50 protein-coding genes (2 of these 50 cut by a window edge) are annotated in these 57671 nt (G+C 63.6%); 20 read left to right on the forward strand and 30 right to left on the reverse strand.

The features are described from left to right. Both OVA00_RS21650 and OVA00_RS21655 read left to right on the forward strand, forming a co-directional pair. Positions 1-78: the 3' portion of a multicopper oxidase domain-containing protein gene (locus OVA00_RS21650; RefSeq protein ID WP_268089604.1), read on the forward strand. Its footprint begins 1050 nt before the window's first position; 78 of the gene's 1128 nt are visible here — the last part of the coding sequence; its start codon lies off the left edge, out of view; its stop codon occupies positions 76-78. Beyond that, positions 75-1259, forward strand: coding sequence for a ZIP family metal transporter (locus OVA00_RS21655; protein ID WP_268089605.1), 1185 nt, complete (start codon positions 75-77; stop codon positions 1257-1259). The genes OVA00_RS21650 and OVA00_RS21655 overlap by 4 nt, the downstream gene beginning before the upstream one ends. A 17-nt stretch (positions 1260-1276) precedes the next feature. Here the strand turns inward: OVA00_RS21655 and cysE are convergent, their stop codons facing one another. The 3 genes from cysE to OVA00_RS21670 are packed head-to-tail and all read right to left on the reverse strand — an operon-like array spanning position 1277 to position 4207. Further along, positions 1277-2104, reverse strand: a complete 828-nt coding sequence (gene cysE, locus OVA00_RS21660; RefSeq protein ID WP_113505622.1) for a serine O-acetyltransferase — start codon at positions 2102-2104, stop codon at positions 1277-1279. Positions 2105-2114: 10 nt separating this feature from the next. Then, the gene (locus tag OVA00_RS21665; protein WP_113293572.1) at positions 2115-3104 is read right to left on the reverse strand and encodes a WD40 repeat domain-containing protein; all 990 of its coding nucleotides are present in this window, start codon (positions 3102-3104) and stop codon (positions 2115-2117) included. Next, complete coding sequence (locus tag OVA00_RS21670; RefSeq protein WP_060517547.1) at positions 3104-4207, reverse strand: CobW family GTP-binding protein; 1104 nt, start codon at positions 4205-4207, stop codon at positions 3104-3106. Before OVA00_RS21670 ends, OVA00_RS21665 begins: the two co-directional genes overlap by 1 nt. Before the next feature lie 187 nt (positions 4208-4394). Between OVA00_RS21670 and OVA00_RS21675 the strand changes: the two genes are divergently transcribed. Next, entirely contained in the window at positions 4395-5486 is a 1092-nt protein-coding gene (locus OVA00_RS21675; RefSeq protein WP_060581273.1) for a glycosyltransferase family 4 protein, read from the forward strand. A 15-nt stretch (positions 5487-5501) separates the two neighbouring features. Here the strand turns inward: OVA00_RS21675 and OVA00_RS21680 are convergent, their stop codons facing one another. From OVA00_RS21680 to OVA00_RS21690, 3 genes are all read right to left on the reverse strand, one after another. Continuing rightward, entirely contained in the window at positions 5502-6380 is an 879-nt protein-coding gene (locus tag OVA00_RS21680) for a glycosyltransferase family 2 protein (RefSeq protein WP_060517551.1), read from the reverse strand. A 77-nt stretch (positions 6381-6457) separates the two neighbouring features. Further along, positions 6458-7852 (reverse strand): hypothetical protein, encoded by a 1395-nt coding sequence (locus tag OVA00_RS21685; protein WP_268089606.1) that lies wholly within the window; start codon positions 7850-7852, stop codon positions 6458-6460. Positions 7853-7931: 79 nt separating this feature from the next. After that, positions 7932-8723: a creatininase family protein gene (locus tag OVA00_RS21690; RefSeq protein ID WP_268089607.1), complete on the reverse strand. Its 792-nt coding sequence runs from the start codon at positions 8721-8723 to the stop codon at positions 7932-7934. Between the two features lie 113 nt (positions 8724-8836). Between OVA00_RS21690 and OVA00_RS21695 the strand changes: the two genes are divergently transcribed. From OVA00_RS21695 to OVA00_RS21705, 3 genes are all read left to right on the forward strand, one after another. Next, entirely contained in the window at positions 8837-9334 is a 498-nt protein-coding gene (locus tag OVA00_RS21695) for a MarR family winged helix-turn-helix transcriptional regulator (protein WP_034786917.1), read from the forward strand. Between the two features lie 169 nt (positions 9335-9503). Beyond that, a complete protein-coding gene (locus tag OVA00_RS21700) occupies positions 9504-10526 on the forward strand; it encodes a LacI family DNA-binding transcriptional regulator (RefSeq protein ID WP_034786913.1) in 1023 nt (340 codons plus the stop codon). 27 nt (positions 10527-10553) lie between these two features. Further along, positions 10554-11558, forward strand: coding sequence for a 2-hydroxyacid dehydrogenase (locus tag OVA00_RS21705; protein ID WP_268089608.1), 1005 nt, complete (start codon positions 10554-10556; stop codon positions 11556-11558). Between the two features lies 1 nt (position 11559). Here the strand turns inward: OVA00_RS21705 and OVA00_RS21710 are convergent, their stop codons facing one another. Next, positions 11560-12318 carry a gamma-glutamyl-gamma-aminobutyrate hydrolase family protein gene (locus OVA00_RS21710; RefSeq protein ID WP_034787271.1) on the reverse strand — a complete coding sequence of 253 codons (759 nt, stop codon included), beginning with the start codon at positions 12316-12318 and terminating at the stop codon, positions 11560-11562. Between the two features lie 429 nt (positions 12319-12747). Between OVA00_RS21710 and OVA00_RS21715 the strand changes: the two genes are divergently transcribed. The 6 genes from OVA00_RS21715 to OVA00_RS21740 all read left to right on the forward strand — a co-directional run bounded on the left by OVA00_RS21715 (position 12748) and on the right by OVA00_RS21740 (position 19877). Then, entirely contained in the window at positions 12748-15057 is a 2310-nt protein-coding gene (locus OVA00_RS21715) for a putative bifunctional diguanylate cyclase/phosphodiesterase (protein ID WP_060604689.1), read from the forward strand. Between the two features lie 232 nt (positions 15058-15289). Then, a complete protein-coding gene (locus OVA00_RS21720; protein ID WP_060517561.1) occupies positions 15290-16063 on the forward strand; it encodes an N-acyl amino acid synthase FeeM domain-containing protein in 774 nt (257 codons plus the stop codon). Positions 16064-16298: 235 nt separating this feature from the next. Next, on the forward strand, positions 16299-16523 hold the full coding sequence (locus tag OVA00_RS21725) for an aa3-type cytochrome c oxidase subunit IV (RefSeq protein WP_034786900.1): 225 nt from the start codon (positions 16299-16301) through the stop codon (positions 16521-16523). A 387-nt stretch (positions 16524-16910) separates the two neighbouring features. Next, complete coding sequence (locus OVA00_RS21730) at positions 16911-18056, forward strand: Re/Si-specific NAD(P)(+) transhydrogenase subunit alpha (RefSeq protein ID WP_060517563.1); 1146 nt, start codon at positions 16911-16913, stop codon at positions 18054-18056. Continuing rightward, positions 18056-18466, forward strand: coding sequence for an NAD(P) transhydrogenase subunit alpha (locus OVA00_RS21735; RefSeq protein WP_034786897.1), 411 nt, complete (start codon positions 18056-18058; stop codon positions 18464-18466). Before OVA00_RS21730 ends, OVA00_RS21735 begins: the two co-directional genes overlap by 1 nt. A 10-nt stretch (positions 18467-18476) precedes the next feature. Next, a complete protein-coding gene (locus OVA00_RS21740) occupies positions 18477-19877 on the forward strand; it encodes an NAD(P)(+) transhydrogenase (Re/Si-specific) subunit beta (RefSeq protein WP_268089609.1) in 1401 nt (466 codons plus the stop codon). Positions 19878-19989: 112 nt separating this feature from the next. Here OVA00_RS21740 and OVA00_RS21745 read toward each other — a convergent pair whose 3' ends face one another. The 3 genes from OVA00_RS21745 to rpsU all read right to left on the reverse strand — a co-directional run bounded on the left by OVA00_RS21745 (position 19990) and on the right by rpsU (position 21965). Next, a complete protein-coding gene (locus OVA00_RS21745; protein WP_034786890.1) occupies positions 19990-20466 on the reverse strand; it encodes a DUF992 domain-containing protein in 477 nt (158 codons plus the stop codon). Between the two features lie 135 nt (positions 20467-20601). Beyond that, complete coding sequence (locus OVA00_RS21750) at positions 20602-21489, reverse strand: tetratricopeptide repeat protein (RefSeq protein ID WP_034786887.1); 888 nt, start codon at positions 21487-21489, stop codon at positions 20602-20604. A gap of 263 nt (positions 21490-21752) precedes the next feature. After that, the gene (gene rpsU / locus OVA00_RS21755; RefSeq protein ID WP_034786884.1) at positions 21753-21965 is read right to left on the reverse strand and encodes a 30S ribosomal protein S21; all 213 of its coding nucleotides are present in this window, start codon (positions 21963-21965) and stop codon (positions 21753-21755) included. Positions 21966-22289: 324 nt separating this feature from the next. Between rpsU and OVA00_RS21760 the strand changes: the two genes are divergently transcribed. Genes OVA00_RS21760 through OVA00_RS21775 form a run of 4 tightly spaced genes read left to right on the forward strand, consistent with a single transcriptional unit; the run spans position 22290 to position 27423 of the window. Next, positions 22290-23543: a sarcosine oxidase subunit beta family protein gene (locus OVA00_RS21760; RefSeq protein WP_089044947.1), complete on the forward strand. Its 1254-nt coding sequence runs from the start codon at positions 22290-22292 to the stop codon at positions 23541-23543. Positions 23544-23553: 10 nt separating this feature from the next. Beyond that, the gene (locus tag OVA00_RS21765; RefSeq protein ID WP_034786877.1) at positions 23554-23889 is read left to right on the forward strand and encodes a sarcosine oxidase subunit delta; all 336 of its coding nucleotides are present in this window, start codon (positions 23554-23556) and stop codon (positions 23887-23889) included. After that, complete coding sequence (locus OVA00_RS21770; protein WP_034786875.1) at positions 23886-26879, forward strand: sarcosine oxidase subunit alpha; 2994 nt, start codon at positions 23886-23888, stop codon at positions 26877-26879. Before OVA00_RS21765 ends, OVA00_RS21770 begins: the two co-directional genes overlap by 4 nt. Then, positions 26872-27423, forward strand: a complete 552-nt coding sequence (locus OVA00_RS21775) for a sarcosine oxidase subunit gamma (RefSeq protein ID WP_268089610.1) — start codon at positions 26872-26874, stop codon at positions 27421-27423. Before OVA00_RS21770 ends, OVA00_RS21775 begins: the two co-directional genes overlap by 8 nt. 67 nt (positions 27424-27490) lie before the next feature. Here OVA00_RS21775 and nudI read toward each other — a convergent pair whose 3' ends face one another. The 14 genes from nudI to OVA00_RS21845 form a co-directional block, all read right to left on the reverse strand. Further along, a complete protein-coding gene (gene nudI, locus OVA00_RS21780) occupies positions 27491-27928 on the reverse strand; it encodes a nucleoside triphosphatase NudI (protein ID WP_268089611.1) in 438 nt (145 codons plus the stop codon). Between the two features lie 49 nt (positions 27929-27977). After that, entirely contained in the window at positions 27978-28517 is a 540-nt protein-coding gene (locus OVA00_RS21785; RefSeq protein WP_034786865.1) for a GNAT family N-acetyltransferase, read from the reverse strand. Positions 28518-28540: 23 nt separating this feature from the next. Continuing rightward, positions 28541-29029, reverse strand: coding sequence for a MaoC family dehydratase (locus OVA00_RS21790; protein WP_034786863.1), 489 nt, complete (start codon positions 29027-29029; stop codon positions 28541-28543). Positions 29030-29103: 74 nt separating this feature from the next. Continuing rightward, positions 29104-31068 carry a glycogen debranching protein GlgX gene (gene glgX, locus OVA00_RS21795; RefSeq protein WP_268089612.1) on the reverse strand — a complete coding sequence of 655 codons (1965 nt, stop codon included), beginning with the start codon at positions 31066-31068 and terminating at the stop codon, positions 29104-29106. A gap of 288 nt (positions 31069-31356) precedes the next feature. Next, positions 31357-32985 carry an alpha-D-glucose phosphate-specific phosphoglucomutase gene (locus OVA00_RS21800; protein ID WP_060604719.1) on the reverse strand — a complete coding sequence of 543 codons (1629 nt, stop codon included), beginning with the start codon at positions 32983-32985 and terminating at the stop codon, positions 31357-31359. Positions 32986-32991: 6 nt separating this feature from the next. Beyond that, on the reverse strand, positions 32992-34434 hold the full coding sequence (gene glgA / locus OVA00_RS21805) for a glycogen synthase GlgA (RefSeq protein ID WP_034786855.1): 1443 nt from the start codon (positions 34432-34434) through the stop codon (positions 32992-32994). A gap of 7 nt (positions 34435-34441) precedes the next feature. Then, on the reverse strand, positions 34442-35704 hold the full coding sequence (glgC, locus tag OVA00_RS21810) for a glucose-1-phosphate adenylyltransferase (protein WP_034786853.1): 1263 nt from the start codon (positions 35702-35704) through the stop codon (positions 34442-34444). Between the two features lie 112 nt (positions 35705-35816). Further along, the gene (gene glgB, locus OVA00_RS21815; protein ID WP_034786849.1) at positions 35817-38027 is read right to left on the reverse strand and encodes a 1,4-alpha-glucan branching protein GlgB; all 2211 of its coding nucleotides are present in this window, start codon (positions 38025-38027) and stop codon (positions 35817-35819) included. After that, on the reverse strand, positions 38024-40486 hold the full coding sequence (locus OVA00_RS21820; RefSeq protein ID WP_034787265.1) for a glycogen/starch/alpha-glucan phosphorylase: 2463 nt from the start codon (positions 40484-40486) through the stop codon (positions 38024-38026). The genes glgB and OVA00_RS21820 overlap by 4 nt, the downstream gene beginning before the upstream one ends. Before the next feature lie 207 nt (positions 40487-40693). Continuing rightward, positions 40694-42016, reverse strand: coding sequence for a vWA domain-containing protein (locus OVA00_RS21825; RefSeq protein ID WP_034786847.1), 1323 nt, complete (start codon positions 42014-42016; stop codon positions 40694-40696). Positions 42017-42194: 178 nt separating this feature from the next. Then, positions 42195-43073, reverse strand: a complete 879-nt coding sequence (locus OVA00_RS21830) for a transglutaminase family protein (RefSeq protein WP_112976388.1) — start codon at positions 43071-43073, stop codon at positions 42195-42197. Positions 43074-43075: 2 nt separating this feature from the next. After that, positions 43076-45484, reverse strand: a complete 2409-nt coding sequence (locus OVA00_RS21835; RefSeq protein ID WP_060517588.1) for a circularly permuted type 2 ATP-grasp protein — start codon at positions 45482-45484, stop codon at positions 43076-43078. Then, positions 45485-48811, reverse strand: coding sequence for a transglutaminase family protein (locus tag OVA00_RS21840; protein WP_268089613.1), 3327 nt, complete (start codon positions 48809-48811; stop codon positions 45485-45487). Between the two features lie 162 nt (positions 48812-48973). Then, entirely contained in the window at positions 48974-50008 is a 1035-nt protein-coding gene (locus OVA00_RS21845) for an aldo/keto reductase (RefSeq protein WP_034786838.1), read from the reverse strand. A 129-nt stretch (positions 50009-50137) separates the two neighbouring features. On the opposite strand from OVA00_RS21845, the gene OVA00_RS21850 reads away from it, so the two are divergent. Further along, the gene (locus OVA00_RS21850; protein ID WP_034786836.1) at positions 50138-51049 is read left to right on the forward strand and encodes a LysR family transcriptional regulator; all 912 of its coding nucleotides are present in this window, start codon (positions 50138-50140) and stop codon (positions 51047-51049) included. Here the strand turns inward: OVA00_RS21850 and OVA00_RS21855 are convergent. From OVA00_RS21855 to OVA00_RS21870, 4 genes are all read right to left on the reverse strand, one after another. Beyond that, on the reverse strand, positions 51021-52838 hold the full coding sequence (locus tag OVA00_RS21855) for a GGDEF domain-containing protein (protein WP_268089614.1): 1818 nt from the start codon (positions 52836-52838) through the stop codon (positions 51021-51023). The genes OVA00_RS21850 and OVA00_RS21855 overlap by 29 nt on opposite strands. A 452-nt stretch (positions 52839-53290) precedes the next feature. After that, positions 53291-54058 (reverse strand): VOC family protein, encoded by a 768-nt coding sequence (locus tag OVA00_RS21860; protein WP_060581290.1) that lies wholly within the window; start codon positions 54056-54058, stop codon positions 53291-53293. A 129-nt stretch (positions 54059-54187) separates the two neighbouring features. Then, the gene (locus OVA00_RS21865) at positions 54188-54664 is read right to left on the reverse strand and encodes a DUF1579 domain-containing protein (RefSeq protein ID WP_034786833.1); all 477 of its coding nucleotides are present in this window, start codon (positions 54662-54664) and stop codon (positions 54188-54190) included. Between the two features lie 100 nt (positions 54665-54764). Then, positions 54765-55493: a DUF899 domain-containing protein gene (locus tag OVA00_RS21870; protein WP_034786831.1), complete on the reverse strand. Its 729-nt coding sequence runs from the start codon at positions 55491-55493 to the stop codon at positions 54765-54767. A gap of 61 nt (positions 55494-55554) precedes the next feature. Between OVA00_RS21870 and OVA00_RS21875 the strand changes: the two genes are divergently transcribed. Beyond that, positions 55555-56001 (forward strand): MarR family winged helix-turn-helix transcriptional regulator, encoded by a 447-nt coding sequence (locus OVA00_RS21875; protein ID WP_089044961.1) that lies wholly within the window; start codon positions 55555-55557, stop codon positions 55999-56001. Positions 56002-56012: 11 nt separating this feature from the next. Here the strand turns inward: OVA00_RS21875 and OVA00_RS21880 are convergent, their stop codons facing one another. After that, positions 56013-56486 carry a MarR family winged helix-turn-helix transcriptional regulator gene (locus tag OVA00_RS21880; RefSeq protein WP_034787245.1) on the reverse strand — a complete coding sequence of 158 codons (474 nt, stop codon included), beginning with the start codon at positions 56484-56486 and terminating at the stop codon, positions 56013-56015. 95 nt (positions 56487-56581) lie between these two features. Here OVA00_RS21880 and OVA00_RS21885 point away from each other — a divergent pair, with 95 nt between their 5' ends. Together OVA00_RS21885 and OVA00_RS21890 are read left to right on the forward strand one after the other, a co-directional pair. Next, positions 56582-56989 (forward strand): GFA family protein, encoded by a 408-nt coding sequence (locus OVA00_RS21885; protein WP_089044962.1) that lies wholly within the window; start codon positions 56582-56584, stop codon positions 56987-56989. A 141-nt stretch (positions 56990-57130) separates the two neighbouring features. Continuing rightward, complete coding sequence (locus OVA00_RS21890) at positions 57131-57535, forward strand: GFA family protein (protein WP_089044963.1); 405 nt, start codon at positions 57131-57133, stop codon at positions 57533-57535. 18 nt (positions 57536-57553) lie between these two features. On the opposite strand, the gene OVA00_RS21895 is transcribed toward OVA00_RS21890, so the two are convergent. Further along, on the reverse strand, positions 57554-57671 hold the 3' end of the coding sequence (locus OVA00_RS21895; protein WP_034786824.1) for a lipocalin-like domain-containing protein. 311 nt of this gene lie beyond the right edge of the window; the window shows 118 of its 429 coding nt (coding positions 312-429); its start codon lies beyond the right edge, outside the window; it ends in the stop codon at positions 57554-57556.

The following is a 57671-nucleotide window of genomic DNA, read 5'->3' on the forward strand; positions in this document are numbered from 1 at the left end:
ATGTTCCACCCGCACCAGACCGAGTTCACTGAGCTTGGTTGGGTCGGCATGTTCGACGTGGTGGAGGCGCTCGCATGAACGAGATGCCAAGAGCTGCCATTCGCGCGGCAAAGACCAACCTGGTGTGGCTGGCGTTGCCTCTTATCGTCTTTGGCATCGCCGTTGCCTGGCTCGTATCAACCGATCCGTTGTCGGGCTTTCGCAACGGTGCGCCGCCGGTCGAAAACCTCACCTTCGAAAGAACCGTTCTCGACGATAGTGGTCTCAGTCTGCTTGTTCGCGCCGGCGGATCGGAACCGATGACGGTGGCACAGGTCCAGGTGGACGACGCCTATTGGCAATTCGCCCAGGACCCGCCGGGGCCGATCGCACGCGGTGGGGCCGCATGGCTGAAACTGCCATTTCCCTGGATGCTCGGTGAGGCGCATGCAGTGAAGGTGGTGACCAACACCGGCGCCACCTTTGCGCATGACATTGCGGTTGCCGTGCCGACGCCCCAGGCGACGACGGGCCAATTGCGGCTGCAAGCCCTGGTCGGCATCATCGTCGGCATCGTGCCCGTGGCCGTCGGGCTGATGTTCTATCCGGTGCTGCGTGGTGTTGGGCGCGAGGGCATGGCCTTTCTACTGTCGCTGACGATCGGCCTGCTCGGCTTCCTGCTGGTCGATGCGAGTGGCGAGGCGCTCGAGCTTGCCGGCGAAGCCGCGGCGATCTTCCAGGGGCCAGTCATGGTGGTGCTGGCAGGCTTAGGCAGTTTCCTCCTGCTGATGGCAATCGGCCGGCGAAGCGGTGCGCCGACCGGGCTGGCGCTCTCCACCTACATCGCGCTCGGCATCGGCCTGCACAATCTTGGCGAGGGGCTGGCGATCGGGGCCGCCTTTGCGGCCGGCTCGGCCGGGCTCGGCACCTTCCTCGTGCTCGGCTTTGCGCTCCACAATGTCACAGAAGGCATCGGCATCGCCGCGCCGATCCTGAAGAAGAGGCCGCCGTTCTCGGTCTTCGTCGGTTTGACGCTGCTGGCGGGCAGCCCGGCCGTCATCGGCATGTGGCTCGGGAGCCTTGCCGCCTCGGCGCAATGGTCCGCCTTGGCGCTGGCGATCGGGGCGGGCGCGATCCTGCAGGTGATCGTCGAAGTCGGCGCCTATCTGATGCGTCAGAGCGAGCGCAGGAGCGACGTGTTCCTGACGCCGCCGGTTCTGGCCGGCCTCGCAGCCGGTGCGGCATTCATGTATGCCACCGCGGCGCTGGTGAGGATCTGACGGGCAACAGGATGGGATCAGACGATCGTCTGGTCCATCTCCGCTGCCGGAATTTCATCGACGCGATGGATGCGCACGACGGTTGCCGGCACGCCCGCGACGGTGGTGCGCGGCGGAACGGTCTTGAGGACGACACTGCCGGCGGCGACCTTGCTATAGGCGCCGACCTCGATATTGCCGAGGATCTTGGCGCCGGCGCCGAGCATTACGCCGCGGCCGATCTTCGGGTGGCGGTCTCCGGTTTCCTTGCCGGTACCGCCGAGCGTGACGTTCTGCAGGATCGAGACCTGATCTTCGATGACCGAGGTTTCTCCGATGACGATGCCGGAGCCATGGTCGAGCATGACAGCCTTGCCGATGCAGGCGGCCGGATGAATGTCAGGTCCGAAGACGAGCGAGGCGAGGTTCGAGAGCCAGCTCGCGACCTCACGGCGGCCGTCGACCCAGAGCTGGTGAGCAGCGCGGTAGGTCTGCAGTGCCTGAAAGCCCTTGAGGTTCACCAGCACATGCTTGAGGCCCGGGCAGGCCGGGTCACGCTCTTTCACCGCCTGAAGATCGGCTTCGGTCGCCAGCAGGATCTGAGGGTTTGCCTTGAAGACGTCGGCGAGCAGCTGCGCAAGCGAGCGTTCGTCGACGCGCGCGACGGCCAAGCCGGCTGCGAGCACGCCGGCCAGCAATTCGGCATCCGATCCGGCATCGATGATCGGCATCAGGGCGGGCGCCATGACCGGTTCACGTGCGGCAAGCGCGCGCGCTTCCGCCCGGATCAGGCTCCAGACCGCGCCATCGGCGAGCGGTGCCGCAAGCGAGCCTTCGTACCGTAGCGTCTCAATCAATGCGGTCATGCGCCACCGTTTATCCCGCGATATCGACGACGCCGCAGTCGCCCTCGGCCGAGCCGAAGGCCAGCTGCCGGCCATCCTTGTTCCACGCCATGGCGGTGATTGCGCCCTTGCCGGGACGGCGCAGCAGCACTTCCTTGCTGTCGGCAAAGCGTGCGCCGAGGATCATGCCGTCCTGATAGCCGATGGCGACGATATCTTCGGCCGGATGGCAGCAGACGGAGGTCACCATGATGTCGGAGCGGGTGCCGAGTTCGAGCGGCGCCTTGCCCATCGGGCCGTCCTTGCCCTGGAAGGGCCATACGATGGCAGCCGGCGCGCCCGAGGATGCGAGCCACTTGCCCTTGGCCGACCAGGAAAAGGACTTCACCTTGGCCGGATAGCCGGTCATGCGCATGTGGCGCGCTTCGGCGCCGGGCTTGGCGTCGAGCTTCCAGCCGTGCAGCGCGTTTTCCTGCATCGTGGTGACGAGGAAGCGGCCGTCGGGCGAGAAGGTGACGCCGGTGTGGGCGCCCTTCCATTCGAGGTCGATCGGCTGGCCCGATGTGCCGACCCAATGCAACGACACGCCGTTGTAGCGCGCTGCGGCGACGCGAAGGCCTTTCGGCGCGAAGGCGAGGCCTTCGACGGTGCGTTGCTCGGCGAATTCCTTCGTCGTGCCGTCGGCAAGCTTCACGTGCGTGGTCTTGCCATAGGCATAGCCAACGGCACCTTGCGGGCCGGCGGCAACCTGGGCGATCCACTTGCGCGGCGCTTCGGCGACCAGCGCCGTGGTACCGTCGGCGGCGGTGCGCATGACCTTGCCATCTTCGCCGCCCGTCAGCAGCGTATCGTTGGCTTCGTCGACCACGAGCGATAGCAGGCCTTCGTGGACCTCCGTCGTCTTGTGGCCGAGGTCGAGGCGGTGGATGGCGCCGGTGGCTTCGGCGAAGAAGGGGACGCCTTTGAGAAAGGCCACGCCGACGACGTGACCTTCGAGATCGAGGGGAGCGACAGTCGGCATCAGTTCGGCTGCGCCTCGCAGGCCTTGAAGGTGCGCTCGAGCTTTTCGCGGTCGAGGTCACGGCCGATGAAGACGAGGCGGCTTTCGCGCTTTTCGCCTTCCTTCCACGCACGCTGGTGATCGCCCTCGATGATCATGTGAACGCCCTGAACGACGTAACGCTCGGCGTCGCCAGCAAAGGCGATGATGCCCTTCAGGCGCAGGATGTTCGGGCCGTCCGTCTGGGTGATCTTCTGGATCCAGGGGAAGAAGCGATCCGGGTTCATCTCGCCGCCGCGCAGCGAGATCGACTGCACCGTCACGTCGTGGATCGGCGAGGGGGCATCGTGGTGGTGATGATGGTCGTGATCGTGGTCATGATCATGATGGTCGTGATCATGGTGGTGATGGTGATGATCGTGGCCGCAATCCGGACCGCAGGTGTGATCGTGTTCGTGATCGTCCTGGTCGAGGAAGTGCGGATCGTTTTCCAGCGCCTTTTCGAGATTGAAGGCGCCCTGGTCGAGGACCTTGGCGAGATCGATCTCGGAGCGCTGGGTGCGATAGATGCGGGCCGACGGATTGATGACGCGCACGGTCGCCTCGATGCGCTCCAGTTCCTCGGGCGTGACGAGGTCGGTCTTGTTGAGCAGAACGACATCGGCGAAGGCGATCTGGTCTTCGGCCTCGCGACTGTCCTTCAGCCGGAGCGGCAGGTGCTTGGCGTCGACCAGCGCGACGACGGCGTCAAGCTCGGTCTTGGCGCGCACGTCGTCGTCCATGAAGAAGGTCTGGGCGACCGGGACCGGGTCGGCAAGGCCCGTGGTCTCGACGATGATCGCATCGAAGCGGCCGGGGCGGCGCATCAGGCCTTCCACCACGCGGATCAGGTCGCCGCGCACGGTGCAGCAGACGCAGCCGTTGTTCATCTCGTAGATTTCCTCGTCGGATTCCACGATCAGGTCGTTGTCGATGCCGATCTCGCCGAACTCGTTGACGATGACCGCGTATTTGCGGCCATGGTTCTCGCTGAGGATGCGGTTCAAAAGCGTCGTCTTGCCGGCGCCGAGATAGCCGGTGAGCACGGTGACGGGGATCGGCTTCTGCGGGGATGTTTCGGTCATGGGAACCTCTGGGATTTCCGGATGCGGGAGCAGGCATCCTAGTCGCGTCTCATATAGGAGATGCGGCGGCGATGCGCAAATGGCGCGGGCGATTTTGCCGGTCGGGCGGCGTTGATCGCTGCGATCCCGATAACCCTCCTTTCATCAAGATCGGCGAGAGTGCGCGGCACATCGAAGGGGTGCGCACGTGAAGACGATTTCCATCAACGGCCGGTTCCTGACCCAGCCGCTTACGGGCGTGCAGCGCTTCGCCCGCGAGATGACCCGGGCGCTCGATCAGCGCATCGCTTCGGGTGCGGTGCCGCATGCGCTGAAGGGCGTGCGCTGGCGGCTCCTTGCTCCCGGCAAGGCTGTCGACGATCTCGGCCTCAAGGCGATTTCGGTGGAGCGCTTCGGCTCCGGCCCGGGCCATCTGTGGGAGCAGGGGCCACTCTTCTGGCGGTCACGCCGCGACACGCTCATCGGCTTCGGCGGTAGCGGGCCGGTGCTGCATGGCGACCAGGTGGTGGTGATCCACGACGTTACGCTCTTTCGCCATCCGGCCTCCTTTGGCCGCGGCTACCGACTGTTCCACGGAACGCTCGGCTATCTCCTCACACGGAGGGCGAAGATCGGCACGGTCTCGAACTTCTCGCGCAAGGAACTAGCCGACGTCTTCCGCGTGCCTTCGGCCGGTATCGACGTGATCTACAATGCAACCGATCACTTCGCCGGCCTTCAGCCGGACGACGGTGTCATCGCGCGGCTCGGGCTGACCGATACGCCCTTCTTCCTGCTTGTCGGCACCCTGAAACCCAACAAGAATGTCGAGTTCGCTGTCCGCGCCTTCGAGACCCTTGGCGCCCGGGACCACAAGCTTGTCGTCGTCGGCGGCACCGATCCCAACGTGTTTCGCGACATCGCGCCGACGTCGAAGGGCGACCTGATCTTTCCGGGGCGCCTGACCGACGCGGAGATCGCCGGGCTGCAACGCCGCGCTGTCGCCTTCGTCTTTCCGAGCCTCTACGAAGGCTTCGGCATCCCGCCGCTCGAAGCGATGACGCAAGGCTGCCCGGTGCTGGCCGCCGACATCCCGCCGGTGCGCGAGGCCTGCGGCGACGCGGTTCGCTATTTCGATCCGTTGAAGACGGAAACGCTGGTCGAGGCAATGCGGATGATTTCGGCCGACGCGACTTTGCGTCGTGAGTTGACGCATGCCGGTTACGACAATGCCAAGCGCTTTTCCTGGGATGGAAGCGCGGTGGTGCTGCTCAACATGCTGGCTGCCAGCCGGGCTTGATGGCTGCGGAGGGCGTTAGAGGTCGAGCACGCGCATCGGGTCCAACCGTCCGCGCAGCATATCCAAGACGGCGATGACGTTGCCCTTCAGCCGACCGCGGCGGTCGACGAGGCCTTGCGACCTGACGCTGCCGAGGATGTTGGCAGCGACGTTGCCCCCCATCAGACGCAGCGCCCATTTGAGGCCGACCGTGCCCTTGTTGCGCAGATAGAGCGGATTGGCGACCTGCGAGTAGCCGAAACGCAAACCCGAGGTGCGGCCGCGCTTGTTGCCGAGATGGACGCCGCGCAATCTCGGCGACTTGACGATGCGCCCGCGTGACGCAAGTCGCCGGCAGAAATCGACGTCCTCCTGCCAGCCGTAGAGCGGCAGGCGCTCGTCGAAGCGGGTGTGCTCGACGGCGATCGCCGCAACACGGAAGGCCATGTTGCAGCCGTAGGCATTGAAGGCGGGTGTGATTTGATCCTCGGGCGCGGGACCGGCGTCGCCATCGAGTATCGCCTTCGCATCGGCCACCGAAATGCCGGGTCCGTGAATGCCGTCTGCCAGAACCAGGCCGGTTGCAACGACGATATCCGCCTCGCGCGCAAACAATCGCTCGGACTCTGCGAGAAAGTCGTGGTGTGGCAGGAAGTCGTCGTCGAAGAAGACGATCAGGTCGGCGGTCGTCGCGTGGTCGAGGATCGCATTGCGCTGCGCGCTCGAGCCTTTGCTGCCCTTAACGACGCGGACGTCGACTGCGAGGGCACTGAGGCGGTTTTCGTCGATGTCCTCGGGCGCGCTCGGGCAGACCAGGATGGAGTCCGGCAAGCGGGTCTGCCGCGTCAGATGCAGCAGGGTCTCCGAAAGGACTTCGCGGCGGCCTGCGGTCGCTATGCCGACGACGATGTTCATGGCGGACTCTCCGAACGTTTCGGCGGCGATCTAACCGGAAATTCGTGCAGTTTTTCTTAGCGCAATTGTTTCCAGCCCTATGGGGCCGGAGCCCGCATCATCAGCCGCAATTGGTTGAGTGCGAGGAGGCACAGGACGCCGCCCCCGAGGATGCCGGCGCCGATCGCGAGATAGCTGGTTTCGCCGGCGAGCGCGAAGGCGAAACCAGCCGTGGCGAGCCCTGCGGCGGCAAGAAGCACCGGCGACCAGGGGAGGTCGAAGGGAAGCACCGCCATCAGGCGCAGACCGAAGGCGGTCGCAAGGACCGCGCCGATCGCACCACCGGTCGCAAGCGCCGTATCGCTCGGGCCTGCGACAACCAGCGCCGCGAGCGCCCCGAGGTTCAGCAGCAGGCAGTCGATGACGGCGAGCAGAAGGATCAGCGCAAGACGCTGCTTCAGGTGCAGCGGCGTCGGCAACATGATCTGCGTCAGCGTGCGGGCAAGCGAAATGAGGATGATCGCGGGCGCCGTGGCGAGGAACCCCTGCTGCAGGTCCGGGCTGATGACGACCCACGTGACCGGCAGGAGCACTGCAAAGATGCCGGCCGCCATCATCAGCGCGAAGCTGGCAAGCAGGGCATAGTATTGCCCGAGCGTCCGGGCGAGGTCCGCGCGGTTGTCGGTCCGGTCGTGGGCGGCGACGATTTCGGGGTACTGGATCGCCTGAAGCGCCGAAACGATGAGCACGAAGGGCCGCTGCAAAAGGTCGAGCGCCAACAGCGCGCCGGCGGCACCCGTCGCTCCGAGAACGGATGTCAGCAGCGTCTTGAGGGCGAGCGGCGCGAACATGGCGGCCGTTGCAGCGCCGGCCGAAACGCTGCCATAGACGAGGTGCTTGCGGAAGCGCGCAGTCTCCAGTGCAACGGTCGGTCGCGCTGCCGGGCTGCGGGAAAGAACCGAGGCGAGCAGGCCGTAGGCAGCGTAGCCGGCCAGAAGCCCCGTGACCGTCGAGAGGAAGGTGGGCGAGGCCAATGCCCCGGCGAGCGTGCCGACTGCCAGAATTGTGGCGCGTGATCCCTGCAACACGGAAAAGGCGCGAAAGTCCTGACGAAACCGCAGCATCGTCAGATGCAGGTCGCTGCCCCCTTGCGCGATCGACACCAGACCGCCGACAAGGGCGACGACCGCCGGCACGCCGAAGAACACGGCTATCGAGGCTGCGGCCAGGCAGAGTGCTGCGCAGACCGTCGCTTCAACGAGGATCGTGCGCCGCTCAGCCGCCTCGCTGTCAGCGTCCGGCCCCGGATAGAAGCGGGTGCAGGCGAAGCGCACCCATTCGAAAGCGGCGATCGCTGCGAATTGGCAGATCGAGACGAACAGCGAATAGCTGGCGTAGTCCGCAGGCGCCAGCCAATGGGCGACGATGATCAGCAGGCCGAAGGCGATGACGGCCTGATAAAAATAGGCGCCGAGCGCTATGATCTTCGCCATGGGTTCTCTGCTCTTCCAACGGACGTCCTTGATAGCGCAAAACCGCAAAGAAAGTGTTTGCCGGGCGTCGGTTCACGCGTCAGGCGAGTTCAGACGGGTCGAAATCCCTGACGTCTTCGAGCAGTTCGACAAGGCCTTTGACGGCATGGGCAAGCAGCGCCTCGCCGCGCGCAGCCGTTGCGGCTGACGCGTTGCCGGCAACGCCATCGGCGTTGAGGTCGCGCATCTTCCAGCCGAAGGCATGCGGGCCGTAGGCACGCAGATGCTTGAAGCGACCGGCAAAGTCGCGCTGACGCGAGGGGAAATCGGACGCTTTTGTCGTGTCCACCTTGTCAGGATGCAGCGCCAGCATCACCGAAGTCTCGATATCGCCGCCGTGAATGTCGAAGGCCTTGTCTTCTGGCGCGATCCAGCCGTCCGGCTGGCCGAAGCGGGTCCAGCTGGTTGCGACCGCCAGCATGTTCAAGCGCACGCGCGCTTCGGTCGCGACGATCGTCATCAACGGCGAATTGCCGCCGTGGGCGTTCAGCATCACGAGCTTGCGAATACCAAGGCCATGGAGATCCCCGGCGATGCCGAGCCAGCGCTCCACGGCCTCGTCATAGGCGAGCGTGCGGGTGCCGGCGACATCCATGTGCTCGATCGAGTAGCCGACCGGCTCGGCCGGCAGGAAGGTTACAGGCAGATCGGCGGGAAGGACGGCGATGGTGCGGGAGACGATCCCCTGGGCAATCAGCGTGTCGGTTTCGAAGGGCAGGTGAGGTCCGTGCTGCTCATGCGCGCCGAGCGGCAGCACCGCGATCCAGTCGCGGCGGGCGTCAGGCGGAAGATCGGCCGGATTGTCCTGCCATCGCGGCTCGGGCATCGACATTTCTCTTCGATCCTCCACGTCAATTGTCGTAAAATTGTTATTTGAGTCATACAGTTCGTAATCGCAAGCTGTATTGTTATAAGTGTTCGAGACGGGATTCGGCAGGAGGTCCAATGGGCAAGAAGAACAAGGCCGAAAAGAAGGGCAAGAACGGCAAGAAGAAGGACGAGCTCCTGATCGAGCCTCACGATCTTGCCGCCGTCCTTGTCCAGGCTGCGCGGTCGATGCGCACCGTGCTCTCCCGCAATCTGCTCGAAAGCGGCCTCTATGCCGGACAGGATGGCGTCATGCTGGCGCTGGCCGAGACCGATGGCCTGACGGCCGGCGGGCTCGCGGTCAAGCTCGGCGTCAAGGCGCCGACCATGACCCGCACCATCGGCCGCATGGAAGCGCAGGGCTTTCTCGAGCGGCGGCCGGACGACGATGATGCCCGGCTCACCAAGGTCTATCTCACTGAGCCCGGCCGCAACCGGCTGCAGACAATCGCCGAGGCCGGTCAGCACTCGGAAAAGCTCGCGACCCGTGGTCTGACCGACAAGCAGGTTCGCACGCTGATGAAGCTGCTGCGCGCCGTCGACAGCAATCTTCAGGCTGCGCGCGCGGCCGACTGAACCGGATTTGCCGCATATTGCCGCGGCGATTTAAACAGTTTAAATAGGGATTTAAATTTGTGGCACGCGTGCCGTCTCAAAGGCGCGCGAAGGGTGCCGAATGGTTTGACGCACCGCTCCTGGCTGGGGTTCGTGCGGATGGGGCGAAACAGGGCTTACAGGGGGCATCGTGGCGCAAAAGGTCAAGCTTTCGACGATCGCGGAAACACTCGGTCTTTCGACGGCGACGGTATCCCTGGCCCTGCGTGACAGCCCGCTGGTGGCGACCGTCACCCGCGACAAGATCAAGGAACAGGCGCGCGCGCTCGGCTATATCTACAACCGCCGCGCCGCCAGTCTCAGGACATCGCGATCGGGCATCATCGGCGTCGTCGTGCACGACATCATGAACCCGTTCTACGGGGAAATCCTGAAGGCGATCGAGGCCGAACTCGACCGCGACAAGCAGACCTTCATTCTTTCCAATCACTACGATTCCGTCGACAAGCAGCGCGATTTCATCGAGACGCTGCTGCAGCTCGGCGGTGACGGCGTCATCATGTCGCCGGCGATCGGCACGCCGCTGGAGGACATCCAGCTCGCCGAGGACAACGGCATGCCGGCGATCCTGATCGCCCGCTCGATCGAGGGCGTGGACGTGCCGATCTTCCGCGGCGACGACGCCTACGGCATCTCGCTTGCCGCCAACCACCTGATCGGCCTTGGCCACCGCTGCATCGCCATGGTCGGCGGCACGGACGAGACCTCCACCGGACGCGACCGCTACCAGGGCTACGTCAACGCGCTGCGCAAGGCCAACATCGAGGTCGATCCGGAACTGCGCATTCCCGGGCCCCGCACGAAGCAGGGCGGCTTCGAGGCCGCAGTGCACCTGCTTTCGCTGCCGCAGAAGCCGACCGCGGTCGTTTGTTGGAACGACCTCGTGGCGATCGGCATGATGAACGGCATCGCGCGCGCCGGCCTCGTGCCGGGCGTCGACATCTCCGTGACCGGCTACGACGACCTGGAAGAGGCGTCGATCGCGACGCCGGCGCTCACCACCGTCTGGAATGGGCAGGCCGATGTCGGCCGCAGTGCTGCCCGCGCACTACTCGACAAGCTCTCCGGCAGCCATGAGCCGGATGGAATTCACCTGATCAAGCCGGAGATGCGCATCCGGCAGTCGACCGGCCCCTTGCGGGTCATCGCCTGAGGTCCATCACCCGCAAGGAAAATTGCCATGTCTGCCCGCATTCGCGTTCTCGTGCCCGGAAAAATCAATCCGCGGGTGATCGATCGTCTGGCGGACCGGTTCGACGTGGTGCAGATCGAAGGTGCCGATGCGACGCTGGTGACGCCGCAGATGCAGGACGTCAAGGCGATCGCCGTTTCCGGGCGCGTGCCGGCTGCACTGATGGATGCCCTGCCGCAGCTTGAGATCATCGCCAATTTCGGCGTCGGCTACGACGGGGTGGAGGTCGGGCATGCCGCGGCCAAGGGAATTGCCGTCAGCAACACGCCCGACGTCCTGACGGAAGAAGTGGCCGATACCGCGGTCGGGCTGCTGCTCAACACGCTCCGTAAATTGCCGCAGGCGGAGCAATGGCTGCGCCAAGGTCGCTGGAGCCGCGAGGGCGCGTTCCCGCTATCGCCGCTGTCGCTGCGGGGTCGAAGCGTCGGTCTTTACGGTCTTGGACGCATCGGTCTTGCGACTGCCAAGCGGCTCGAAGCCTTCGGCGTATCGATCGCCTACCATACGCGCAGCCCGCGCGAAGGCCTTGCCTATGCCTACCATTCGACGCTGACGGGGCTCGCAGCTGCGGTCGACACGCTTGTTGTCATAGTACCCGGCACCGAGGCGACGCGGCGGACGGTCAATGCCGAGGTGCTTGCCGCGCTTGGCGGCAATGGGGTGCTGATCAATGTCGGACGCGGCTCGACGGTCGACGAACAGGCCTTGATCGCGGCGCTTCAGGCGGGCGTGATCGCCGGTGCCGGTCTCGATGTCTTCGAGAACGAGCCGCAGGTGCCGGAGGCGCTTGTGGCGCTGCCGAATGTTTCGCTCCTGCCGCACGTGGCCTCTGCCTCGGCGGTGACGCGCAACGCCATGGCCGACCTCGTCGCCGACAACGTCGTGGCGTGGTTCTCGACCGGCAAAGCGCTGACGCCCGTGCCGGAAACACCGTTCACGCGACGCGGACTAAGGCCCGACGTCGACGCGCCAGGCGCAAGGTCAAACAGATAGCTCAGGCGGCCAGACGACCGGCGGCGTAGGTTCTGACCGCATCGCCGAACGCCTTGAACAGGCTCGCGGACGGCGTGTCCGTGCGCACCCAATATTCCGGATGCCATTGCACGCCGACGGCAAAGGCCTTGGAGCCGATCACCGAGACGGCCTCGATCGTGCCGTCGTCGGCAACCGCTTCGACCGCAAGACGGGGCGCGGCAGCGCCGATCGCCTGGCGATGGAGCGAGTTGACGCGGATGCGGCCGGCGCCGAGCACCGGTGCGAGGCAGCTTCCTTCCTTGACGATCACGTCCTGGCGGATGCCGTAGGCGACGTCGAGTTCCTTCACGTCGGGCTTGCGGTGATCCCAGATGCCCGGTTGGTCCTGAATTTCGGAGGCGAGCGTGCCGCCGAGCGCGACGTTCAGTTCCTGAATGCCGCGGCAGATGGCGAGAAGCGGCACGCCGCGCTCCAGCGCGCGGGTGATGAGCGGCAGGCTGGTCGCGTCGCGGCCGGGATCGAAGGGGCCGTCGCTCTCCTTGGCCTCGGCTCCATAGAGCGAGGGATGGACGTTCGAGCGGGCGCCACTTGCCAGCACGCCGTCGACCCGGTCGAGGATCTCGTCGATGTCGTTGCCGGTCTCGAGTGCCGGGATGAGGAAGGGCATGACGCCGGCGCCTTCGACGGCGGCGCGGACATATTGATGGGCAACGACATGCCAGACATTGCCGTCGAATTCGCGGAAATCGCACGGGATGGCAACGACAGGTTTCGACATCATCAGGCTCCGTTGGATGCTTGAGAAAAGCCTTGCCTTCAGTTGCAGATGAAAGTCAACTGAGAAGGTGGTGAGCGCGATCGTCGCGCCGATCCCGGGCAGCGAGACAGGAGGAGCGATCCGAAACGGCAGGAAATCGCAGGTATTTCTTCAAGAACGAGTAACCATCACAGGCGCAAGTTTGGGATCATCTACGGGCGTCGCAGAATTGTCGAAGTTGCGATCAAGCCGTTTTATTGTGCGAATGCCTATGTTTGGTTGTAGAAACCGAGTATTGTCCCGTGCGGTTCGCACTACTGAGTTGAACTCTTGGGCGATGCCGGCGAAGACACGTGGTTTTGCTGGGATTCGGTACATTTTTCGGGGCGTTAGACGAAATCTTTCGTTAAGTGATCACCCCTAACAATCCGGTAAACCGGAGCTTGGTTCATGATGCGACTTGGACAGAGCGCTCTTCCGACTGACGTGTATCTGTCATCCGTGAGCTCGCTCTACGAACATCGCAAAACGCTGGTGATCGGCATGCTGTCGCATGTCGTGACGTTCCTGCTCGTCTATCTGAAAACCAGTGATCCGCTCTATCTCGCCTGCTCCGGTGTGATCTTCGTCCTCTGGGCGCTGCGCAATCTCGACATGGCGCGGTTCGACCGGCAGGATTTCTCCAATGCTGATCGGGCGATGGTCCGCAAGTGGGAGAACCGCTACATCGTCGGCGGCGTCAGCGTCACGCTCACCTGCGGTATTGCCTGTGGCTACGCCATCGCCATCAGCCAGGACTCCTTTTCCGAGCTCGCCACCATTTCGGTGACGCTTGCGTCGATGATTTCGCTCGTCGGTCGCAATTACGGCTCCGAGCGGGCCGTGCTCCTCTTGTCTTCCTCGGCCTGCCTGCCGATCGTCATCGGCCTGCTCACGCTGCAGGACGTGTTCATGCTGGCGCTTGCCGTGCTGATCCTGCCCTTCATCCTGTCCACCTGGATGATGGCCAACAATGTGCGCGCCTTCCTCTATGAAAACGTGATGGCAGCGCGCGAGATCGCCACGATCGCCGGCCAGTTCGACACGGCGCTCAACAACATGACGCATGGGCTGTTCATGCTTGATGCCGATGGCCGGGTGGTCGTCGCCAACGAGCGGGCCTGCGAACTGCTGGCCCTCGGCGACCGCACCGAACTCAAGGGCTGGCTGCTCGATGATGTGATCCGGCGCGGCGCCCGGCGCATGCGGCTCGATCCGGACAAGACCAAGGCCATTTCGCGCCAGCTCGACCTTCTGCTCAAGGGCAAGCGGCCGCAGGTGCTGATCCCCGTCAGCGAAGAGCTGCATCTGGAATTTTCGGCGAGCCGCCGCGATAACGGCGACACGGTGCTGATTTTTGAAGACGTGACCGCGCGCGTCCAGGCGGAAAAGCAGATCCTGCATATGGTGCGGTTCGACAAGCTGACGCAGCTGCCGAGCCGCGACTATTTCGGGGAGCTGGTGCAGGCGACGGTGAGCGCGGACGACACGGCCGAACGGTTGGTCGGGTTGATGGTTCTCGACGTAACGGAATTCAAGCACGTCAATGACATGCGCGGCCATATCGTCGGCGACAGACTGCTTCATGCGATTGCCGGCCGGCTAAGGGTGCTTGCCGGTGACGATGCGATCGTCGCGCGGCTGATGGGCGACGAGTTCGTCGTGTTCATTCCCGGTGGCAGTGACGCTATTGCACTCGAAGAGCGGATGCGCGGACTTCATGCCGATCTGCGCGATACTTACGAAGCCGGCGGCTTCACCTTCAGCATGACGATGAGCGCTGGCATCGTCATCGCTTCGAGCCTCGACCTCAAGCTCGAGGACTTGCAGATCAAGGCGGATCTTGCGCTTTCGGAAACAAAGCTGCGCAACCGCGGTGGCTGCACGGCCTTCGAGGCCGAGATGGATGCGCGCTACGTCGATCGCCAGAAGCTGAAGGCGGACCTGCGCGAGGCGATCAACGCCCGCAGCCTGACGCTCTCCTACCAGCCGATGTTCGCCCCGAACGGCGGGCGCGTGGAGTGCTGCGAGGCGTTGGCGCGGTGGACCCATCCCGAACGCGGGCCGGTGCCGCCGAACGTATTCATCCAGCTTGCCGAAGAGCTCGGGCTGGTCACGGAAATCACCCGCTTTGTTCTCGACCAGGCGTGCCGGGACTGCATGAACTGGCCGGGCGACGTATCGGTGTCGGTCAACCTGTCGGTGCTCGACCTTCGCAGCAGCGAAATCGTGGTCATGGTCACGGACGCACTTCGCGTAACCGGTCTCGATGCCGCGCGGCTGCATCTGGAAGTGACGGAAAGCTGCCTGATGGACGAGCCGCTGAAGGTGCAGGCGATCCTGCGCGAACTGCGCGGACTGGGCATCACCATCGCCATCGACGATTTCGGCACCGGCTACTCGAGCCTCAGCTATCTCGATGCGCTGCCGGTCGACATCATCAAGATCGACCGTTCCTTCGTGCGCAACATCCGCGAGGATTCTCGGCGCTTCAAGCTGCTGCGTGGGACCGCCAACCTTGCCCGCGCGCTCGGCCTGCGCATCGTCGTCGAAGGTGTCGAGACGGCGGACCAGCTACAACTTATCAACGAGCACAATTGTGCCGATTTGATACAGGGCTTCGTCTTTGCCGCACCCATGCCGGCTTCGGCCATTGCTACGCTTTGCAAGAATGGTGTGCCAAAACGAGGCACAAAAACCACCAGCAAGCGCATCGCCTAACCCCTGAAATCTTCTTGAAACTGTCCTGTTTTGCTGCTGGTTTTCCGGTAGCAAGTCATTGATTAGGTGCGCCAAATTGATCCCGCTTTGGTGCGCTTGATTTCAAATCGAGCAAATAAGTTCACGAATTTTTATGGTTAATGAAAAGTTAACGGTGAACTGTTTCGATTTGCGGTTGCCGCCCCATCACCCGTCAATAGGTTAACGATTTGTTAACCATGAGGTGTTGAGTATGGGTGAGACGGTTCACCAGGCTGAGCCTGGGCGCTTTTCTGAAAAACTGATGCAATTGCTCGATCGCGTCGAATACCGGCGGGTCGAAACCGGCGAGGACATGGAGGACATCGCGCGGCTGCGCTACAAGTCCTACAAGTCCGTCAATCTGATGGAGTTGACCGGCTCGACGCTGATCGACGATCTCGATTTCGACAGTCACGCCTATGTCTTCGGTCTCTATCTAGACGAAGTGCTTGTCAGCACCGTGCGCGTTCATCATGTGACGCCGGATCATCGCGCCAGCACGTCGGGCATGATCTTCGCTCCTGAGATCGACGCGTTCCTCGATGCCGGCATGGTGCTGGTCGATCCCGGCCGGTTGGCGGTCGATCCTGACGTGATCGGCGACGAGATGCGGGCGCTTCCCTATCTGACGCTGCGACCGGTCGCGATGGCCTGCGAGTATTTCGCTGCCGACCGCTGCCTGACGGCCTGCCGTCCGCGCCACGCGGCTTTCTACAAGCGCATCTTTGCGTCGGAGACGGTTGTCGCCAAGCGCGAGAACCTCGGTGTCTACAATGCCGACGGCGCGCTTCTGGTGGCACAGGTGCGGGGGCAGCGGCCGTCGATCCTCGACCGCTACCCGGTCTTCGATTCCGAACCGTTCGAACGCCGCATGATGTTTGCCGACCGCAGCGAGGTGCCGTTTGCGCCGCTGACGATCCTGCCGACCGCGCGCATGGCGCAGACCGGCTACGGCCGCTCCTACCGGATGTCCGTCTTCCGGTAAGCGGCCTTGATTGCGCATGCGAATTCGGGGCGCGTCGAGGCGCGCCGCACCTTGCTGTGTGGCGTGACATTTCGCCCCATCAGGTACGGCTAAAGAACGGGTTTTCGTTGCGCCAGCCGTGCGCATTGTGTAAGGGCAGCTATAAGGGTTTCGCGGCTTTTCGCGAGACCATGCTTCGATAGGGGCGGCGATGACCCCAAGGTGGCGCCGCGGCATTCAGGGAGAATTTTGAACGATGGCTGAGCATCATTCTGGACCGGTCGATGTGGGCGCTCCGATGGACTATCCGGAACACGAGAAGACCTACCTCATGTTCCTGAGTGCCTCGAAGTACGGCACGCTTTTCTGCGTCGCCCTGCTGATCGCGATGGCTGCCGGCTTCTTCACGACGATGGGCCTGATCTCCTCGATCGTGCTTTTCATTCTGATCAACGTCGCCGGTTTCTTCTTCCTTCGCTAATCGGCGCGACCAAACCGACTGTTGAGGGAGCGCAGACCGTGCTTCCTCGGCGACCGGGCGTTTGCCCGGAAGAAGCTGCATGTCGCCGGCTGGAGGTGCCGACGCATATGGCTTGAGGCCCGGATGCCCGTCGTAGGGCAGGGGTGGATAATCCTCACCCGAGTGAGGGAGGAGTGGACAGCAGGCCCGCAGAGCCCGATTGCGGCTCGATGCCGGTGGATCGCCAAAGGTCCCGCATCCAGGCGATGGCTTGCTCCAGACGATTGCGCCGGGCACAGGTGTGCCGCGCACATGAGGGCGTGTCGGCCCGGTAGGCCACCCGCTTTGCAGTCGGAGAGAATGCCCGCATTCCGGCCCTGGCTCGATTGCGGCCAGGAGGGGGGACTTGTGAGCGAGATCGTCTTCGTCGCCAAGGAAACGGATCCGAACGAGGGTCGCGTTGCCGCATCACCGGATACTGTGAAGAAACTGAAAGGTCTCGGCTTCGACGTCGTCGTCGAGGCGGGCGCCGGGTTTCTGTCGCGCATTCCGGATGCCGAGTTCGAAAAGTCCGGAGCCCGGATCGGCACGACGGCAGACGCCAGGACGGCGGATGTCGTGCTCAAGGTCCGTCGGCCGACGAGTGCCGAGATTGCCGGCTACAGGTCCGGCGCCATCGTCATCGCCATCATGGATCCCTACGGCAACGAGGCGGCGATTGCCGAGATGGCGAATGCCGGATTGACCGCTTTTGCGATGGAGCTGATGCCGCGCATCACGCGCGCGCAGTCGATGGACGTGCTGTCCAGCCAGGCCAACCTCGCCGGCTATCAGGCGGTCATCGACGCGGCCTACGAATATGACCGGGCGCTGCCGATGATGATGACGGCGGCCGGCACGGTTCCTGCCGCCAAGGTCTTCGTCATGGGCGCCGGCGTTGCCGGTCTGCAGGCGATCGCGACGGCCCGCCGTCTCGGGGCCGTGGTCTCGGCAACCGACGTGCGTCCCGCCGCCAAGGAGCAGGTCGCCTCGCTCGGGGCCAAGTTCATCGCCGTCGAGGACGACGAGTTCAAGGCGGCTGAGACCGCCGGCGGCTACGCCAAGGAAATGTCCAAGGACTATCAGGCCAAGCAGGCAGCACTTGTCGCCGAGCATATCGCCAAGCAGGACATCGTTATTACCACGGCGCTTATCCCCGGCCGTCCGGCGCCGCGGCTCGTTACCCGCGAGATGCTGAAGAGCATGAAGCCCGGTTCGATCGCGGTCGACCTTGCGGTCGAGCGCGGCGGCAACGTCGAGGGGGCAGAGGCCGGCAAGGTCGCCGAGGTCGAAGGCGTCAAGGTTATCGGCCATCTGAATGTGCCTGGCCGTATCGCCGCTTCCGCCTCCGGGCTTTATGCCAAGAACCTCGTCACCTTCCTGGAGACGATGGTCTCCAAGGAGACCAAGGCGCTCGCGCTCAACATGGAAGACGAGCTCGTCAAGGCGACTGCGCTCACCCATGGCGGTCAGGTCGTGCATCCGAACTTCGGCGCCAGCAAGGGGGACAAGTGATGGCGAATGAACTTCTCGACAAGGCGCTCGCCGATCTCGACCGGGCGGTGGAAGCGGTCCGCACCGCGGCCGAATATGTGCCGGATGCGGCCGGTGCCGTCGCCCATGGCGCCACCGGCGGCGCGATCGACCCCTTCGTCTTTCGCCTGGCGATCTTCGTGCTGGCGATCTTCGTCGGCTATTACGTCGTCTGGTCGGTGACGCCGGCGCTGCACACGCCGCTGATGGCGGTCACCAACGCCATTTCCTCGGTTATCGTCGTCGGCGCGCTGCTGGCCGTCGGCATTTCCGCCTCGGGCCTTGCGACCGGCTTCGGCTTCATCGCGCTGGTGCTCGCCTCCGTCAACATCTTCGGCGGCTTCCTCGTCACCCAGCGCATGCTCGCCATGTACAAGAAAAAAGACAAGTGAGGCCGGCCTGATGAACGCCAACTTCGCAGCCTTCCTCTACCTCGTCTCGGGCGTCCTGTTCATCATGGCGCTGCGCGGCCTTTCGCATCCGACCACCAGCCGCAAGGGCAACACCTACGGCATGGTCGGCATGGGCATCGCCATCGTCACGACGTTGCTGCTCGCCAAGCCGAGTTTCGGCGGCCTGATGCTGATCGTGCTCGGCCTTGCCATCGGTGGCGGTATCGGTGCGTTCATCGCCCGCCGCATCGCCATGACGTCGATGCCGCAACTTGTTGCTGCCTTTCACTCGCTGGTCGGTCTTGCGGCCGTCATGGTGGCGGCGGCCGCCATGTATGCGCCGGAAAGCTTCGGCATCGGCACGGTCGGTGACATCCACGCGCAGGCGCTGGTCGAAATGTCGCTCGGCGTCGCCATCGGCGCGATCACCTTTACCGGCTCGGTCATCGCCTTCCTAAAGCTCGACGGTCGCATGTCCGGCAAGCCGATCATGCTTTCGGGTCGGCATGCGATCAATGCCGGCCTGGCCGCCGCGCTCGTCGTGCTGGTGATCATGCTGGTCCTGACCCAAAGCACGACGGTGTTCTGGCTGATCGTCGTACTGTCGCTGGCGCTCGGCGTGTTGATCATCATTCCGATCGGCGGCGCCGACATGCCGGTGGTTGTCTCGATGCTCAACTCCTATTCGGGCTGGGCGGCGGCCGGTATCGGCTTCACACTCGGCAACCTGGCGCTGATCATCACCGGGGCGCTCGTCGGTTCGTCCGGTGCGATCCTCTCCTACATCATGTGCAAGGGCATGAACCGCTCGTTCATCTCGGTCATCCTCGGCGGCTTCGGCGGTGAGCCAGCAGCGGCCGGCAGTGACGACGGCGTCCAGCGCACTGTCAAGCAGGGCTCGGCCGATGACGCGGCCTTCCTGATGGCGAACGCCTCCAAGGTGATCATCGTGCCCGGCTACGGCATGGCGGTCGCCCAGGCGCAGCATGCGCTGCGCGAAATGGCCGACCAGTTGAAGGCGGCCGGCGTCGAGGTCAAATATGCGATCCATCCGGTCGCGGGCCGCATGCCCGGCCATATGAACGTTCTGCTGGCGGAAGCAAACGTTCCCTATGACGAAGTGTTCGAGCTCGAGGATATCAATTCAGAGTTCGCGCAGGCCGATGTCGCCTATGTCATCGGCGCCAATGACGTCACCAACCCGGCGGCGCGCGACGACAAGTCCTCGCCGATCTACGGCATGCCGATCCTTGACGTCGACAAGGCCAAGACCTGCCTGTTCGTCAAGCGTTCGCTCGGCTCCGGCTATGCCGGCATCGACAACACGCTGTTCTACAAGGACGGCACGATGATGCTGCTTGGTGATGCCAAGAAGGTGACGGAAGACATCGTCAAGGCGCTGCACGCCTGAGGGCTGCTCGCATCGACCGATAAAGAAACGCCCGCCTTTCGGCGGGCGTTTTGCGTTGAAGGAGATGCGCGCGCCGTATGCGGCGATGTGTCGAGCTTTAGTCCAGGTCGACTTAGCCAGCCGGTGCCAGTGTCAGCTCGTCAATGCCGACGGCGAGGTTCAGGCCTTCCTGCACCTGGACATTGACCGGCTGTAGCATAAACGCCTTGTTGGTGCCGCCGCCGATCACCTTGGCGCCACCGCCGACGGCGAGACTCGCATCGGCGCCGACGCCGTAATACTCACCGGCAAGCGCGAATTCGCTGATCGGTGTGCCTGTCTTGGCAAGCACGTCCCAGATCATCGTGCTCTTTCCCGTCTTGCCGATGTCGATGCCGATCTTGCGGATCGTGCCGGCATAGACGGCCTTCGGTGCGCCATTGGTGGGCGTGAAGGTGCACATCAGGTTCTTGGTTGAGGTCAGGATCATGCCAGTGCCGCCTTCCGAACCACAAACGAGGCGGCCAAGGGCGACATAGTTTTGCGCGGCGGCCGGGCCCGTGGCAAGCGCGGCGAGCGCCAGCGCAGTGACGAGGGTTCGTTTGATCATGGCTAGTCTCCGTTCTTGATGCTTCAAGCAAACGGATGGCGGGCAGGAAGGTTCCGCTGTGCAGAGGGCAATGCCTGCAAACGAAAACGCCCGCGATGCGGTCGCGGGCGTTTCGAAATGCGTGATCGGGTTGGCTCAGGATGCCTTGACGCGGGCAAGGCCTGCGCGGGCCGGCTCGTATTTCGGGTCGAGCTGCAGCGCGTGCGAATAGGATTTCGACGCTTTGGCCTTGTCGCCCTTGCGCTCGTAGATCAGCGCCTGGTTGGCCCAGGATTCGGCGACCTTGCCGTTCAGGTTGATCGCGGTGTTGAAGTCGGAGAAGGCGTTGTCGTCGTCGCCTTGTGCGACATAGGAGATGCCGCGGCCGTTATAGGGTTCCGGCGAGCTCGGCGACAGCGAGATCGCGGTCGAGAAGTCTTCGATCGCCTGACCGTGCTGGTTGCGTGCCTGGTAGATCAGGCCGCGATTGTGATAGGCGCGCGGATCGGTGGTATCGAGCTGGATGGCCTTGTTGAAATCGTTGAAGGCGGAATCGAGCTGGCCGGCCTGGCGGTAGAGATTGCCGCGGCCGATATAGGCGACGTCGTAGTTGGCGTTGAGCTGCAGGGCCGTGTTGTAGTCGGCAAGCGCTGCCTGGGTATTGCCCATGTTGCGATGAACGAGCGCCCGGTTGGCATAGGCCTGGTAGAAGCGCGGGTTCAGCTTGATCGCCTGGTCGAAATCGGCAATCGCGCGGCGGTATTCGCCGGCGCGGCCGTAAGCCGAGCCGCGGACATTGTAGCCTTCCGGATCGCTCGGGTTGGAGGCGATGACGCTCGAAAGCGAGGCGATGTTTTCCTGCGAGCCCTGTTCGCGCTCGACCTTGTTGGTGACGGAGTCCGGACCGTCGGTCGTGCAGCCGGCGATGAGGAGGGCCGAGCCGAGAAGCAGCATGGCGGCAAGCCTCGGCTTGCGCTGGTGGCGGCGAGACGCCTCATGGACATTAAAACCGGAGACGTCCGCAGTCATGGCAGCAAGTGTCAAAGGTTGATCCCTCAAATCGACAAGGTCTCGAAAGCCATCGGCTTTCCGTTTCTGGAGCCGCTGAACTCCCCGCGGGCTCCTCAAGCCGGGCCAAAGTCGGCCTTGGCAGACCACCGGTCCAAACACTCCGGTCGGTCGTCCGTCGGTGGCAGCGTCGAGCACGCTAGCCTGTCGGCGGAAAAGATGTCCATACCAAAAAAAGGCGGTGGCGATATTTCGCCCCCGCCACGACTTACATCGAATAGCGTCGAAAAAACGACAAATCAGCGAGCCAGGAGGCCTTCGCGCTGTGCACGCTTGCGTGCCAGCTTGCGGACGCGGCGAACGGCTTCAGCCTTTTCGCGAGCGCGCTTCTGGGACGGCTTCTCGTAGTAGTCACGCATCTTCATTTCGCGGAAAATGCCTTCGCGCTGCATCTTCTTCTTGAGAGCGCGGAGCGCCTGATCGACATTGTTATCGCGGACTAGTACCTGCACGTGAATCCCGTTCCTTGGTTCGTGTTGTTTGCTGCTCCGTCAGGTGCGGAGGCAAAAGAATGACATTCGCTAAGCTGGAAGCTTTACGATTAGATGAGCGGATACCAGATCATCAGGCGAAAGTCCAGCGACGACATGAGGCGGCGCTGAAAAAAACCTGAGATACGAGTGTCGCGCGACTTATCCCCCGCCGCTTAACCGATCCATAGTCATGTCGCAACTGCGCGCAAGTCCACGCAAATGCGTCGCAAAAGAAACGTTGCGCAGGTCTCGGATTTGCGATTTCTAACTCCAACGAGAATGATCACCGGGAGTAACGGGCCGATGCGCAAATATTCAGTTTTCGCCGTGGCGCGCGAGGCGCTGCGCGGCCACAAGGGATGGGGCCCGCACTGGGCATCGCCGGAGCCGCGCAAGGAGTATGACGCCATCATCATCGGCGGCGGCGGCCATGGCTTGGGAGCAGCCTATTACCTTGCCAAGGAGCACGGCATCACCAATGTCGCGGTGCTCGAAAAGGGATGGATCGGCGGCGGCAATACCGGCCGCAACACGACGATCATCCGGTCCAACTATCTCTATGAAGAGAGCATGGACATCTACGAGCATTCGCTGAAGCTCTGGGAAAACCTCTCGCAGGATCTGAACTACAACGTCATGTATTCGCCCCGCGGCGTGATGATGCTGTCGCACAACATCCATGACCAGCAGTCGTTCAAGCGCCACATCAATGCCAACCGTCTCTACGGCATCGACAACGAGTGGCTGACGCCGGAGCAGGCCAAGGCCTATTGCCCGCCGCTCGATATCGCCAAGACTGCGCGCTACCCGATCAACGGGGCGGCCCTGCAGCGCCGTGGCGGCACGGCCCGCCACGATGCGGTTGCCTGGGGCTATGCGCGTGCGGCCTCCGACCGCGGCGTGCACATCATCCAGAACTGCGAAGTGACCGGCATCCGCCGCGACGAGGCCGGCCGGGTCGTCGGGGTCGACACCAATCGCGGCTATATCGGCGCCAAGAAGGTCGGCATTTCCGCCGCCGGCCACACCTCGGTGCTGATGCAGATGGCCGATGTGCGCGTGCCGCTCCAGAGCCAGCCGCTTCAGGCGCTGGTCTCCGAACCGCTGAAGCCGATCTTCCCTTGCGTCGTCATGTCGAACTCGGTGCATGCCTATATCTCGCAGTCCGACAAGGGCGAGTTCGTCATCGGCGCCGGCACCGACCAGTACAATTCCTATTCGCAGACCGGCGGCCTGCAGATCATTACCCATACGCTCGATGCGATCTGTGAGCTCTTCCCGATGTTCCGCCGCGTCAAGATGATGCGGCAGTGGGGCGGCATCGTCGACGTCACCCAGGACCGCTCGCCGATCCAGGGTGTCACGCCGGTTCCGGGCCTCTACCTGAACGCCGGCTGGGGTACGGGCGGCTTCAAGGCGACGCCGGGCTCGGCCCATCTCTTCGCCCATCTGATCGCCAAGGGCGAGCCGCATCGTCTCGCCGCAGGGCTGACGCTGGAGCGCTTCCGCACCGGCCGGCTCATCGACGAAGCGGCTGCCGCCGCCGTTGCGCACTGAGGATTTCGAGATGCTTCTGATCTACTGCCCCTATTGCGAGGAAGAGCGTTCCGAGCTCGAGTTCCGCGGTGCCGGCGACGCCCATATCGCCCGTCCGGAAAACATCGCCGACATCACCGACGAACAGTTCGAGGAATATTTCTTCCTGCGTCAGAACCCCAAGGGTCTGATCTTCGAACGCTGGCGCCACATCCATGGCTGCGGCCGATTCTTCAACGCCGCCCGCGACACGGTCAGCGACCGTTTCTACACCACCTACAAGGCTGGCGAACCGAAGCCTGACATCGCCACCATTCTCCAGAGCGAGCAGGACAAGAACGGCCAGGATAAGGGAGCCGCGAAATGATGGGCGCCAATCGCATTCCAGGCGTCGGCCGCCTGACCCCCGCCCGCACCGCGCGCTTCACCTTCGACGGCCGCACGCTGACGGCGCTCGAGGGCGACACGGTCGCTTCGGCGCTGCTTGCCAACGGCATTCATCTGGTCGGCCGTTCGTTCAAGTACCACCGCCCGCGCGGCATTCTTTCGGCCGGAGCCGAGGAGCCGAACGCGCTGCTCGACGTCTCGCGGGATGCCGCCCGCCGCCAGCCGAACGTGCGCGCCACGGTGCAGGAAGTCTTCGACGGCATGAAGGTGGAATCGCAGAACCGCTGGCCGTCGCTTGCCTTCGACGTCGGCGGCTTCAACGATCTCCTGTCGCCTTTCTTTGCCGCCGGGTTCTACTACAAGACCTTCATGTGGCCGAAGGCTGCCTGGCACGCGATCTACGAACCCTTCATCCGCCGTGCTGCCGGCCTCGGCGTTACGCCGACGGAAGCCGATCCGGATCACTATGCCAGCCGCTACGCGCATTGCGATGTGCTTGTCATCGGTGCGGGTGTTGCCGGTCTATCCGCAGCACTTGCCGCTGCCAAGGCCGGCGCCAAGGTGATCATCTGCGACGAGCAGCCGGAAGTCGGTGGTGCGCTTCGCTACGAGAGCGGCACGACCATCGACGGCAAGGATGGCTGGGACTGGGCGCAGGAGACCGCCAAGACGCTTGCCTCCATGGACAACGTCACGGTGCTCACCCGCACCACCGGCTTCGGCTACTACAACCACAATTTCGTCGGCCTCGTCGAGCGCGTGACCGATCATCTGGCGGCCCTCGACAAGTCGCTGCCGCGTGAACGGCTGTGGCAGGTGCGCGCCAAGAAGGTGATCCTCGCCAACGGCCAGATCGAGCGGCACATGGTGTTCGCCAACAACGACCGCCCGGGCATCATGCTCGCTTCGGCCGGCCGCACCTATCTCAATCACTTCGGCGTCGCAGTCGGCTCCAAGGTTGGCGTCTACACGGCGCATGACTCGGCCTATGAGGCGGCCTTCGACCTGAAGCGGGCCAGTGTTTCGGTTCCTGTTATCGTCGACTGCCGCGAAAATCCGGGCGAGGCGGTGCTGGCGGAAGCGCGCAAGCTCGGCATCGAGGTGCTGACCGGGCATTCGGTGATCAAGGCCGGTGGCAAGCTCCGCGTCAACTCGATCAGTGTCGCCCGCAATGGCGGCGGCTCGGCCCGCAAGTTCGCCGTCGACGCGCTTTTGGTCTCGGCCGGCTGGACACCGTCGGTGCACCTGTTCTCGCAGTCGCGCGGCAAGGTGAAGTTCGATGCGGCGACGCAGCGCTTCCTGCCAGGCACGTACCTGCAGGATTGCCTGTCGATCGGCGCCTGCAACGGCACCGACGACCTGCAGGCAACCATCGACGAGGCGCTTGCGGCCGGCGAACTGACCGCGCGTGCGGCCGGTACAGAGGGCGGTGCGCAGGTGACGCTTTCGGGCGAAAACCGCTACGGCTGGACCGGCGGCATGATCGGCGCTGCCGAAGGCGCCGGGCCGGACACCACGGTTAAGGCCTTCATCGACTTCCAGCACGACGTCTGCGCCAAGGACATTCGTCTGGCGGTGCGCGAAGGCATGCACTCGATCGAGCACATCAAGCGCTTCACCACCAACGGCATGGCGTCCGACCAGGGCAAGCTTTCCAACATGCATGGTCTGGCGATCGCCGCCGAAGCGCTTGGCAAGGACATTCCGCAGGTGGGTCTGACGACCTTCCGCCAGCCCTACACGCCGGTGACCTTCGGAGCGATCGTCAACCACTCGCGTGGTGCCCTGTTCGACCCCGCGCGCAAGACGCCGATCCATGCCTGGGAGGAGGCGCATGGCGCCGAGTTCGAGGATGTCGGCAACTGGAAGCGTGCCTGGTTCTACCCGCGCTCCGGCGAAGACATGCATGAGGCGGTCGCGCGCGAGTGCAAGACGGTGCGCGACGTGGCTGGTGTCTTCGACGCCTCGACGCTCGGCAAGATCGAGGTTGTTGGCCCGGATGCGGCGCAGTTCCTCAATCTCATGTACACCAACGCCTGGGACAACCTGAAGCCCGGCCGCTGCCGCTACGGCATCATGCTGCGCGACGACGGCTTCGTCTATGACGACGGCGTGGTCGGTCGCCTGGCGGAGGATCGCTTCCACGTGACGACGACGACCGGCGGTGCGCCGCGCGTCATGAACCACATGGAAGATTATCTGCAGACCGAGTTCCCGCACCTGAAGGTGTGGCTGACCTCGACGACGGAACAGTGGGCCGTCATCGCCGTGCAAGGACCGAAGGCGCGCGAGATCATCGCGCCGCTCGTCGAGGGCATCGACCTCTCCAACGAGGCCTTCCCGCACATGAGCGTCGCCGAGGGCAGGATCTGCGGCGTGCCGACACGGCTCTTCCGCATGTCGTTTACCGGCGAGCTGGGCTTCGAAGTCAACGTGCCGGCAGACTATGGCCAGGCGGTATGGGAAGCGATCTGGGCACGGGCCGAGCCGATGGGCGCCTGCGCCTATGGCACGGAAACCATGCACGTGCTGCGCGCCGAGAAGGGCTATATCATCGTCGGCCAGGACACCGACGGGACCCTGACGCCGGACGATGCCGGTCTTTCCTGGGCCGTCTCGAAGAAGAAGCCCGACTTCGTCGGTATCCGCGGCCTGAAACGCCCGGATCTCGTCAAGGATGGCCGCAAGCAGCTTGTCGGTCTTCTCACCAAGGATCCGAAGGTGGTGCTGGAGGAAGGCGCGCAGATCGTCGCCGACCCGAACCAGCCAAAGCCGATGACCATGCTCGGTCACGTGACGTCGTCCTACTGGTCGGCAAACTGCGGTCGCTCGATTGCGCTGGCCATGGTGGCCGGTGGCCGCGAGCGCCTCGGCCAGACGCTCTACGTGCCGATGACCGATCGCACCATTGCCGTCGAAGTGAGCGACATGGTGTTCTTTGACAAGGAAGGGGGCCGCCTCCATGGCTGACCAGGTTACTGCAAGCCGCAAGGCGGCACTCACCGCGCGCGGGGGCTCGGCCGAGGCGATCCTGACGCCTGCACCGGCAGCAACGCGCATTTCGCTGCGCGCCGGCGCCGACGCACTGCCGGCCCTTTCGGCCGCACTTGGCGTGACGCTGCCGACCCGGCCGAAGACCTCGGCCTCTTCCGGCCAGCGCCATGCGCTGTGGATCGGCCCGGACGAGTGGCTGGTCATCGACGAAAGCGAGGCCGACCTGTTGACGGCCGCGGCGTCGAGCGGCACGCTGCATTCGGCGGTCGACATTTCTCATCGCAACGTCGCCGTCATTGTCAGCGGTCCGGGCGCCGACGTGGCTATCAACAGCGGCTGCCCGCAGGATCTGTCGCTGGCGATCTTCCCGGTAGGTGGCTGCTCGCGCACGATCCTCGGCAAGGCGGAGATCATCCTCTTCCGCACTGCCGAGGATCAGTTCCGGGTCGAGTGCTGGCGGTCGTTCTCGCCCTTCGTCTTCGGACTGCTTTCCGAGGGCGCTGCTGACGCCGGCCACTAAATGAAAAAGCCGGGAGGTGCGAGCAAGCACCTCCCGGCATTCGAAGACTGTTTGAAACAGCTCGCTCTCATTGCCGAGCGAGCAAGATGCCTTTTTCGAGGAGCGTGCGCTTCGTCGCGTCGTTCAGGTCGTAATCCTGAAGGTGCTCGGGTTCGACCCAGGAATGTTCGAGGAACTCGTCGTTGAGGCTGACCTCGCGATTTTCGGCCTCACAGTCAAAGATCAGATAGATCATATGAAGCTGCTCGGTTGAGCCGTCGGCATAGGACTTTGTCCGGATGTCGTCCCGGAAGGTCCAGGGCTTGATCGTTCCGATCTCCAGACGGTCTCCGAGCTCTTCCCGGATTTCACGGCGCAGGCCCTCATCGAGACGTTCGCCCGGCTCGAGGCCGCCACCCAAAAGCGCCCATTGCCCGGGAAACACGCCGCGATCGGGCGGCATCTTGCAGAGCAGGTAGGCGCCCCTGTTCTGAATGAGCGGGCAGACGATGATACGCTGGCGCAATGACTTCTCCATTTACTGATTTTGCGACCACGACAGCCGCCTGGCTTTTTTACGCGAAGCGCAAGTACCAGAAGAGCGCAATCTCGTGCGTTCCCGGCGTCAATGCCGAATAGAGGTGTCGGTCGTGGCCGGCGAGCTCGAAGCCGTAGCGCTCGTAAAAGCGGCAGGCGGCGACATTGTTCGATTGGGTCTCAAGCCTGATCCCCGGCAGGCCCCGTTCCCGCGCCCAGGACACTGCCCTGTCCATGAGAGCTCGCGCGACGCCGGCGCGGCGCGCGTCCTTGTCGACGGCGATATCGTCCACCTCGGCATAGCCGTTCCACGCCTTCGAGAGTGCAATGTAACCGGCGAGCCGGCCGTCGAGACGCGCTGTGAAGAGGGCGGCATCCGGCCCAGCCGCGGTCTCCACAAGCTCGTCCGGGTCGGATCCATAGGTCTTGATGTAGCTCTCGACCGGAGCGACGTCGCCGAGATCGGGGCCGATGAAGGGCGGCCGTGCCTCGGACGTGACCTCGAAGGAAAAGTCGCAGCCGGCAAAGTCGCTGACGAAACGCCCGTCGGCCGGCTCGACGATGACTGCTACTGTCATGGGATCTGCCTGCTCAAACCGCCTCAGGCATCGGCGGGGCGATCCTTGGGATCGAACTGGATGATCGTCTGCCAGGTTGCCGTCAGCGCCGGCTTGCGCTCGCCTTCGATCTCGACGCTGACGTCGTAGGTGATCATCAGCATGCTGGCGCCGCGGAAGCGGGCATCGGCCATGGTGAAGTGGCCGCGCACCTTGGCGCCGCTCTTCACCGGCGCGATGAAGCGCACTTTCTCGAAGCCGTAATTGATGCCCATGGTCTGTTCGCGGATTTTCGGCAGGCAATTGTAGTTCATCGCGGAGAGCAACGAGAGCGACAGGAAGCCATGCGCGATCGTGCCGCCGAAGGGCGTTTCGGCAGCGGCCCGCACCGGGTCGACGTGAATATACTGATAGTCGCTGGTTGCCTCGGCGAATTTGTCGATTGTTTCCTGCGTGACCGTGATCCAGTCGGAAACGCCGACCTCCTTGCCGACCAGCACCTTGATCTCAGAAAGTGAAATGTCGTGCAGCATGTAAACGCCTCGAAACAAGCCCCCCAAGCGATCTATAGGCTCGCCCGTTGCAACCTGCAAGTGGTGGAAAAGCTTTAGAAAACCTCGACGAAGAAGGCAACGGAGCGCGGCGCCACGTGATCGGCGGGGGATGACGCTGCGAGCGCATCCTGCCATTTTCCATCGACGCTGTCGGGCAGGCGGAGGGGATGCGGCGCATGGCTGCGATTGATGACGACGGCAAGCCGCGTTGCCCGCTTCTGCGTGCGGTCGGGGGTGGTCAGCACCATTGTCAGATTGTCCGTTGCCGGATGCTCCCAGTCGGTCACGGTCATCGGGTGACCGTCGAGACGGCACCACTCGACGTCGCCGTTTCCTGTCAGGAACGTGGTCTCGTCGAAAACGCCGAAGCGGGAGCGCATGGCTGACAGGGCCTCAGTATGGGCGACGATCTCGTCGTCCATCGCCGTCCAGTCGAGCCAGGTGATGGCGTTGTCCTGGCAGTAGGCGTTGTTGTTGCCCCGCTGGCTGCGCCCGGCTTCGTCGCCGGCGGTCAGCATGATCGTGCCGCGGGTGGCAAAGAGCGTTCCGATGAGCGCCATCACGTCATGGCGGCGAGCCGCCTTGATTTCCGGATCCGCCGTCGGCCCTTCGGCGCCATTGTTCCAGGAATGGTTCTCGTTGTGGCCGTCGCGATTTTCCTCGCCGTTCGCCTCGTTGTGCTTGCCGGCATAGGAGACGAGATCGGCCAGCGTGAAGCCGTCATGGGCGGCGATGAAGTTGACCGTGCGCGTGCCGCTCTCACCCCAACGGGCGAAACTGCCTGAGGAGCCGGCAAGCGCTGTCGCCAGCGCGCCGATCGAATGGCGATCGCCGCGCCAGTAGATGCGGAGGTCGTCGCGGGCGCGGTCGTTCCACTCGAGGAAGGGCGCGGGGAAATTGCCGAGCTGGTAGCCACCGGGACCGATATCCCAGGGCTCGGCGATCAGCACCCGGTCGGCAAGCAGCGGATCGGCCGCAATCGCCTGAAAGAGTGGGGCATCGCGGTGGAAGCCGCCCATGTCGCGGCCGAGGATCGAGGCGAGATCGAAGCGGAAGCCGTCGACGCCGGCAGCGCTGACGAAGTGGCGCAGGCTGTCGAGGATCAGTGCCTCGACAACCGGATTGTCGCAGGCGATCGTGTTGCCGCAGCCGGTATCGTTGATCAGTTCGCCCGGGCGGTCGGTGGCGTGACGATAATAAGTCAGGTTGTCGAGGCCGCGCATCGACAGCGTTGTGCCGAAGCGATCGCTTTCACCGGAGTGGTTGAAAACGAGATCGAGGATGACGCCGATGCCGGCCTTGCGCAGCGCCTCGACGGTCTTTCGCAGCTCCTTGATGCCGCCCGGCACCAGGCGCGGATCGAGTGCCATAGGGGCGATCGGATTATAACCCCAGCCGTTCTTCAGACCGAGCGGTGGCAGATGGCGTTCGTCGATCCAGGCGACGATCGGCATCAGCTCGATGGCCGAGACGCCGAGGCGCTTCAGATGTTCGATGATGGCGGGCTCGGCGAGGGCGGCCACCGTGCCGCGCTTGGCTTTGGGTACGTCGGGATGGAGGATGGTGAAAGGCTTGACGGCGATTTCGTAGACAAGGCCGCCGGAGCGAAAGAGCGGCGCCTTCACCTTGGCAGCCTTCACCTCGGTGACGATCGCTTTCGGTACGAGGTCGGCGGTGTCATCGCCAAAGATCGTCAGGCGCGGATCATGGCCAAACGGGCGGTCGAGTTCGATGGCATAGGGATCGACGAGAAGCTTGGATGGATCGAACCAGAGACCGTGATCGGGCGAATAGACGCCATCGGCCCGGAAGCCGTAGCGCGTTCCTTTCGGCGCGTCGGGAACCTTCAAGCTGTGAATGTCGCCGTTCCGCGTCATCGGCAGCTGGCGCAGCTGTTTGGCGCCTGATTTGTCGAAAAGGCAGAGATCGATACGGGCGGCATTGTGCGACCAGACCGAAAACACGGTGCCTTCGGAGGTGATGGTGGCACCGAGGGGTGGGTTTCCTTTGGTCGGCATGAAGGCGGCCCTCTTCGTGGTGTCGTCGGTGTGTGTGACCCACCCCCCTCTGCCCGGCCGGGCATCTGCCCCACAAGGGGGAGGTTGACTTGTGGCATCCTCCCATTCCACCGATAAACCGATGCGTTGGTTTACGGGCGAGGGGATCCCTGCGACGTCAACGCCATCTTAGGGCAAGGCCGTGCCGCAGATCGATCTCCCCCTTGTGGGGGAGATGCCCGGCAGGGCAGAGGGGGGTAAGCGGCAAACGAAAAAGGGCCGCATCAGCGGCCCCGATAGTGCGGTATTTCAGGTAATGACGCTCGGCTCGGTGCGGCCGGTGCGGGTCTTGATGCTGGCGATCTCTTCGGCGACGGCGATGAGATCGGCGAGCGCCGTCTGCGTCTCGATATCGTGACGCGAGGCGTCCGGCTCGAAGCGCTCGATATAGACGCGCAGCGTTGCTCCCGATGTGCCGGTGCCCGACAGGCGGAAGACGACGCGGGAGCCGCCTTCGAACAGGATGCGGATGCCCTGGTTCTTGCTGACGGAATGGTCGACCGGATCGTTGTAGGCGAAGTCGTCCGCGGTCGCGACCTTGAGCGCGCCGAAGGACTTGCCGGGCAGCGTGGCAAGCTGGTCGCGCAGGTTGGCGATCAGGCCATTGGCCGCATCAGAATCGACCTCTTCGTAGTCGTGGCGCGAATAGTAGTTGCGGCCGTAGGTCGCCCAATGGTTCTTGACGATGTCGAGCGCGCTTTCCTTGCGCACGGCCAGAATGTTGAGCCACAGCAGGACTGCCCAGAGCCCGTCCTTCTCGCGCACGTGGTTGGAGCCGGTTCCGGCACTTTCCTCGCCGCAGATCGTCGCCATGCCCTCGTCGAGCAGGTTGCCGAAGAACTTCCAGCCGGTCGGCGTCTCGTAGATGCCGATGCCGAGCTTTTCGGCGACACGGTCGGCAGCACCACTGGTCGGCATCGAACGGGCGATACCTGCAAGACCCTTGGCATAGCCGGGTGCCAGATGCGCGTTGGCGGCGAGCATGGCCAGACTGTCGGACGGTGTGATGAAGATGCCGCGGCCGATGACGAGGTTGCGGTCGCCGTCGCCGTCGGAAGCGGCGCCGAAATCCGGTGCGTCGGGCGCCATCATCGTCTCATAGAGTGCGCGGGCATGAACCAGGTTCGGGTCCGGGTGGTGGCCGCCGAAATCGGGCAGCGGGATGAAGTTCATCACCGAGCCCTTAGGCGCGCCGAGTCGCTTTTCGATGATCTCCTTGGCATAGGGACCGGTAACGGCGCTCATCGCATCGAAGACGACGCGGAAGCCACCTTCAATCATTTTGCGGATCGCGCTGAAGTCGAACAGGCTTTCCATCAACTCGGCATAATCGGCGACGGGATCGATGACGGTGATCGTCATGCCGTCGATGTCCTGCGTGCCTTCGGCATCAAGGTTGATGTCGGCGACATCGGAGATCTTGTAGCTGTCGATCACCTTGCTGCGCGCGAAGATCGCGTCAGTGATCTTCTCCGGTGCCGGGCCGCCATTGCCGATGTTGTACTTGATGCCGAAGTCTTCGGTCGGGCCGCCAGGATTGTGGCTGGCCGACAACACGATGCCGCCAAAGGCTTTGTACTTGCGGATGACGTTGGAGGCAGCCGGCGTCGACAGGATGCCGCCGCGGCCGACGAGCACGCGGCCGAAGCCGTTGGCCGCCGCCATCTTGATGGCGATCTGGATGACTTCGCGGTTGTAGAAGCGACCGTCGCCGCCGATGACAAGCGTTTCGCCCAGAAAGCCTTCGAGCGAATCGAAGATCGACTGGATGAAGTTCTCGGCATAGTTCTTCTGCTGGAAGACCGGGACCTTCTTGCGCAGCCCTGACGTGCCAGGCTTCTGGTCGCCGTAGGGAGTTGTGGTAACCGTTCTTATCATGCTGACTTAACCTTTCCCGAGAAGTCCGGAATAAAGAGAGACGTAACGCTCGGCACTTGTGGCCCAGGAAACGTCCGATTTCATGCCCTGGGTCTGAATTTTCGACCAGACTTTGGGCTCGCTGTATGCACGCAGCACCCGCCGGATCGCAAGCCGCAACCCATCGGCATTGACGGGCGTGAATTGGAAGCCGGTCGCGACCTTGGCCGCAAGCCCGGCCTCGTTGGCGTCGATGATGGTATCGGCAAGCCCGCCGGTGCGGGCGACGACCGGCACGCAGCCGTAGCGCAGGCCATAGAGCTGGGTAAGCCCGCAGGGCTCGAAGCGCGACGGAATGAGGATGGCGTCGGAGCCCGCCTGCATCAGATGCGACAGCGGCTCGTTGTAGCCGGTGACCATGCCGATATGGCCGCGATGGCGGGAGGCAGCGGCGAGCAGCGCGCCTTCGAGCGCCGCGTCGCCGGAGCCGAGCACCACGAGCTTGCCGCCCATGGCGACGAGCTCGTCGGCGATCTCGGCGACCAGATCCATGCCCTTCTGCCAGGTGAGCCGGCTGACAACGCAGAAGATCGGGCCGTTGCCTTTTTCAAGGCCGAAGCGTTCCTCGAGCGCACGCCGGTTGGCCGCGCGCTGCTTCAGGCTCGTTGCGCTGAAATGCTGGGCGATGTGCGGGTCGGTCTGCGGATCCCAGATGTCGGCGTCGATGCCGTTGACGATGCCAGAGAGGTCGGCGACGCGGCTCTTCAACAGGCCTTCGAGGCCCATGCCGAATTCGGGCGTCAGGATTTCCTGCGCATAGGAGGGGCTGACGGTGGTAATGGCGTCGGCGGTCTGCAGGCCGCCCTTCAGGAAGCCGACGTCGCCGTAATATTCGACGAACTGCATCGAGAAGGCTTCGGCGGGAAGGGCAAGCTCGGGGAAGACTAAGGCGCCGAACTGGCCCTGGAAGGCGATGTTGTGGATCGTCATCACCGTCGGCGTTGCGGCCGCCGGGCCGAAATGCATGTAGACCGGCGTCAGCGCCGTCTGCCAGTCATGGGCGTGAACGATATCGGGTTTCCAGCCCGAGACGACATCGCCGCCGGCAATTTCGGCCGCCGCAAGCGAGAGTGCGGCAAAGCGGCGGAAATTGTCGACGTAGTCGCGGCCGGTGGCATCGACATAGGGGCCGCCGTCTCGGGCGTAGAGTTCAGGCAGGTCGAGGACCAGCAGATCGAGCCCGTCGATTTCGGCGGCGAGAACTGTCGCCGGATTGCCGAACAGGTTTTCGAAACTGCCGACCTTCTTTTTCTTCTTCAGCTTCTGCAGCACGGCCGGATAGCCGGGCACCAGCGTGCGGGTCTTGACGCCGTGCGGCAAAAGCGCTGCCGGAAGCGCGCCGACGACATCGGCGAGCCCCCCGGTCTTGATCAGCGGATAGACTTCGGACGCAACGGACAGGACGTTCATGAAGTGCCTACATTCCCAGTTTGTCGATCATCGTTTGCGTGATCAGGCAGACGCCGTTTTCCGAACGCCGGAAACGCTTGGCATCGAGCACCGGATCGTCACCGACGACGAGGCCCTCGGGGATCACGACACGGCTGTCGATGACCACGTTGCGCAGCGTCGCGTGGCGACCGATCTTCACATCGGGAAGAACTACGGCATTCTCCAGACGGGAATATGAATTTACGCGGACACCTGTGAACAACAGGCTGCGGTTGAGCGCGGCGCCTGAGATAATGCAGTCGCCGGAGATCAGCGACGAGGTTGCCGAGCCGCGGCGGTTTTCATCGTCATGCACGAATTTCGCCGGCGGCTTGATCTCGGCAAAGGTCCAGATCGGCCAGGTGCTGTCGTAGATGTCGAGCTCCGGCGTCACGTGGGTCAGGTCGATATTGGCCTGCCAATAGGCATCGATCGTGCCGACGTCGCGCCAGTAGGCCTCGCGCTCGAAGTCCGACCGCACGCAGGACTCTGCGAAACGGTGGGCGACGGCTTTGCCGTTATCGACGATGTAGGGGATGATGTCCTTGCCGAAGTCGCGGCTCGATTTCGGATCGGCGGCGTCGCGGCGCAGAAGATCCATCAGGAACTTCGTGTGGAAGACATAGATGCCCATGGAGGCAAGCGCCATCTCCGGATTGCCGGGAATGCCCGGCGGATCGGCCGGCTTCTCGACGAAGGCGATGATGCGGTCCTTTTCGTCGACATGCATCACGCCGAAACCGGTTGCTTCCATGCGCGGCACCTCAAGGCAGCCGATGGTGACGTCGGCGCCGGAATCGACGTGCTGCTGCAGCATCAATTCGTAGTCCATCTTGTAAATATGGTCGCCAGCAAGGATCACCATGTATTCGACGCCATGGTCCTCGATGATGTCGATGTTCTGGTAAACGGCGTCGGCCGTGCCTTCGTACCATTGCGTTTCGGAAACGCGCTGGCTGGCCGGGAGAATATCGAAGCTTTCGTTTCGCTCCGGGCGGAAGAAGTTCCAGCCACGCTGCAGGTGGCGGATCAGCGAATGCGCCTTGTACTGGGTGGCGACGCCGATGCGGCGGATACCGGAGTTGAGCGCGTTCGACAGCGCGAAGTCGATGATACGGGCCTTGCCGCCGAAATAGACCGCCGGCTTCGCCCGTCGGTCGGTCAGTTCCTTCAGGCGACTGCCGCGACCGCCGGCGAGAACATAGGCCATGGCATCACGTGCCAGAGGTTGCGTACGCTTTTCCACCATTTGTCCTCCCCATTCATTGACCTTAAGGGGTCGTCACGGCGGCCTTCTGCGACGCCTTGCGGCCCTCGATATTTGCAGTCTTCCGCCGCCTTCGGCTGGCGGATCGGATAAATTACTCCTGTTCCAGCATCAGTGTCGCGAGCGGCGGCAGGGTGATGTTGGCCATGATCGCTCCCGTGCTGTTCTTCTCGGCAAAAACCGCGCCGCCATTGCCCTTGCCGCTTCCTCCATAGATTTCCGCGTCGCTGTTGAGGATCTCCTTCCAGCGACCCTTGACCGGCAGCGGGATGGCGTAGCTTTCCCGGTAGACGGGGGTGAAATTGGTGATGACGGCGACGAGTTTTTCGCCGGGCGCCTTGCGCAGCCAGGCAAAGACCGAGTTGTCGCGGTCGTCGGCCAGCAGCCATTCGAAACCTTCGCCTTCGCAATCGCGCGCATGCAGCGCCGGCTTGGCGCGGTAGGTGCCGTTCAAGTCACGCACCAGCCGTCGCATGCCCTCGTGCAGATGGTATTCGAGCAGGTTCCAGTCGAGCGCCCGATCCTCGGACCATTCGCGCCATTGCGCGAACTCCTGACCCATGAACAAGAGCTTCTTGCCGGGATAGCCCCACATGAAGGCATAGTAGGCCCGGAGATTGGCGAACTTCTGCCAGTCGTCGCCGGCCATCTTGGCGATCAGCGAGCCCTTGCCGTGCACGACCTCGTCATGGGACAGCGGCAGCACGAAGTTCTCGTTGAAGGCATAAAGCAGGCCGAATGTCAGGTCGTTGTGGTGGAACTTGCGGTGCACCGGCTCGCGCGACAGATATTGCAGCGTGTCGTGCATGAAGCCCATGTTCCACTTGAAGCCGAACCCGAGACCCCCCGCATGGACCGGATGGGAGACCTTCGGCCAGGAGGTCGATTCCTCGGCGATCGTCAGGATACCCTTGTGAGAGCCGTATATTTCCGTGTTCAGCGTCTGCAGGAAACGGACGGCCTCGAGGTTCTCGTTGCCGCCATATTCGTTCGGCACCCACTCGCCGTGCTTGCGCGAGTAGTCGAGGTAGAGCATCGAGGCGACCGCATCGACGCGCAGGCCGTCGACATGGAATTTTTCCGCCCAGTAGAGCGCATTGTTGACGAGGAACGACAGCACTTCCTGGCGGCCGAAATTGTAGATCGCCGTGTTCCAGTCGGGGTGGAAGCCTTGGCGCGGATCCTCGTGTTCGTAGAGTGCGGTGCCGTCGAACCAGCGCAGGCCGTGCTCGTCGGTCGGGAAATGTGCCGGCACCCAGTCGAGGATGACGCCGATGCCGACCTTGTGGCAGCCGTTGACGAAGCGGGCAAAACCTTCGGGCTCGCCGAAACGGGCGGTCGGCGCATAAAGACCGGTTGTCTGGTAGCCCCAGGAGGGGTCGAAAGGAAACTCCGAGATCGGCAGAAACTCGATATGGGTAAAGCCCATGTCGACGCAGTAGGGGATCAGCCGGTCGGCAAGCTCGTCCCAGGAGAGCATCTCGCCATTGTCGCGGCGCTGCCAGGAACCGGCGTGCACTTCGTAGATCGAGATCGGTTGCCGTCTTGCGTCGGCCGAGGCCCAATGCTTGCGGTGTGCCTCGTCGTCCCAGGTCTGCGCGATTTCCGGCGTGGTCATCGAGGCCGTGTTCGGGCGTAGTTCGGAGCGCCGGGCAAAGGGATCGGCCTTGAGCGGCAGACGCGTGCCGTTGCGGTCGAGGATCTCGTACTTGTAGACAAGGCCCGCATCGACGCCGGGAATGAAGATTTCCCAGATGCCGGTGTCGGTGCGCAACCGCATGACGTGGCGACGGCCGTCCCAATCGTTGAACTGGCCGACGACCGAAACACGCTTCGCATTGGGTGCCCAGACGGCGAAATGGTAGCCGCTGGCACCGTCATGCTCGATCGGGTGCGCCCCCATCTTGTCGAAGAGCCTGAGATGCGAGCCTTCGCGAATGTAATAATCGTCCATCGGCCCGAGAACCGGACCGAAGCTGTAGGGATCAACGACCACCCATTCGCCGCCCTGATTGCGGGCGCGGTAGCGGACGGGCTGTGGCTTCTTCAGCGCCACCGGGCCTTCGAAGAAGCCGGCATCGTCGCGCCGTTCGATCGCCCCCAGGTCCTTGCCCGAGAGCGTTTCGACCGTCACCGTCTCGGCATCGGGGATGAAGCAGCGGGCAAGGACGGTCTTGCCGACGGGGTGCACGCCAAGAACCGCAAAGGGGTCGTCATGCGTGCCCTTGAGGATGGCCGCGATATCCGGGGCTGACAGCAGACCTGAAGCTGCGGGTTCCGGGTCCTTGCCGGCCGAGGGCGTCATCCAGCTCTCCAGATTTCCCCGGCATATTGCCGGATGGTGCGATCGGACGAGAACCAGCCCATCCGTGCGGTGTTGCGGATTGCCTGCGCGTGCCAGTCGGACGGCGTCGTCCAGAGCTGGTCGAGCTCGCGCTGCGCCTTGGCGTAGGCTTCGAAATCGGCAGCGACCATGAACCAGTCGTGATTGTAGAGCCCTTCGACGAGGCTTGCGAAGCGATTGCGGTCATCGGGCGAGAACACGCCGGACGCAATCGCCTGCAGCGCCTGCGACAGCTCGCGCGAGCCTTCGATGATGGCGCGCGGATTGTGACCTTCGGCGCGTGCCCTGGTCACCTCTTCGGCGGTCATGCCGAAGATCTTGATGTTTTCCTCGCCGATCCAGTCGCGCATCTCGACATTGGCGCCGTCGAGCGTACCGATCGTCAAGGCGCCGTTCAGCGCGAACTTCATGTTGCCGGTGCCCGATGCTTCCATGCCGGCCGTCGAGATCTGCTCGGAAAGGTCGGCAGCCGGAACCATGATCTCGGCGAGCGAGACGTTGTAGTTCGGCACGAAGACGATCTTCAGGAGGCCGCGCACCGCCGGATCGTTGTTGACGACACGGGCGACGTCGTTGGCCAGTTTGATGATCAGCTTGGCATTGTGATAGCTCGGCGCCGCCTTGCCGGCAAAGAGCTTGACGCGGGGCACCCAGTCGAGCTCCGGATGGGAGCGGATCTGGTCGTAGAGCGCCACCGCCTCGATGATGTTGAGGAGCTGGCGCTTGTACTCGTGGATGCGCTTGATCTGGATGTCGAACATCGCCGACGGATCGAGCCGGATGCCGAGGCGGCTCTGCACGAGCTGCGCGAGGCGCACCTTGTTGGCGCGTTTGACCGCGGCGAAATGCTCCTGGAAGTCCGCCTTGTCGGCGAAGACGTCGAGCGCCTGCAGCGCCTCGGTATTGTCCATGAACTCGTCGCCGATCGCGTCGCGGATCAGTCCGAAGAGACCGGGATTGCACTGCATCAGCCAGCGGCGCGGCGTAATGCCGTTGGTCTTGTTGTTGATGCGGTCCGGGTAGAGCTTGTGCAGGTCGGCAAATACCGTTTCCTTCATCAGCTCGGTGTGCAGTGCCGAAACGCCGTTGATCGAGTGCGAGCCGACAAAGGCGAGATTGCCCATGCGCACGCGTCGTTCGCCGCTTTCGTCGATCAGCGAGATGTTGCGGATTTCGTCGTCCGTGGCGCCCTTCTGGCGGCGGGCCTCGATCAGGATCTTGGCGTTGATCGCATAGACGATCTGCATGTGGCGCGGCAGCAGGCGCTCGATCAGCGGTACCGGCCAGCTTTCGAGCGCTTCGGGCAGAAGCGTGTGGTTGGTGTAGGAGATCGTGCGGCGGGTGATGTCCCAGGCCTGCTCGAAATCGAGGCCGTGCAGGTCGGTCAAGAGCCGCACCAGTTCGGCAATGGAAATGGCTGGATGGGTGTCATTGAGCTGGATGGCGACGGCGTCCGGCAGCGAGTTGAAGTCCGGGTATTGCTGCAGGTGACGGCGCAGGATGTCCTGCAGCGAGGCCGAGGAAAAGAAGTATTCCTGGCGTAGGCGCAGCTCCTGGCCCGCTGGCGTCGCGTCGGCCGGATAGAGAACACGCGTCAGGCTTTCCGCCTTGTTGCTTTCGCGAAGGGCGCCGATGTGGTCGCCGGCGTTGAAGGCGGCCAGCAGGATCGGGTCAATCGGCTGCGCGGTCCACAGGCGCAGCGTGTTGACGCGTTTTGCCCGCCAGCCGACGGCGGGCGTGTCGAAGGCGGTGGCGATGACGCGCTCGGCCGGTTTCCACACGAAACGCTGGATTTCCTCGTCGACATTGGCGGTTTCGACCACGCCGCCGAAGCCGATTTCGTAAGAGCTTTCGCGGCGTTCGAATTCCCAGGGGTTGCCGTGGGCAAGCCAGGTTTCGGGTAGTTCCACCTGCCAGCCATCGGCCATCTGCTGGCGGAAGAGGCCATGCATGTAGCGGATGCCGTAGCCATAGGCGGGTACGTCGACGGTCGCCATCGATTCCATGAAACAGGCAGCCAGCCGTCCGAGACCGCCATTGCCGAGGGCCGCATCCGGCTCGAGCTGGGCGACGACATCGATATCGACGCCGAGGGAGGCGAGTGCGTCGCGCATCTCGTCCATCAGGCCGATATTGGTCATCGCATCGCGCATCAGCCGGCCGATGAGGAATTCGAGCGAGAGATAATAAACGCGCTTGGCGCCGGTTGCGTAGGTCTTGCGGGTGGAGTCCATCCACTTGTCGGTGATGCGGTCACGCGCAACCAGGATCGCCGCCGTCAGCCAGTCATGGGGCTTGGCGACCTTCGGGTCCTTGCCGATGCGGTACTTCAGACGTTCGAGGATTTCGACGGCGAGCTGGCTAGGTTCAGACGACCTTGGGGCGGGCTGCGGCACGTCGTTGGTGGAGAGCCTGTTCATCATGAAACTGTCTTTACCCTTTTGCGTTGGGAGATCGCAGGCCGGACCCGACCGGGGATAAAGCCAATTTATGCATCGATCCGAAGCGCTTGCAACAGATGTTTTTAAATGGATTAGACTTGTCTCAGACGGTGGAGAACGTATCCCGCCGAAACGCAAAATGCCGCCCAGCGGGGCCGGGCGGCATCGTCAGCGATGTGGTCTGTCTTACCTTGTCAGGCGTGCCATCTTGCCCGAGGTGGTGGCGCCGATTTCACCGAAAACCTTGACCAGAGCTGCGGCATCTTCCGGCGACTTGTAGTCGGCTGTGCTGCTGGCGCATCGGCTGAGCACCGATTTTCCCTGGATCGGCGCCATGAAGGCGATGGTGAAGACGCGAATGCCGGCGTCCTTGGCATCCTGGCACGCCTTGAGCGTTGCCGTGTCGGATTTGGAATCCTGGGCTTTGTACTTGTCGAGTTCCGGTTCCGGCTTTGGCGCCGCCGGGATGGTCAACGCCTTTCCTTCGAAATGTGTGTTCGCCCCATCGGTCATGAAGACGATGTACTTTTTCGGCGTCAGGCCGTTGGAAGCCGTGTGCGCGTCGTTTTCGCCCTTGAGCTTCAGATCCGTGACGGCCTTGGCGAAAGCGCCGCTCGAATCCGTGCCGCCGTTCGCCTCCAGGTTCTTGACGTAGGTACTGGCCTTCGTCGTGCCCCAAGCCAGTTTCTCTTCCGGGAAGATGGAGCTGCTATAGGAAACAGCGCCGACACGGACATACTTGTTGTCGGGGTCCATCTCGGTGAGTGGCTTCAGCAGCGTCTCAACCGCGGATTTCAAGGTCGTGATCTTGTCGATCATGCAAGGGCTGGTCTCAGAGATGCTCTTGCCCCAGTTCTCCGCCGTCCAGTTCTTGCACTTGGTGCGCTTCTCGTCCTTCACATTCGTCACGAAGGCCATCGAGCCCGAGCGGTCGAGCACGAGATACATCGACATGGCGTTCTTGGTTTCCGTCGCGCTCTCGGCAACGGCTACCGTTTCCAGATTGACGGACTTCTGTCCGAGCAACCGCGTCATGGGGTTGAGCTGAATTGTCTGCTTGTTGACGATCGTGACCTTAAAGGCCTTGTCGCTCTTGCCGACAGTCGTCATGACGATGTCGACCGTCGGCTGAACCTGGGTCTCCGTCGGGTCGGTCACGCCGCCCGCGGAAGCGCTGCTGGTGCCCGGGTCGCTGCCGCCAGCTCCACCGGGCAGATCGGTCGAGCTTGCGCCCGACTGCGCCTTCAGGAAGTTCAAGGCGATTTCCTTGGCCTTCTCGGTCGCCAGCGTATCCTTGTTTGCAACCAGTGCGGACGCAGCCGCAAGTGCTGCCGCGTCGGCTGCATCCTGCATCTGGTTTTTCGTCGTCATCATGGTGGCCAGATCGACGGCGACGCCGCCGGCTGCCAACACCAATGGCGCCGCGAGTGCTGCCATGATGCCAAAATTGCCACCCCGGTCCTTGAGCATAGCTACGAAGGACCGGCCTACCGTGTATCGTCTTCCCATCTTTGCACACCCCAAAGGAACACGTTGCAAGCTTGGGGGCATCAATAGCGGCGATGGCTTACGATATCGTTCCGGCAATCCTTGCAATTTTAATGGATTGCCGGAAAACCGGTTGTTGTAAGGGGTTCTGCGGCACCCTGTCTGTTCCGAAGCGGGAATCGGCCTGTGCCAAATCGGGTCACGCTACCGGAATGACGTCGACCGCCTGTTTCGTCGTTTGGCTGCCGTAGCTTTTCAGGACCCCGATGACGGGCGCGACATCGCCGTAGTCGCGGCCATGGCCGACGACGATATGGTCGGTTCCAGCCGGAATATTGTTGGTCGGATCGAGTTCGAGCCACCCACCGGTTGTGCCGCACCAGACGCGCACCCAGGCGTGCATGGCATCGGCCCCCTCCAGGCGCTCCTTGCCGGGCGGAGGGATCGTCCTTAGGAAACCGCTAACATAGCCGGCAGGGATGCCGAGGCTTCTGAGCGCCACGATCATGACATGGGCGAAATCCTGGCAGACGCCGCGCTTGAGCTTGAACGCTTCTGCCGGCGTCGTGTTCACGGTCGTCGCCTCGCCGTCATAGGCGAAGTCGCGATGGATGCGGTCACACAGTGCAACGGCGATCTGGCGCACGGTCATCGTGTCGGTAATGGTGTCACGCGCGTAGGCGGCAATGTCGGCGACCTCGGGCAAGAGTGGGCTCGGGCCGGCGAAGTGATGCGGCGCGTCGGCATCGACGGACCAGCAGGCCGCAAGCTCGGCCGGCAGGCCGGTGAGGTCAGGGGAGAAGTCCGCGGTCAGGGCCTGTGCTTCCACCTGCACGCGCGCCTGCATGCGGATCGTCAGGTCTGCATGCGAGTTGCGAAAGAGAATCGACGTAAACGGGTTGGCGAAGAAGTCGATGCTCTCGGTACGTTCGGCCGGCATGGGATGGCAGCTGAGCGAGCCGACGACGAGACGTTGGCGACCGGGCAGCGTCGCCGGCAGCACGCGCACGAGGTGGCGGCCGCCGGACACCGGCACTTCGTAGTCATAGATGATCTTCAGGCTGATGTCGTAAAGCATGGCTAGCCGAGATAGGTGCGCGCGAGCAGATCGGACAGGCTTTCGAGATCCCGCTCCAACCGATTGTAGACGCCGAGGTTCATGGCTTCCGGTGTCATCACCGCCAGGCCCGAATGCAGCCGCATCGCCTCGCGGTAGAAGGAGGACATCTGGCCGTTGACGAAGGCGTTCGGCAAGAGCTCGACCTCGGTCTTGATCTCATTCAACTGGTAAAGCACCGAGCGCGGATTGAGCGGATCGAGCGCCAGGAGGTCGGTGACCGTCAAGGCGGCGGTGCTGACATTGTAGCGCCGGCGATGGGTCATGACGCTGTCGCCGATTTCGAGCAGCATGTCATAGGCGCCATCGGGCGCATCCGGCCCCGACATGTGGCCGAGCAGCCGGGTCATGTGCAGGCCGCGCTCGATATAGCGGCCGATCGAAAGAAAGCGCCAGCCGGTGAAGCGGTACATATTTTCATGCACGAGACCGGCAAAGCCGGCGAGCTTGCGCAGGAGCACGGTGATCGCGCGGGTCGCGTCGTCGCCGGCCTGCACCGTCGCGTGGAACTTGCGCGCCGTCTGCGACAGGTCGTTCAGTGCCAGCCAGCCGTCCGGCGAGAACCGGTCGCGGATGTTGCCGGCGCTGAAGAGGGCGCTTGCGATATTGGCGAGCAGGCTGTCGGGCACCGGCTGGCGCGCATCGATGTCGAGGGCTGCGAGATAGTCGCCGACATCCTTAAGGAGCGGCAGGTCCGGATCGGCGGTTTCGGCGAAGCGGCCGTGCCAGGCGCGCAGGATGCGCAGCGCCCCTTCCGCACGCTCGATATAGCGGCCGAGCCAGAAGAGATTGTCGGCCGCCCGGCTCGGCAGGCTTCCCGGCATGTTGCGGGTGAAACTTTCCTCGGCCGGAAGCAGCGTCGTGCGCTCGACCGGTCGATCGCTGACGATCCAGACATCGGCGGCGGTGCCGCCCGCCTGCATCGCGATCGCGGCGACATCGTCGCCGGAGCCGATGCGGGCAAAGCCCCCTGGCATAATCTGCCAGCCGTCGCGGGTGCGTGCCGCAAACACCCGCAGGCTCATCGGCCGCGGCGTCAGCCGCCCGCGCACCCAGGCAGGGGTGGTCGAGAGCGTGACCACCTCCTGGCCCACGAGCTTGCCGCCCTCGGCGCTAAGCCAATCTGCGATCGAGGCTCGAGCCTTCTCATCAAGCGTACGGCCGAGTACCGACTGGCCATTGTCGTCGAAGAAAGGGCGGGTCTGGTAGGCGGGGCCGATGACCATGCGGTCGAGGTTGGCGGCGACCTGTTCGCGTTCGGCGCCCTGGCCGCACCACCAGGTGGCGATCGAGGGCAGCTTCTGTTCCTCGCCCAGCAGATGGCGGCAGATCGCCGGCATGAAGGCGAGGAAGGCGCGGGTTTCGACGATGCCGGTGCCGAGCGCGTTCACGATTGAGACCGAGCCGGCCCTGAGCGCCTCGACAATGCCGGGTGTGCCGATATGCGAGGACTGATTGAGCTCGAGCGGATCGGCAAAGGCCGCGTCGAGACGACGCCAGAGCACGCCGATGGGCTTGAGGCCGGCGACGGTGCGCACCATCACCCGGCCGCCGATCACGGTCAGATCCTCGCCTTCAAGCAGCATGAAGCCCAGATAGCGGGCGATATAGGCATGTTCGAAATAGGTCTCGTTGGCGATCCCCGGCGAAAGAACGGCGATGCGGTCGTCCGGGTGCAGCCGGCGGCTCTGCAGCGTGTCGCGGAACTCGCCAAAGAAGCCGGCCAGCCGGTGGACGTGGCTTTCGGCATAAAGATTGGAGAAGGCACGCGTGGTCGCGACCCGGTTCTCCAGGGCGAAGCCGGCGCCCGAAGGTGCCTCGGTGCGATCGGACAGGACCCACCAGTTACCGTCGGGGCCACGGCCGATCTCGAAGGAGACGAAATGCAGGAAGTGGCCGTCGGCCGGTTTCACGCCGACGAGAGGGCGCAGGAACTCCGGATTGGAGGCGACGAGCGCCGGCGGCAGCAGCCCTTCGCGCACCAGCCGGTTCTCGCCATAGATGTCGGCGACCACCTTTTCCAGAAGTTCGGCGCGCTGCACGAGGCCTTGCGAGACGTGCGCCCATTCCTTTTCGTCGATCAGAACCGGAATGTGCGACAGCGGCCAGCTTCGCTCGGAACTCTCCTTGGCGCCGTAGACGCGATAGAACACGCCGGCGTCGCGCAGATAGCGGTCGGCGCGCGCGAAGCGGTTGGCAAGTTCGGTCTCGTCGAGCCGCCCAAGCGTCGCGAGCAGCCGCTGCCAGACCGGGCGGACATTGCCCTCCTGGTCGAGCATTTCGTCGGCAATGCCCGGTAGGGCACGGTAGCCGAAGACCGGATCGTCGTCGGTGCCCGGATGGTTTGCGGCCGCTGTCTGCTTCTTCGGCATTTACGCTCCTGGTGGACGCCTGAGATCAAGCGTCATCGGGAATTCCGTCGACGGGCTTTCGGGGCGCAGCGGATAGCCTCCCGGCGTATGACCCCAAGGCTCGAACCGCGCCAGGCGCCGCGCCTCCGCCTCGTTGCCGTTGACCGGAAACGTGTCGTAGTGGCGCCCACCCGGGTGGGCGACATGGTAGATGCAACCGCCGATCGCCCGATTCGACCATGTATCATAGATATCGAATGTGAGGGGAGTGTTGACCGGTAGCACCGGATGTAGCCCAGAGGCCGGCTGCCACGCCTTGTAGCGGACGCCGGCCACCGCCGTGCCATTCGAACCAGTGCGTGTGAGCGGCACGAGCCGACCGTTGCAGGCGACCGTATATCGCTCGGGATTGGCGGTATCGAGCTTGACCTGCAGCCGTTCGATCGAGCTGTCGACATAGCGCACGGTGCCGCCGATCGCGCCCTGTTCGCCCATCACGTGCCAGGGTTCGAGCGCCTGACGGATTTCGAGCTTTGCCCCCTCGTATTCGACCTCGCCGCAGAAGGGGAAGCGGAACTCGAGCTGGGCCTCGAACCATTCCGGTTTCAGATCGAAGCCGTGCGCGCGGAGATCGGCGAGCACGTCGAGAAAGTCCTGCCAGACGTGATACGGCAGCATGAAACGATCGTGCAGCGCGGTGCCCCAGCGCACGAAGCGACCGTCGACCGGGTGCTTCCAGAAGCGGGCGATGAGGGCGCGCACCAGCAATTGCTGGGCGAGCGACATGCGGGCGTTCGGCGGCATCTCGAAACCGCGGAACTCGACGAGGCCGAGGCGGCCGGTCGGCCCGTCAGGCGAAAACAGCTTGTCGATGCAGATCTCCGCCCGATGGGTGTTGCCGGTGACATCGACGAGCAGGTTGCGGAACAGCCGGTCGACGAGCCAGGGCAGGGGCGGCGGCGTTGCAGAGCCCGGCATCGGCACCTGCGCCAGGGCGATTTCGAGTTCATAGAGCTGGTCGTGCCGGGCTTCGTCGATACGCGGCGCCTGCGAGGTCGGGCCGATGAAGAGGCCGGAGAACAGGTAGGAGAGCGAGGGATGCCGCTGCCAGTGCAGCACCATGCTTTTTAGCAGATCCGGGCGGCGCAGGAACGGGCTGTCATTCGGATTGGCGCCGCCGACGACCACGTGATTGCCGCCGCCGGTGCCGGTGTGACGGCCGTCGATCATGAACTTGTCGGCACCGAGCCGGCTCTGGCGCGCCTCCTCGTAGATCGCCGTGGTGATATCGACGCAGTCCTGCCAATGGGCGGCCGGATGAATGTTGACCTCGATGACGCCCGGGTCCGGCGCAACGCGGATGACGTTGATGCGCTCGTCCTGCGGCGGTGCATAGCCTTCGATGTGCACGGGCAGGCCGATCGCAGCGGCAGCGCGCTCCGCAGACGCGATCAGATCGAGATACTCCTCGACGCTTGTCGTCGGCGGCATGAAGACGCAGAGCCGGCCGTCGCGCGGCTCGACGCTGATGGCGGTGCGCACCAATCCGGCGATCTCGTCGCGCGGCGCCGGGAGCGGCGTTTCCGGAACTTCCGAGGCCTGGAAGCGTGCATGCTGCGTGCGGGCGCTGCTTTCGCTGAAGTCCGGCAAATCGTCGCGCGGGACCGTCGGATCGACCGGATGGATATAGGGGTAAGCGGAGGGCGCGACATAGGGTAGGGCGCCGAGCGGAAGGCGATAGCCGACGGCGCTGTCGCCGGGAACGAGGAAGATGCGGCCACGGCGCGTCTGCCATTTCTCGCTCATCCACTTCACGCCGGTGGCGCGCGCGTTCCAGGCTTGCACCGGCAGAACATAGCCGGTCGGCGCCGTCAGGCCGCGCTCGAACACGCGGGCCATGCGGCTGCGCTCCTCGGGATCCTTCAGCTTGGAGTTGGCAGGATCGACGTTGTCGGGGAGGTTTGCCTCCTTCAGCAGCCAGTCGGCCGGGTCTTCGAAGGCCGGCACGACCATTTCGGTCGGCACGCTCAATTCGCCTGCGACCAGATGCAGCAGGCGTTCGGCATCCGCTACCGTCACGTCGTGGCGGCCGGTCTCCTCGGCGATCAGGTCCGGCCGGCGCCAGATCGGCACGCCGTCCTTGCGCCAGTAGAGGGAGAAGGTCCAGCGCGGCAGGGTTTCGCCCGGATACCATTTGCCCTGGCCATAATGCAGGAAGCCACCGGGGGCGAAGCGTTCGCGCAGCCGGCGGATCAGTGTGTCGGCCTTCTCGCGCTTGGTTGGTCCGACGGCCTCCGTGTTCCATTCCTCGGACTCGAAGTCGTCGATCGAAACGAAGGTGGGCTCGCCGCCCATCGTCAGGCGGATGTCGTTTTCCTCAAGCTCCCGGTCAACCTTCCCGCCGAGTGCATTCAGCGCATCCCAGCTTTCGTCGGAGAAGGGTTTGGTGATGCGCGGGTGCTCGGCGACGCGCCTCACCTTCATGTCGAAAGCGAAGTCGGTGCGGGTCTCGGGATCGCCGAAAAATTCTCCGGAGATCGGCGCGGCGTTGCGGTAATGGGGCGTTGCGGCAAGCGGAATGTGGCTCTCGCCGGTCAGCAGGCCCGAGGTCGGGTCGAGCCCGACCCAGCCGGCGCCGGGCAGGTAGACTTCGGCCCAGGCATGCAGGTCGGTGAAGTCGTGGTCGGTGCCGGAGGGGCCGTCGAGGGCTTTCAGATCCGGCGTCAGCTGAATGAGATAGCCGGAGACGAAGCGGGCGGCGAAGCCGAGATTGCGCAGGATCTGTACGAGCAGCCAGCTGGAATCGCGGCAGGATCCTCTTGCCGATGTCAGCGTCTGCTCCGGGTCCTGCACGCCCGGCTCCATGCGGATCACATAGCCGACTTCCTTCTGCAGGCGTGCGTTGAGCCCGACGACCATGTCTATGGTGCGCTGGCGGGAACGGTCGACCGTTGCCATGAAGGCGGAGAGCGCCGGGTCGAGCGGCTCCGGCGTCATATAGATCCGGAGATCGTCGCTGAGATCCTCGGGGTAGGGGAAGGGCCAATGCTCGGCCTCTTCCTCGACGAAAAAGTCAAAGGGGTTGTAGACGGTCATGTCGGCGACGAGATCGACTTCGATTTTCAGCTCGCTCACCGGATCGGGAAAGACGAAACGGGCGAGGTAGTTGCCGTAGGGGTCCTGCTGCAGGTTGACGAAATGGTTGCCGGGCGAAACCTTCAGCGAGTGGCTGATGACCTTGGTCTTGGAATGGGCAGCGGGCTTCAGCCGGATGATCTGCGGCGAGAGGCTTACGGGACGGTCATAGATATAGTGGGTCAGGTGATAGATACTGGCCTTGATCGACATGCCGGATTTGATCCCCTTCGTGGCGGGTCTGACGCCCCCCATCGCCACGAAGTTTGTGCAATGCAAATCGAGAATGCAAGCGCGAAAGCGCCCGCAGAAAATCAGGGCGGCGCAACGCATTCGCACGCCCGGACGGGCGTGCGAAACATTGGCCATCCTAGGTCAGACGATCGGCGGATTGATGCGGGCAAAACCCTCCTGGCGGTAGTAGGGGAAGTAGGGGTAGGCCGGCGTCGTTCGGCTCGCCGCGTCGAGTCGGGCGATCTGGTCCGCTGACAACGACCAGCCGACGGCGCCGAGGTTCTGGCGAAGCTGCTCCTCGTTGCGGGCGCCGATGATGACGCTCGAGACCGTCGGGCGCTGCAGCAGCCAGTTGATGGCGATCTGCGGGATCGTCTTGCCGGTTTCCTCCGCGAGCTGGTCGAGCACGTCGACGACATCGTAGAGCTTCTCATCATCGACCGGTGGGCCGAAGGCCGCAGTGTCGTGCAGGCGGCTGCCTTCGGGCCACGGCTTGCCGCGGCGGATCTTGCCGGTGAGACGCCCCCAGCCGAGCGGGCTCCAGACCAGAGCGCCGACGCCTTGGTCGGCGCCAAGCGGCATCAGTTCCCATTCGTAGTCGCGTCCAACCAGCGAATAGTAGACCTGGTGGGCGACGTGGCGCACGAGGCCGTGCTTCTCCGAGACAGCCAGCGATTTCATCAATTGCCAGCCGGCAAAGTTCGAGGCACCGACGTAGCGCAGCTTGCCGGCGGCAACCAGACTGTCGAGTGTCGAAAGCACCTCCTCGACCGGCGTTCCCGCGTCGAAGGCGTGCAGTTGCAAAAGGTCGATGTAGTCGGTGCCGAGCCGCTTCAAGGCATCGTCGACGCCCTTGACGAGACGCGTGCGCGACGTGCCGGCGTCGTTCGGACCGTCGCCCATCGGCAATGCCATCTTGGTGGAGAGAAGCACGGCATCACGCCGGCCCTTGATGGCCGCGCCGAGCACGCTCTCGGACGCACCGTCGGAGTAAACGTCTGCGGTATCGAAGAGATTGACGCCGGCTTCGAGCGAGATGTCGATCAGCCGCCGGGCTTCCGCGGCGTCGCTGTTGCCCCAGGCGCTGAAGAGCGGCCCCTTGCCGCCGAAGGTGCCGGCGCCGAAGCTCAAGGCAGGCACTTTCAGTCCCGATGATCCAAGCCGTCTGTATTCCATGTCGTCAAACTCCTCGTTGGTTTTGTCTTTGCGAGAGCGGAAGTCCGCTCGCCCACCAGGAGAAGGTGGTATCGCGGCCATTTGCGATGTAGACCGGATGAAAGAACATCATTTGTGAGTTGAAGTCACATGTCGCGTTTGTCTATCAACCGTTCGGGGGAGATGGCGGTTTTCGCCAAGGCGGTGGAGCTCGGCGGCTTCTCGGCCGCGGCAAAGGTCTGCTGCATGACACCCTCGGCCGTCAGCAAGCTCGTGCAGAGGCTGGAGGAAAGACTCGGCGTCCGGCTCATCAACCGCTCGACGCGGCGGCTGCAGCTTACAGCGGAAGGCTGTGCCTTCTATGAGCGGGCGGTGCGCATCCTTGCCGATATCGACGAGGCGGAGCGCGAGGCGGGTTCAGGCGAAACGCCCGAGGGCCGCGTGCGGCTAAACGTCAGCGCTTCCTATGCGGTGCATGTGCTGATGCCGGTGCTGCCGGAGTTTCTCTCGGCCTTTCCGTCGGTCTCGCTCGATATCCTGCAGACCGACGCCGTGGTCGATCTGATGGCGGAGCGGGCCGACATCGCCGTGCGCGCCGGTCCTCTGAAGTCTTCGAGCCTGATCGCCCGCAAGCTCGGCAGCACGTCGATGACGATCGTGGGCGCGCCGTCCTATCTTCAACGGTTCGGCATGCCCGAGAGTGTCGGCGACCTCGAAGCGATGAACAGGCTGAGCCATAGCTATGCGCGTTCGATCGATGGCTGGCCGCTCCTGTCGAACGGGGAGCCTTTCACGCTGGCGCCGACGGAGCAGGTCCGCGTGAGCGACGGCGAGGGTTTGCGCCAGCTTACGCTCGCCGGTGTCGGGCTGGCGCGACTGCCCACGTTTACGGTCAAGGAGGATATCCGTTGCGGCCGGCTGACGGCGGTCGCCGAGCACTTGAACCCGGGCGACATCGAGGCCTTCCATGCGGTGTTCCACGGGCAGGGTGGAGCCCTGCCGGCGCGCGTGCGGGTGGTACTTGATTTCCTGGCTAAGCGCGCGCGGATTTCATCGCCTTGAACGGCTGGTGCGTCGCTTCGGCCGGCTGGCCGCAGACGCGATTGCGGCCCTCGGACTTGGCGCGATAGAGCTCGTTATCGGCGAGTTCGATCAGGTGCTTCCAGCCACCGTTCGCGCTGCGGCCTTCGGCCACGCCGAAGCTGGCGGTGACGTTCAGCTTCCGTCCGTCGGCAAGGACGATCGGTTCGTGCGCGAGGTTGATCCTGATCCTTTCGGCAAGGGCAAGGGCGGACTCGATGCTGTCGCCGGGCGTGATCACGGCAAACTCCTCACCGCCGAAGCGGGCGACGAGATCGGAATTGCGCACGGAATTGCGGATGATGCGGGCGGTTTCCTGAAGCACGATGTCGCCGATCAGATGGCCGTGGGTATCGTTGATCTGCTTGAAATGGTCGATGTCCATCAGGATCAGACAGGCGTCGTGATCCTTGCCGTCCGTGTCTTCCGCGCCGCCGATCAGCTCCAGCGCGCGGCGGTTGAGCAGGCCGGTCAGTTCGTCGGTTTCCGCCTGGCGTTCGAGATGCTGCATCAGCAGCGTGCGCTCGTCGAGGCGCTGGCGCAGAATATCGATCGCATCGAACAGGCGTCCCATTTCGCCTTCTCCGCCCTTGCCCTGAAGGCGCGCGATCGGGCGATCATTGGCAAGCTCGATGATGCTGTGGCGCGCAAGAAGCAGCGGTTCGAACACCAGCGATCGGGCGCGCCGCATCAAGATCAGCAACATCAGGAAGAGCGAGAAGGTCGCAAGGCTCGCCACGGCGAGCTTGATCGACGCGCGGGTCTTGTTGGCGGACAGGCGCTCGACGGTCGAATCCATGAAGGCGCGACGCAGATCTTCGAGCGGTTTCATCTTCGGGACGAAAAGGTCGGTGAGCTGTTCGGCGGTCATCGGGTAGTCGCCCGAGCGTTTACCGACGGCGACGATGTTGTCGATGATCGCAAAACCTTCGGCAAAGAACTCGCGGTCGATCTTGGCGAGATCGCCGATCTTCGACGGATCCAGGCCTGGAAGCGCGCCCGGTTTGCCGACGATCGCCCAGACCTCCTGCAGCCTGCCGCGCGTGCGCTCGCTGTCGGCCAGATTCTTGATCGCGAGCGGCTTGCCGACGGCAACGGGCGCCATGACGTGCGAGCCGAGGCGACCGCCGTCCTCGCGCAGATTGGCGAGCATCTGGGCTGCAAGGGCAATGCCCGCAAGGTTCGGGTCGGTGTTGGTCAGGCGCTGAATGTTCCAGTCGATCGCGGGGCGAAGCGCATCGATCACGCCGAACATGGCCTCGATCGTCGCTTCGATTTCGGCAAGGTTCCGCCGTTCCGGCGGAAGGGCCGCAATGCGATCGACTTCCGCACGCGCAAGCATCAGCCGACGATGGACCTCGACCAGGATGGGCGAAAGCGCGCCGGCCGGTTCGGAGCGGCTGGCATTGTCGATGTCGGCGGTGATCTGAGCCAATGCCGCGTCGCTGCGGGCACGAAACTCCGCCAGCCGCGCCTGGACAGTCGAGCCGGGCGCTACGCCAAGGCCGAGCACACCGTTGGACGGGCCACGTTCGGCCGAGAGGTAGTTTGCGGCGTCGAGGACGCGGCAAAAGGCCATGACTTCCGTCAGGTTGCGGCGCGCGACGACAAAGTCGCTATAGGATGCGGCGATGATTTCGGTCGCAAGAATGCCCGTGCAGGCAACGACGATCGCCACCAGCCATTGGAGCTTGCGTCGCAGGGCCTTGGCCGTACGCGCTTCCCCTACGCCCATCTGAGGGGACGCATAGGTGCTGCCCTTATTGCTCATTTGCGCGAAGTTGCTCCACTCATGTCGCCGCCCGTCTGCTCGACAATCGCGACAAATTCTTGCCACCCGACAAGAAACCCATCCGAAATCAGTGTGCTTGCCGCCCCTGCTATCGTATAAGATGTTAAATAAGCTTGAAATACCCTGAAATACTAGGGGCTATTCCGCAACCGAGGGATGCGCCCGGCGCACGGCAGACCCCAGCTTTGCGGCCCCCGTATTCGCTTTCCGGTCCATGATCGCAATAAATCCTGCCCGCCTTCTTGCCGAAAGCGGGCCTGGACTTGGTTGGTCGTCATTTTACTTCAGCAACTCTTCACGGCAACGTGATCTGTGCTGCGGCCTAAAGCGCCGCGCGTCTTATCAGACGGGCTAAGGTCGCTGTAACACTTTGATTTTCTGCAAGTCTGTTCCCTTACGTCGAGGACGATTTAAGGAGACATGCAGTCGTCTCAGCGCTTCGGCCCGACCAGTGCGAAGAGGGCGCCCTGCGGGTCGAGCGCCTGAACGATCCAGGCGCCTCCGGGGACCTCCATCGGCTCCAGCACGATCTTGCCGCCGCCAGCCTTGATGCGTTCGATGGCGGCATCGATGGCCGGTACGTTGATGTAGTAGAGCCAGTAAGGCGCGGGCACTTCCTTCGGCTTGGTCATCATCCCGCCGATCGGGGCGCCGCCATGGGCGAAGATCTGGTAGATGCCCATTTCGCCCATGTCCATGCCCTGGTCCTTCGTCCAGCCGAAGAGTTCGGAATAGAAGGGAAAGGCGGTGTCGAGGTCGCCCGAGGCAAGCTCGTGCCAGCCGATCAGTCCGGGGGCCATCGGGTCGGTAACCGGCGGCGGATCGCCCGTACCCTTGAAGATCGAGAAGACCGCGCCGTGCGGATCGGTGACCACGGCGAAGCGCCCTATCCCCGGGATATCGTCCGGCGCCCGGTGCACCTTGCCGCCCTTGGCGGTGATGCTGGCGGCGCTCACGTCGACATCGTCGACGCCGACATAGCCGAGCCAGGCGGGCGGCACGTTCATTTCGAGCGCGCCTTCCGGCATGGTCATCAATCCCGCCACCGGAATCTCGCCGACGTTGAACAGCGTGTAGCTGATGCCGGCCATGCCGGCATCGCTGGCGGCCCAGCCGACCACGTCCTTGTAGAACGTCTCGGCGGCCGCCATGTCGGTGGTCATCAGTTCGTACCAAACGAATTTGCCGTGATCTGCCATTGCCTTCCTCCGGTTTTGCTCTGGCGCGGCGTATCTGGCGCCACTTGTTTGCCTGTTCGAATGAACTGTTGTCGGGTCAGCCTGACATGATGCATGGCCGAACAGCCAAGGCCGTCGTCAGCGCGGCTTTCAATCCCGACGTAGGTATTCCGCCGTCATCAAGTCTTTCCAGTTTCCGTCCGCTGTCTGCGCCTGCGCCGTCAGCAGCCGACGGGATGGCCCGGCAAGCGTGATGACGTCGCGGTAGCGCATGGTCCTGCCGGGGTTTTCGAAATCTGGCCCCTCGCAGTAGAGGGAGAGGGACGTGCCGTCCGCGTCCAGTTCTCCGTCATAGATCCACATGTGGCTCATCATCGAACCGACCCAGGTGCCGACGTAACGTTTTGTCTGCGGATTGAAGCCGAGCGTCATCAGCGTCTGGCCGAAACTGCCGCCCGGCATCGTTCCCTGACCCTCGCAGACGATCCAGAGGCCTTCGAGTGACCGGACATGCTCGGTCCAGGGGCCACTGCCATCGGGCTCGCCATCGGAGCCGGCCGCGCGAACGTGCCAGTCGCCCAGCAATTGCTCGAGCCAGCGGTGCGCTTCTTCCGGTTCTGCTCTCACGGGATTTCCTTCTTGACCGGGCGCAGACGTTCGGCCCGGCACGCGAGCGTTCTCAAAACGATTTTGCGGGCGAAAAGTTCCGTCCGCCGGGATGCGGACCTCAGCCCGCCTTGCGTCCGGGCTCCCGATCATATTCGTCGTGGCGGCGAACGAAGCTCATGGTCCCGTCCTCGTTGCGCCCCTTGGGTGCGCGGTCGAGCAGCATCAGTGTGCCCACGAGTTCTTCGAGCCCGCGGGCATAGGACGAATAGGTGTGGTAGATCGTGCCGTCCTCGCCCTTCTGGAAGGCGCTGAGACCGGGCAGTTCCTCATGCGCATTGGCGCTTTCTATGTCGGTGAAGTTGTACCCGACCTTGCCGCTTGCGAGCTCGTCTGGCGAAAAGGCCACGTGGAAGTCATGGTTGAAGCCGTTGCCTTCCGCCGAGACCCAGGGGAAATCCCACTCCATGCGTTTCTTGTAGGTTTCGATCTTTGCGAGCGGCGCGTTCGATGCGGCGACCAGCGTCACGTCATGATGGTTGAGGTGCGGCAGCATGCCGGCGAAGTGATCGACCAGGAAGGAGCAGCCGGGGCAACCGGCCTCCCAGGTGGGGCCGAACATGAAATGGTAGACCATGAGCTGGCTGCGGCCGTCGAAAAGCTCGGACAGGGATTTGCGGCCCGCCCGCGTATCGAAGACGTAGGTCTTTTCCATCTTCACCCAGGGCAAGGCCAGCCGGGCGGCATTGACCTTGTCGCGTGCGTGGGTGTGTTCCTTTTCCAGCGCAAGCAGATCTTTGCGCGCTTTCAGCCACTCTCCAGGCGATACCACTGCGTGATCCTGTCTCATGCCCGTTCCTCCTTCCAACGTTGCACTTGACTATTTACGTTGATATCAACATTAATCGGGCATGTCAAAAATGCCGCTTGTTTCGTTCGACACTACCCTGCATGTGAAGGACACCTGCCTCTGCCTGCATGTGCAACGCGCAGCGCGCGCCATTGCCCGCCGGTTCGACGAGGCGCTGCGCCCGCTCGATATCACCAACGGACAGTTCTCTCTCCTGATGTCGCTCAACCGCCCGGCGCCGCCCAATATGGGCTCGGTGGCGTCGCTTCTCGCCATGGACCGGACGACCTTGACGGCGGCGTTGAAGCCGCTGGAACGGCGCGGCCTGGTCGAAAGCTTCCCGGATGCCGACGACCGGCGGTCGCGGCGATTGCGGCTGACGACCGAAGGGCAGGCGCTGCTGGCGCGCGCCGTGCCGATCTGGCGGAACCTGCATGAGGCGCTCGATCCGGTGCTCGATAACGGCGGTTCGGACCGCCTGCGTGCCGATCTCTTAAGGCTGGCTTGACGGGCGGCCGGTCAGTCCTCGGACGGCTCTGGCGCGGGGCGTTCCTTGAGCACCTCGATCACCTCGGCGATCAAGGCAGAGGCCTGCCGCAGCCGTCGTTCGCCGAGTGCGCCGCCCAGGCCGTCCGCCCAGGCCGCCTGCCGCTCCTTGATGTCGTGCAGTGCCGTTTCTCCCGCCGCAGTCAGAACCATGAGCTTTGCCCTCTGGTGGGTCGGGTTGTCCCTGTAGGCGATCAGCCCTTCGGCCTCCAAGAGATCGGCGATGCGCTGCACCCCCTGGCGCGCAAGGCCGAGCGCGCGTGCCGCATCGGCAACCGACATCGGCGCATGGTTTGCCGCGGCCAGCACCTGCCAGCGGGCGCTCGTCTGTCCGGAAGGTTTGGCGAGTGCGTCGCCGGCCTGCGTCAGCGGGCCCGCTAGCCGCAGTACCGATATGGCGAACTCCGCAAAGGCGTCTCCGGCGGGTGTCCGATCGGGATCTTTCATGTTGACAGCACCACCGTCGTGTGAATGTTTGTATGACATCATGTTGTCATGATGCGGTCGTTTCAGCAAGTCAATTTAGCAAGGGAGATGAGAGCATGGCGAGAAGGACTTACAGCGGCGGTTGCCATTGCGGCAAGGTCAGATACGAAGCGACTTTCGATCTCGATGCGGGGACGACGCGATGCAATTGCTCGTTCTGTGGCAAGGCCCGCTACTGGGGTGCACAGGTCAAGTCGGAGGATTTTCGCCTCCTGTCACCGGAAGATCAGGTTGGGCTCTATCAGTTTGGCGCCAAGGTTGGCAACCACCGCTTGTGCCCTGCCTGCGGCATCGCCTCCTATAGCCATGGTTATGTCGAGGAACTCGGCGGCGCCTATTGCAGCATCAATGTCGCAACGCTGGACGATGTCGATCCGACGGTCCTGGCTAAGGTGTCGGTGCAATATCTGGATGGCCGGAACGACCGCTGGGATGAAACGCCTGCCGAATTCCGTCATCTCTGACGCGTGCGAGATCTTGCTCCTATTTGACAATATGTTGTCAATATGGCATATGGACTGCATGAGTTTCACCTGGCAGCATATCGCCTGCCGGGTGGGCGGCAATAGGGGGCCTGCCTGGCCCGCCACGCAGGAGCGACGGGTATGAAACTGACCTATAAGGGAAGCTGCCATTGCGGAAACATCCGCTATGAGGCCGACATCGACCTCGATGCCGGCACCGGCAAATGCAACTGTTCGATTTGCTGGAAGCGGCGCTACTGGGGGGCGGTCGTGAAGCCCGACGCCTTCCGGCTGCAGTGCGACGAAGCCAATATCGCCGACTACCAGTTCGGCAGCAACAGTGTGCATCACCGCTTCTGCAGGACCTGCGGCGTTGCCGCCTTCGGCCACGGCTATATCGAGGAGATTGGCGGCGCCTATTACTCCGTCAACCTCGCCTGCCTCGACGACCTCGATCCGGCGGTGCTGGCCGAAGCACCGGTGCAGTACATGGACGGGCGCAACAACAACTGGTTCCACGCGCCAGCCGAGACCCGTCACCTCTGAAGCCCACAGCGAAGCTGGTTACATCTTGCGAAATTCGAGGTGGTAGATGACCTCCTCGCCGGTTGCCGGGTCCACGCCCGGCGCGCCGTAGATCACCAGCTTATCCCCTTGCAGGACAAAGGGGCGGATCAGGTCG

The sequence above is a fragment of the Ensifer sp. SL37 genome (assembly GCF_026672675.1).
Taxonomy (GTDB): Bacteria; Pseudomonadota; Alphaproteobacteria; order Rhizobiales; family Rhizobiaceae; genus Ensifer; species Ensifer adhaerens.

What these genes read in the sequence shown, in the direction of transcription:
- OVA00_RS21655 (WP_268089605.1), top strand. Translation starts at nt 75, where the DNA reads ATGAACGAGATGCCAAGAGCTGCCATTCGCGCGGCAAAGACCAACCTG.
- cysE (WP_113505622.1), bottom strand. Translation starts at nt 2,104, where the DNA reads ATGACCGCATTGATTGAGACGCTACGGTACGAAGGCTCGCTTGCGGCA.
- OVA00_RS21665 (WP_113293572.1), bottom strand. Translation starts at nt 3,104, where the DNA reads ATGCCGACTGTCGCTCCCCTCGATCTCGAAGGTCACGTCGTCGGCGTG.
- OVA00_RS21670 (WP_060517547.1), bottom strand. Translation starts at nt 4,207, where the DNA reads ATGACCGAAACATCCCCGCAGAAGCCGATCCCCGTCACCGTGCTCACC.
- OVA00_RS21680 (WP_060517551.1), bottom strand. Translation starts at nt 6,380, where the DNA reads ATGAACATCGTCGTCGGCATAGCGACCGCAGGCCGCCGCGAAGTCCTT.
- OVA00_RS21685 (WP_268089606.1), bottom strand. Translation starts at nt 7,852, where the DNA reads ATGGCGAAGATCATAGCGCTCGGCGCCTATTTTTATCAGGCCGTCATC.
- OVA00_RS21690 (WP_268089607.1), bottom strand. Translation starts at nt 8,723, where the DNA reads ATGTCGATGCCCGAGCCGCGATGGCAGGACAATCCGGCCGATCTTCCG.
- OVA00_RS21695 (WP_034786917.1), top strand. Translation starts at nt 8,837, where the DNA reads ATGGGCAAGAAGAACAAGGCCGAAAAGAAGGGCAAGAACGGCAAGAAG.
- OVA00_RS21705 (WP_268089608.1), top strand. Translation starts at nt 10,554, where the DNA reads ATGTCTGCCCGCATTCGCGTTCTCGTGCCCGGAAAAATCAATCCGCGG.
- OVA00_RS21710 (WP_034787271.1), bottom strand. Translation starts at nt 12,318, where the DNA reads ATGTCGAAACCTGTCGTTGCCATCCCGTGCGATTTCCGCGAATTCGAC.
- OVA00_RS21715 (WP_060604689.1), top strand. Translation starts at nt 12,748, where the DNA reads ATGATGCGACTTGGACAGAGCGCTCTTCCGACTGACGTGTATCTGTCA.
- OVA00_RS21720 (WP_060517561.1), top strand. Translation starts at nt 15,290, where the DNA reads ATGGGTGAGACGGTTCACCAGGCTGAGCCTGGGCGCTTTTCTGAAAAA.
- OVA00_RS21725 (WP_034786900.1), top strand. Translation starts at nt 16,299, where the DNA reads ATGGCTGAGCATCATTCTGGACCGGTCGATGTGGGCGCTCCGATGGAC.
- OVA00_RS21735 (WP_034786897.1), top strand. Translation starts at nt 18,056, where the DNA reads ATGGCGAATGAACTTCTCGACAAGGCGCTCGCCGATCTCGACCGGGCG.
- OVA00_RS21740 (WP_268089609.1), top strand. Translation starts at nt 18,477, where the DNA reads ATGAACGCCAACTTCGCAGCCTTCCTCTACCTCGTCTCGGGCGTCCTG.
- OVA00_RS21745 (WP_034786890.1), bottom strand. Translation starts at nt 20,466, where the DNA reads ATGATCAAACGAACCCTCGTCACTGCGCTGGCGCTCGCCGCGCTTGCC.
- OVA00_RS21760 (WP_089044947.1), top strand. Translation starts at nt 22,290, where the DNA reads ATGCGCAAATATTCAGTTTTCGCCGTGGCGCGCGAGGCGCTGCGCGGC.
- OVA00_RS21765 (WP_034786877.1), top strand. Translation starts at nt 23,554, where the DNA reads ATGCTTCTGATCTACTGCCCCTATTGCGAGGAAGAGCGTTCCGAGCTC.
- OVA00_RS21770 (WP_034786875.1), top strand. Translation starts at nt 23,886, where the DNA reads ATGATGGGCGCCAATCGCATTCCAGGCGTCGGCCGCCTGACCCCCGCC.
- OVA00_RS21775 (WP_268089610.1), top strand. Translation starts at nt 26,872, where the DNA reads ATGGCTGACCAGGTTACTGCAAGCCGCAAGGCGGCACTCACCGCGCGC.
- OVA00_RS21785 (WP_034786865.1), bottom strand. Translation starts at nt 28,517, where the DNA reads ATGACAGTAGCAGTCATCGTCGAGCCGGCCGACGGGCGTTTCGTCAGC.
- OVA00_RS21790 (WP_034786863.1), bottom strand. Translation starts at nt 29,029, where the DNA reads ATGCTGCACGACATTTCACTTTCTGAGATCAAGGTGCTGGTCGGCAAG.
- glgX (WP_268089612.1), bottom strand. Translation starts at nt 31,068, where the DNA reads ATGCCGACCAAAGGAAACCCACCCCTCGGTGCCACCATCACCTCCGAA.
- OVA00_RS21800 (WP_060604719.1), bottom strand. Translation starts at nt 32,985, where the DNA reads ATGATAAGAACGGTTACCACAACTCCCTACGGCGACCAGAAGCCTGGC.
- glgA (WP_034786855.1), bottom strand. Translation starts at nt 34,434, where the DNA reads ATGAACGTCCTGTCCGTTGCGTCCGAAGTCTATCCGCTGATCAAGACC.
- glgC (WP_034786853.1), bottom strand. Translation starts at nt 35,704, where the DNA reads ATGGTGGAAAAGCGTACGCAACCTCTGGCACGTGATGCCATGGCCTAT.
- glgB (WP_034786849.1), bottom strand. Translation starts at nt 38,027, where the DNA reads ATGACGCCCTCGGCCGGCAAGGACCCGGAACCCGCAGCTTCAGGTCTG.
- OVA00_RS21820 (WP_034787265.1), bottom strand. Translation starts at nt 40,486, where the DNA reads ATGAACAGGCTCTCCACCAACGACGTGCCGCAGCCCGCCCCAAGGTCG.
- OVA00_RS21825 (WP_034786847.1), bottom strand. Translation starts at nt 42,016, where the DNA reads ATGGGAAGACGATACACGGTAGGCCGGTCCTTCGTAGCTATGCTCAAG.
- OVA00_RS21830 (WP_112976388.1), bottom strand. Translation starts at nt 43,073, where the DNA reads ATGCTTTACGACATCAGCCTGAAGATCATCTATGACTACGAAGTGCCG.
- OVA00_RS21835 (WP_060517588.1), bottom strand. Translation starts at nt 45,484, where the DNA reads ATGCCGAAGAAGCAGACAGCGGCCGCAAACCATCCGGGCACCGACGAC.
- OVA00_RS21840 (WP_268089613.1), bottom strand. Translation starts at nt 48,811, where the DNA reads ATGTCGATCAAGGCCAGTATCTATCACCTGACCCACTATATCTATGAC.
- OVA00_RS21845 (WP_034786838.1), bottom strand. Translation starts at nt 50,008, where the DNA reads ATGGAATACAGACGGCTTGGATCATCGGGACTGAAAGTGCCTGCCTTG.
- OVA00_RS21850 (WP_034786836.1), top strand. Translation starts at nt 50,138, where the DNA reads ATGTCGCGTTTGTCTATCAACCGTTCGGGGGAGATGGCGGTTTTCGCC.
- OVA00_RS21855 (WP_268089614.1), bottom strand. Translation starts at nt 52,838, where the DNA reads ATGAGCAATAAGGGCAGCACCTATGCGTCCCCTCAGATGGGCGTAGGG.
- OVA00_RS21860 (WP_060581290.1), bottom strand. Translation starts at nt 54,058, where the DNA reads ATGGCAGATCACGGCAAATTCGTTTGGTACGAACTGATGACCACCGAC.
- OVA00_RS21870 (WP_034786831.1), bottom strand. Translation starts at nt 55,493, where the DNA reads ATGAGACAGGATCACGCAGTGGTATCGCCTGGAGAGTGGCTGAAAGCG.
- OVA00_RS21875 (WP_089044961.1), top strand. Translation starts at nt 55,555, where the DNA reads ATGTCAAAAATGCCGCTTGTTTCGTTCGACACTACCCTGCATGTGAAG.
- OVA00_RS21880 (WP_034787245.1), bottom strand. Translation starts at nt 56,486, where the DNA reads ATGAAAGATCCCGATCGGACACCCGCCGGAGACGCCTTTGCGGAGTTC.
- OVA00_RS21885 (WP_089044962.1), top strand. Translation starts at nt 56,582, where the DNA reads ATGGCGAGAAGGACTTACAGCGGCGGTTGCCATTGCGGCAAGGTCAGA.
- OVA00_RS21890 (WP_089044963.1), top strand. Translation starts at nt 57,131, where the DNA reads ATGAAACTGACCTATAAGGGAAGCTGCCATTGCGGAAACATCCGCTAT.